General features: G+C 46.2%; 59 protein-coding genes and 2 tRNA genes (2 of these 61 only partly in view). 18 read left to right on the forward strand and 43 right to left on the reverse strand.

Going from position 1 to position 57440, the window contains the following annotated elements:
- The 3 genes from pfkB to ACEN8J_RS13870 all read right to left on the reverse strand — a co-directional run.
- Positions 1-22: the start of a 1-phosphofructokinase gene (gene pfkB / locus ACEN8J_RS13860; protein WP_029516645.1), read on the reverse strand. Its footprint begins 890 nt before the window's first position; the window shows 22 of its 912 coding nt (coding positions 1-22); it begins with the start codon at positions 20-22; its stop codon lies off the left edge, out of view.
- Positions 23-24: 2 nt separating this feature from the next.
- Positions 25-771: a DeoR/GlpR family DNA-binding transcription regulator gene (locus tag ACEN8J_RS13865; RefSeq protein WP_029516644.1), complete on the reverse strand. Its 747-nt coding sequence runs from the start codon at positions 769-771 to the stop codon at positions 25-27.
- A 407-nt stretch (positions 772-1178) separates the two neighbouring features.
- Positions 1179-2261 (reverse strand): ankyrin repeat domain-containing protein, encoded by a 1083-nt coding sequence (locus tag ACEN8J_RS13870; protein ID WP_029516643.1) that lies wholly within the window; start codon positions 2259-2261, stop codon positions 1179-1181.
- Between the two features lie 206 nt (positions 2262-2467).
- Between ACEN8J_RS13870 and ACEN8J_RS13875 the strand changes: the two genes are divergently transcribed.
- The 4 genes from ACEN8J_RS13875 (at position 2468) to ACEN8J_RS13890 (ending at position 5757) form a co-directional block, all read left to right on the forward strand.
- The gene (locus tag ACEN8J_RS13875; protein ID WP_029516642.1) at positions 2468-3142 is read left to right on the forward strand and encodes a Crp/Fnr family transcriptional regulator; all 675 of its coding nucleotides are present in this window, start codon (positions 2468-2470) and stop codon (positions 3140-3142) included.
- 76 nt (positions 3143-3218) lie between these two features.
- On the forward strand, positions 3219-4031 hold the full coding sequence (locus ACEN8J_RS13880; RefSeq protein WP_165145308.1) for a DNA alkylation repair protein: 813 nt from the start codon (positions 3219-3221) through the stop codon (positions 4029-4031).
- Positions 4032-4119: 88 nt separating this feature from the next.
- Entirely contained in the window at positions 4120-4509 is a 390-nt protein-coding gene (locus ACEN8J_RS13885; protein ID WP_341039171.1) for a DUF4183 domain-containing protein, read from the forward strand.
- A 111-nt stretch (positions 4510-4620) separates the two neighbouring features.
- A complete protein-coding gene (locus ACEN8J_RS13890; protein WP_495593585.1) occupies positions 4621-5757 on the forward strand; it encodes a DcrB-related protein in 1137 nt (378 codons plus the stop codon).
- Between the two features lie 206 nt (positions 5758-5963).
- Here the strand turns inward: ACEN8J_RS13890 and ACEN8J_RS13895 are convergent, their stop codons facing one another.
- The 4 genes from ACEN8J_RS13895 to ACEN8J_RS13910 form a co-directional block, all read right to left on the reverse strand.
- Positions 5964-6446, reverse strand: coding sequence for an ABC transporter substrate-binding protein (locus tag ACEN8J_RS13895; RefSeq protein WP_495593587.1), 483 nt, complete (start codon positions 6444-6446; stop codon positions 5964-5966).
- Positions 6447-6456: 10 nt separating this feature from the next.
- A complete protein-coding gene (locus tag ACEN8J_RS13900; RefSeq protein ID WP_495593589.1) occupies positions 6457-6795 on the reverse strand; it encodes a hypothetical protein in 339 nt (112 codons plus the stop codon).
- Between the two features lie 32 nt (positions 6796-6827).
- The gene (locus ACEN8J_RS13905) at positions 6828-7007 is read right to left on the reverse strand and encodes a hypothetical protein (protein ID WP_029516636.1); all 180 of its coding nucleotides are present in this window, start codon (positions 7005-7007) and stop codon (positions 6828-6830) included.
- Between the two features lie 234 nt (positions 7008-7241).
- Positions 7242-8120, reverse strand: coding sequence for a radical SAM/SPASM domain-containing protein (locus ACEN8J_RS13910; protein ID WP_049816948.1), 879 nt, complete (start codon positions 8118-8120; stop codon positions 7242-7244).
- 228 nt (positions 8121-8348) lie between these two features.
- Here ACEN8J_RS13910 and ACEN8J_RS13915 point away from each other — a divergent pair, with 228 nt between their 5' ends.
- Genes ACEN8J_RS13915 through ACEN8J_RS13925 form a run of 3 tightly spaced genes read left to right on the forward strand, consistent with a single transcriptional unit; the run spans position 8349 to position 10773 of the window.
- The gene (locus tag ACEN8J_RS13915) at positions 8349-9104 is read left to right on the forward strand and encodes a helix-turn-helix domain-containing protein (RefSeq protein WP_069011193.1); all 756 of its coding nucleotides are present in this window, start codon (positions 8349-8351) and stop codon (positions 9102-9104) included.
- A gap of 17 nt (positions 9105-9121) precedes the next feature.
- The gene (locus ACEN8J_RS13920) at positions 9122-9772 is read left to right on the forward strand and encodes a GNAT family N-acetyltransferase (RefSeq protein ID WP_495593590.1); all 651 of its coding nucleotides are present in this window, start codon (positions 9122-9124) and stop codon (positions 9770-9772) included.
- Positions 9769-10773: an alpha/beta hydrolase family protein gene (locus tag ACEN8J_RS13925; protein WP_069011194.1), complete on the forward strand. Its 1005-nt coding sequence runs from the start codon at positions 9769-9771 to the stop codon at positions 10771-10773. Before ACEN8J_RS13920 ends, ACEN8J_RS13925 begins: the two co-directional genes overlap by 4 nt.
- 157 nt (positions 10774-10930) lie before the next feature.
- On the opposite strand, the gene ACEN8J_RS13930 is transcribed toward ACEN8J_RS13925, so the two are convergent.
- From ACEN8J_RS13930 to nrdR, 3 genes are all read right to left on the reverse strand, one after another.
- Positions 10931-11003 (reverse strand) — tRNA-Lys (locus tag ACEN8J_RS13930).
- A 12-nt stretch (positions 11004-11015) separates the two neighbouring features.
- A tRNA-Ala gene (locus ACEN8J_RS13935) sits at positions 11016-11091 on the reverse strand.
- A 129-nt stretch (positions 11092-11220) separates the two neighbouring features.
- Entirely contained in the window at positions 11221-11688 is a 468-nt protein-coding gene (gene nrdR, locus ACEN8J_RS13940) for a transcriptional regulator NrdR (RefSeq protein ID WP_013309614.1), read from the reverse strand.
- Positions 11689-11793: 105 nt separating this feature from the next.
- On the opposite strand from nrdR, the gene ACEN8J_RS13945 reads away from it, so the two are divergent.
- Positions 11794-12018, forward strand: a complete 225-nt coding sequence (locus ACEN8J_RS13945; protein ID WP_025685069.1) for an alpha/beta-type small acid-soluble spore protein — start codon at positions 11794-11796, stop codon at positions 12016-12018.
- A 116-nt stretch (positions 12019-12134) separates the two neighbouring features.
- Here the strand turns inward: ACEN8J_RS13945 and ACEN8J_RS13950 are convergent, their stop codons facing one another.
- The 15 genes from ACEN8J_RS13950 to citZ form a co-directional block, all read right to left on the reverse strand.
- A complete protein-coding gene (locus ACEN8J_RS13950; protein ID WP_029516633.1) occupies positions 12135-12698 on the reverse strand; it encodes a lytic transglycosylase domain-containing protein in 564 nt (187 codons plus the stop codon).
- A complete protein-coding gene (gene coaE / locus ACEN8J_RS13955; protein ID WP_341039166.1) occupies positions 12695-13291 on the reverse strand; it encodes a dephospho-CoA kinase in 597 nt (198 codons plus the stop codon). Before coaE ends, ACEN8J_RS13950 begins: the two co-directional genes overlap by 4 nt.
- A gap of 11 nt (positions 13292-13302) precedes the next feature.
- Positions 13303-14094, reverse strand: coding sequence for an MntP/YtaF family protein (locus ACEN8J_RS13960; protein WP_029516631.1), 792 nt, complete (start codon positions 14092-14094; stop codon positions 13303-13305).
- A gap of 111 nt (positions 14095-14205) precedes the next feature.
- Positions 14206-15036, reverse strand: coding sequence for a DNA-formamidopyrimidine glycosylase (mutM, locus tag ACEN8J_RS13965; protein ID WP_029516630.1), 831 nt, complete (start codon positions 15034-15036; stop codon positions 14206-14208).
- 71 nt (positions 15037-15107) lie between these two features.
- Positions 15108-17762, reverse strand: coding sequence for a DNA polymerase I (gene polA, locus ACEN8J_RS13970; RefSeq protein ID WP_318626765.1), 2655 nt, complete (start codon positions 17760-17762; stop codon positions 15108-15110).
- Positions 17763-17939: 177 nt separating this feature from the next.
- A complete protein-coding gene (gene phoU / locus ACEN8J_RS13975) occupies positions 17940-18599 on the reverse strand; it encodes a phosphate signaling complex protein PhoU (RefSeq protein ID WP_025721993.1) in 660 nt (219 codons plus the stop codon).
- Between the two features lie 39 nt (positions 18600-18638).
- A complete protein-coding gene (gene pstB, locus ACEN8J_RS13980) occupies positions 18639-19397 on the reverse strand; it encodes a phosphate ABC transporter ATP-binding protein PstB (RefSeq protein ID WP_061828674.1) in 759 nt (252 codons plus the stop codon).
- Between the two features lie 127 nt (positions 19398-19524).
- On the reverse strand, positions 19525-20649 hold the full coding sequence (locus ACEN8J_RS13985) for a methyl-accepting chemotaxis protein (RefSeq protein ID WP_029516627.1): 1125 nt from the start codon (positions 20647-20649) through the stop codon (positions 19525-19527).
- Positions 20650-20808: 159 nt separating this feature from the next.
- Entirely contained in the window at positions 20809-21540 is a 732-nt protein-coding gene (locus ACEN8J_RS13990; RefSeq protein ID WP_013309604.1) for a response regulator transcription factor, read from the reverse strand.
- Positions 21541-21668: 128 nt separating this feature from the next.
- A complete protein-coding gene (pnpS, locus tag ACEN8J_RS13995) occupies positions 21669-23471 on the reverse strand; it encodes a two-component system histidine kinase PnpS (RefSeq protein ID WP_029516626.1) in 1803 nt (600 codons plus the stop codon).
- 119 nt (positions 23472-23590) lie between these two features.
- Complete coding sequence (locus ACEN8J_RS14000) at positions 23591-24460, reverse strand: SDR family oxidoreductase (protein ID WP_029516625.1); 870 nt, start codon at positions 24458-24460, stop codon at positions 23591-23593.
- Between the two features lie 213 nt (positions 24461-24673).
- Complete coding sequence (locus ACEN8J_RS14005) at positions 24674-25090, reverse strand: hypothetical protein (RefSeq protein WP_495593591.1); 417 nt, start codon at positions 25088-25090, stop codon at positions 24674-24676.
- 314 nt (positions 25091-25404) lie between these two features.
- Positions 25405-26346: a malate dehydrogenase gene (gene mdh, locus ACEN8J_RS14010; protein ID WP_028542892.1), complete on the reverse strand. Its 942-nt coding sequence runs from the start codon at positions 26344-26346 to the stop codon at positions 25405-25407.
- Positions 26347-26362: 16 nt separating this feature from the next.
- The gene (icd, locus tag ACEN8J_RS14015; protein WP_029516624.1) at positions 26363-27658 is read right to left on the reverse strand and encodes an NADP-dependent isocitrate dehydrogenase; all 1296 of its coding nucleotides are present in this window, start codon (positions 27656-27658) and stop codon (positions 26363-26365) included.
- A 151-nt stretch (positions 27659-27809) separates the two neighbouring features.
- Positions 27810-28922, reverse strand: coding sequence for a citrate synthase (citZ, locus tag ACEN8J_RS14020; RefSeq protein ID WP_029516623.1), 1113 nt, complete (start codon positions 28920-28922; stop codon positions 27810-27812).
- Positions 28923-29267: 345 nt separating this feature from the next.
- Here citZ and ytvI point away from each other — a divergent pair, with 345 nt between their 5' ends.
- Positions 29268-30386 (forward strand): sporulation integral membrane protein YtvI, encoded by a 1119-nt coding sequence (gene ytvI, locus ACEN8J_RS14025; protein ID WP_069011200.1) that lies wholly within the window; start codon positions 29268-29270, stop codon positions 30384-30386.
- Positions 30387-30415: 29 nt separating this feature from the next.
- Here ytvI and ACEN8J_RS14030 read toward each other — a convergent pair whose 3' ends face one another.
- From ACEN8J_RS14030 to ACEN8J_RS14060, 7 genes are all read right to left on the reverse strand, one after another.
- Positions 30416-30814 carry an FxsA family protein gene (locus tag ACEN8J_RS14030; RefSeq protein WP_013309596.1) on the reverse strand — a complete coding sequence of 133 codons (399 nt, stop codon included), beginning with the start codon at positions 30812-30814 and terminating at the stop codon, positions 30416-30418.
- Positions 30811-31329, reverse strand: a complete 519-nt coding sequence (locus ACEN8J_RS14035) for an acyl-CoA thioesterase (RefSeq protein ID WP_029516620.1) — start codon at positions 31327-31329, stop codon at positions 30811-30813. The genes ACEN8J_RS14030 and ACEN8J_RS14035 overlap by 4 nt, the downstream gene beginning before the upstream one ends.
- A gap of 134 nt (positions 31330-31463) precedes the next feature.
- Entirely contained in the window at positions 31464-32753 is a 1290-nt protein-coding gene (pelA, locus tag ACEN8J_RS14040) for a pectate lyase (RefSeq protein WP_495593592.1), read from the reverse strand.
- A 287-nt stretch (positions 32754-33040) separates the two neighbouring features.
- Entirely contained in the window at positions 33041-33883 is an 843-nt protein-coding gene (pstB, locus tag ACEN8J_RS14045) for a phosphate ABC transporter ATP-binding protein PstB (protein ID WP_039269891.1), read from the reverse strand.
- A gap of 17 nt (positions 33884-33900) precedes the next feature.
- Positions 33901-34797: a phosphate ABC transporter permease PstA gene (pstA, locus tag ACEN8J_RS14050; RefSeq protein ID WP_023987910.1), complete on the reverse strand. Its 897-nt coding sequence runs from the start codon at positions 34795-34797 to the stop codon at positions 33901-33903.
- The gene (gene pstC, locus ACEN8J_RS14055) at positions 34797-35729 is read right to left on the reverse strand and encodes a phosphate ABC transporter permease subunit PstC (RefSeq protein WP_029516617.1); all 933 of its coding nucleotides are present in this window, start codon (positions 35727-35729) and stop codon (positions 34797-34799) included. The genes pstA and pstC overlap by 1 nt, the downstream gene beginning before the upstream one ends.
- A 106-nt stretch (positions 35730-35835) precedes the next feature.
- A complete protein-coding gene (locus tag ACEN8J_RS14060; RefSeq protein ID WP_029516616.1) occupies positions 35836-36759 on the reverse strand; it encodes a phosphate ABC transporter substrate-binding protein in 924 nt (307 codons plus the stop codon).
- A gap of 207 nt (positions 36760-36966) precedes the next feature.
- Here ACEN8J_RS14060 and ACEN8J_RS14065 point away from each other — a divergent pair, with 207 nt between their 5' ends.
- On the forward strand, positions 36967-37857 hold the full coding sequence (locus ACEN8J_RS14065; RefSeq protein ID WP_340955006.1) for a LysR family transcriptional regulator: 891 nt from the start codon (positions 36967-36969) through the stop codon (positions 37855-37857).
- A gap of 99 nt (positions 37858-37956) precedes the next feature.
- Here the strand turns inward: ACEN8J_RS14065 and pyk are convergent, their stop codons facing one another.
- The 6 genes from pyk to ACEN8J_RS14095 all read right to left on the reverse strand — a co-directional run bounded on the left by pyk (position 37957) and on the right by ACEN8J_RS14095 (position 46254).
- On the reverse strand, positions 37957-39387 hold the full coding sequence (pyk, locus tag ACEN8J_RS14070; RefSeq protein ID WP_029516614.1) for a pyruvate kinase: 1431 nt from the start codon (positions 39385-39387) through the stop codon (positions 37957-37959).
- 125 nt (positions 39388-39512) lie between these two features.
- Positions 39513-40496, reverse strand: coding sequence for an acetyl-CoA carboxylase carboxyltransferase subunit alpha (locus ACEN8J_RS14075; RefSeq protein WP_039269886.1), 984 nt, complete (start codon positions 40494-40496; stop codon positions 39513-39515).
- Positions 40497-41390 (reverse strand): acetyl-CoA carboxylase, carboxyltransferase subunit beta, encoded by an 894-nt coding sequence (gene accD, locus ACEN8J_RS14080; RefSeq protein WP_029516612.1) that lies wholly within the window; start codon positions 41388-41390, stop codon positions 40497-40499.
- A 180-nt stretch (positions 41391-41570) separates the two neighbouring features.
- The gene (locus ACEN8J_RS14085) at positions 41571-41759 is read right to left on the reverse strand and encodes a hypothetical protein (protein ID WP_013309585.1); all 189 of its coding nucleotides are present in this window, start codon (positions 41757-41759) and stop codon (positions 41571-41573) included.
- A 153-nt stretch (positions 41760-41912) separates the two neighbouring features.
- A complete protein-coding gene (locus tag ACEN8J_RS14090) occupies positions 41913-42410 on the reverse strand; it encodes a phosphatidylglycerophosphatase A family protein (protein WP_023987905.1) in 498 nt (165 codons plus the stop codon).
- Positions 42411-42576: 166 nt separating this feature from the next.
- Positions 42577-46254, reverse strand: a complete 3678-nt coding sequence (locus ACEN8J_RS14095; RefSeq protein ID WP_495593593.1) for a DNA polymerase III subunit alpha — start codon at positions 46252-46254, stop codon at positions 42577-42579.
- Between the two features lie 137 nt (positions 46255-46391).
- Between ACEN8J_RS14095 and ACEN8J_RS14100 the strand changes: the two genes are divergently transcribed.
- Both ACEN8J_RS14100 and ACEN8J_RS14105 read left to right on the forward strand, forming a co-directional pair.
- On the forward strand, positions 46392-46721 hold the full coding sequence (locus tag ACEN8J_RS14100; RefSeq protein WP_013309582.1) for a YtrH family sporulation protein: 330 nt from the start codon (positions 46392-46394) through the stop codon (positions 46719-46721).
- Positions 46722-46733: 12 nt separating this feature from the next.
- The gene (locus ACEN8J_RS14105) at positions 46734-47231 is read left to right on the forward strand and encodes a sporulation membrane protein YtrI (RefSeq protein WP_039269883.1); all 498 of its coding nucleotides are present in this window, start codon (positions 46734-46736) and stop codon (positions 47229-47231) included.
- Between the two features lie 42 nt (positions 47232-47273).
- Here ACEN8J_RS14105 and ACEN8J_RS14110 read toward each other — a convergent pair whose 3' ends face one another.
- From ACEN8J_RS14110 to ACEN8J_RS14120, 3 genes are all read right to left on the reverse strand, one after another.
- Positions 47274-48608, reverse strand: a complete 1335-nt coding sequence (locus ACEN8J_RS14110) for a DRTGG domain-containing protein (protein WP_029516609.1) — start codon at positions 48606-48608, stop codon at positions 47274-47276.
- A 199-nt stretch (positions 48609-48807) separates the two neighbouring features.
- Positions 48808-49092, reverse strand: a complete 285-nt coding sequence (locus ACEN8J_RS14115) for a hypothetical protein (RefSeq protein WP_069011204.1) — start codon at positions 49090-49092, stop codon at positions 48808-48810.
- 72 nt (positions 49093-49164) lie between these two features.
- Positions 49165-49509 (reverse strand): YlbF/YmcA family competence regulator, encoded by a 345-nt coding sequence (locus tag ACEN8J_RS14120; protein WP_013309578.1) that lies wholly within the window; start codon positions 49507-49509, stop codon positions 49165-49167.
- A gap of 162 nt (positions 49510-49671) precedes the next feature.
- Between ACEN8J_RS14120 and ACEN8J_RS14125 the strand changes: the two genes are divergently transcribed.
- The 6 genes from ACEN8J_RS14125 to ACEN8J_RS14150 are packed head-to-tail and all read left to right on the forward strand — an operon-like array spanning position 49672 to position 56445.
- The gene (locus ACEN8J_RS14125) at positions 49672-51042 is read left to right on the forward strand and encodes a YheC/YheD family endospore coat-associated protein (RefSeq protein WP_029516607.1); all 1371 of its coding nucleotides are present in this window, start codon (positions 49672-49674) and stop codon (positions 51040-51042) included.
- A gap of 43 nt (positions 51043-51085) precedes the next feature.
- A complete protein-coding gene (locus ACEN8J_RS14130; RefSeq protein WP_029516606.1) occupies positions 51086-52240 on the forward strand; it encodes a YheC/YheD family endospore coat-associated protein in 1155 nt (384 codons plus the stop codon).
- 12 nt (positions 52241-52252) lie between these two features.
- Positions 52253-53623, forward strand: a complete 1371-nt coding sequence (locus ACEN8J_RS14135) for a YheC/YheD family endospore coat-associated protein (protein WP_029516605.1) — start codon at positions 52253-52255, stop codon at positions 53621-53623.
- Positions 53620-54729 (forward strand): YheC/YheD family endospore coat-associated protein, encoded by a 1110-nt coding sequence (locus ACEN8J_RS14140; protein WP_340884923.1) that lies wholly within the window; start codon positions 53620-53622, stop codon positions 54727-54729. Before ACEN8J_RS14135 ends, ACEN8J_RS14140 begins: the two co-directional genes overlap by 4 nt.
- Positions 54730-54745: 16 nt before the next feature.
- Positions 54746-55261: a GNAT family protein gene (locus tag ACEN8J_RS14145; RefSeq protein WP_039269878.1), complete on the forward strand. Its 516-nt coding sequence runs from the start codon at positions 54746-54748 to the stop codon at positions 55259-55261.
- Positions 55243-56445: a YheC/YheD family endospore coat-associated protein gene (locus tag ACEN8J_RS14150; RefSeq protein WP_449291681.1), complete on the forward strand. Its 1203-nt coding sequence runs from the start codon at positions 55243-55245 to the stop codon at positions 56443-56445. The genes ACEN8J_RS14145 and ACEN8J_RS14150 overlap by 19 nt, the downstream gene beginning before the upstream one ends.
- Positions 56446-56548: 103 nt before the next feature.
- Here ACEN8J_RS14150 and ACEN8J_RS14155 read toward each other — a convergent pair whose 3' ends face one another.
- Positions 56549-57250: an HAD family hydrolase gene (locus ACEN8J_RS14155; RefSeq protein ID WP_340884918.1), complete on the reverse strand. Its 702-nt coding sequence runs from the start codon at positions 57248-57250 to the stop codon at positions 56549-56551.
- Between the two features lie 84 nt (positions 57251-57334).
- Positions 57335-57440: the 3' portion of a class I SAM-dependent methyltransferase gene (locus ACEN8J_RS14160; RefSeq protein WP_449291680.1), read on the reverse strand. Its footprint extends 557 nt past the window's final position; 106 of the gene's 663 nt are visible here — the last part of the coding sequence; the start codon falls outside the window, past its right edge — the gene reads right to left on this strand; the stop codon is at positions 57335-57337.

Below are 57440 nucleotides of genomic sequence, written 5' to 3' on the forward strand. Positions count from 1 at the left end.
TCAGCGTTACTGTATATATCATTGTTATCCCTCGATTATCTTAGTTTTCTGAGCGATGGATCGGCGTGAGCGTTCTGGCATCGATTCGGTAATAAGTATAGCTTCCTTGAGCTCGAACAGTTTGGCGAAGGTTACTTCTCCAATTTTGCTGGAATCGGCCAACACATACGTTTTGCCTGACAACTGATGGGCTCGCCGCTTGATTAGCGCCTCTTCAGGATCAGGAGTTGTATACCCCATTTCCATATCCACCCCGTTCGTTCCTAAAAAGCACTTGTCGAATCGAAAATTGTCTAAATTTTGTAGGGCAATACTGCCAATTACGGCTTTGGTATGAATTTTCATCATCCCTCCCAGTAGATAGCTTCTGATTCTTTTACTTACCAGTGCTTCTACGTGGGATAGACCATTCGTCACGACCGTCACGTCTTTAGCTTCAATGTAAGGAATCATCGCCATCGTTGTTGTTCCCGCATCCAGATAAATACATTCGCCATCCAAAATTTCTTTGGCTGCCATGCGGGCGACTGCGTTTTTTTGTTGAACGTTTTTGAATGTTTTTTCTTCCATGCCAGGTTCCTGACTTTTCTGATTCAGTAAGGTTGCCCCACCATGAATCCGTTTTAGCAACTGACGGCCCTCAAGATCTATCAAATCGCGCCGAATTGTTGATTCAGAAGCTCCCAACAGATCAGCCAATTCCTGCAACTTTACAACACCACGTTCTTGTAAGCGCTGTATTATTAACTTGTATCTTTCTTCCGTCAGCATCTTCATTCCCCCAACTGTTTATATCGTACCACAAACCTAATAAAAAACAATCATTTTTCTCCAAAAAGATTCAAAAAAATTCATTCCAACTTCATTTTTTTACAAAATGGTGAATTCCCGCTCTAATCGACATGATTGCGTTTACATTTTAAAGAAAATTCATCTACTTTTATGTAAATTCATTCTTCTTACATAGGAATTCAGCAGTAAACGTTCAAAAACGTTCTAAAGCTTCCATCAGTACTATTTTACCATTATGCGCACAATTCGTCCCAATTTCCCTGAAACCTCATTCAGCTCATACGTAACCATTCCTGATGAGCATTAGGCACCTGTGTACACTAGCGCTGTATTTTAAAATAACAAGAGCCATGACTGCGTGCATACCGCATTCATGGCTCACCTTGTTATGATACATATTCACCCTCAATAATCTTCTCCAGATAATCTTCCGGCTGTGCAAGAAACTCAGCAAAGCTGCACACATCCGCATATTCCTGATGCTCCTCGTCATAATAACCCAGGCACTTCTGCTTTGGATTCCACACCAATATAATATCCGAGTAATTATCTACGTTTAGAGACAGACGCAACAGCTTTTGCCGACCTACCTTCATCTCAACCGTATCGATAATTGAAAAGAACTCAACAAATTGAATATCAAGATCATTTTCTGGCAGGTTCACACGGAGTTGATTCCCTGTCAGAAAGGCTATTAAATCCTTCGGAAGCTTGTAGCTTTTCAAAGCATGTCGTTTATTTTCCAGATTATGAAATGCCGGAGGCTCTACAGACTTTAAATACTCAGCCATTTCTACGTTTTTATTACTTAGTGCAATTGTATATGCCCGTTCTCCATCTTTTTCTGCCAGCGTCACATCAGCGCCTAGTTGAACCAAATACTTCACCATCGAAAAATCGTTGTTGCGCGCCGCCACTGTCAAAGGCGTGGCTTTATATGGATATACCATATTAGGGGCATTGAAATTAATATCTACGCCATGTTCCAATAGTAAAGCTACTGTTTTCAAGTCATGCTCACTAACTGCGTTGCGGAGTGTTGCTCCAGCATGCTGCTTCATATCGAGGCCCAGCTCATGGATAAGCAGCATATTACTTTTGTTACCGTAGTAGGCTTGCTCATAAGCACCAGATTTGACATGATTTTTACCGTCCTGCTTGGCGCCATGGGCGACCACATAACGGACAACCTCTTCGGTACCATAGCGAACAGCCGTCAGGAATGCGGGATTATCCTTTACATTAAGTTGAACCCCCTCATCGACCAGTAGCTTCAAGACTTCCATTTGCCCAGTTATGAGTGTAATATCCAGTGGACTTAATGTCGTATATTTGCTGAGTACGATCCCTTGTTCTATATCCCAGCCTTCGGTCAGCGCCTGGCGTAAAGCGGATATATTGCCTTGAACGATATGCATCGCTATCTCAGGAAGAACCTTGAAATTGCCTACATCTTTTAATTTAATCATGGTTATTACCTCACTCTTTATGTATCTACTATTAATCATGTATATCTATTTTATACCAACCTCTCTTTTATATAAATCCAACAGATTCCCCAAAATTCATTATTCACTCTATCGCAAACAAGTGAGTAATAGAGGTCAAAATACCTTATAGAAGCTATAATTGTATTATGATTCTGTATACCCTGTGCAACCGAAAAGGAGAACATATGAATAGCATTCAATATTTGTCCCAATTTAATTTGCTTCATAGTCTCTCATTAGAAGATTTAATTGAAATGGATCAAATGACCTCCATTACGACTATACCGAAAAAAAACTTTATACAAACTCCAGAGACCTTTTCCGAGGGACTTTATTTTGTGAAAAAGGGCAAAGTACGTCTATATAAGCTAAATGCTGACGGGAAGCAATTTACTTTGGATATCCTCCGCGAGGGAAATGTATTTGGTGAAATGGATATGATTTCACTAGGAACAAGGGAGATGTATATAGAAACGATAGAAGAATGCGATATCTGCCGTATGGACAAAGACCGATTCGAGCATTTTTTAATAGAACATCCCAGGTTCATGATGAACATGATCAAGGTGTTAAGTGACCGAATTTCAGGAATGAGCAGTCTGGCCCAGCATTTAGCTTTGGGAAATTTACAGGATAAAATTTTGTATATTCTTCTGAAATTGTCCGATCAGTTCGCCCTCCAAAGCCGTGATGAGTATTGCAAAATCAATTTCCCTCTCTCTCATCAAGAAATTGCGAATCTGGTCGGGGCCACCCGTGAGGCTGTAACAGCTGCTCTTCAGGAGCTTGTCAAAGAAAAGGTCATTAAAACCGGCTTTAAGACGGTTTACATCCATCGCGAAAAGTTAGTGAAGTTGTAAACTACATTACATCTATACTCCACCCCAAAAAAGTATCGTATACCTATCAGACAATTTACGATATGGAGTGGATGAAATGTTACAACGAAAAGGTGCTCGCAAAGGGTCAGATATTCCTAGTGATGTGCTTCAGCTGCTACAGCAGGGGCGGCTTCAGACGGCGAATCTCACCGAATGGCTGGCTGTCGATCATGTTGTACTATTGCAAAATACTCTTGATGAATTTGACTTGCAGCAATCATTCGATGTCTTCCTGACCGAATTGAATGAGCTGAAGGAAAAGAAGATCATGAAAATGATACCCGCAATCGCGCGAGCGTGGCTTCATGTGTTTGAGCAACAAGCGATAGAAGAACGTATTCGCATCTTTGATGCGATGGCCTCGCATCTTTCAGACAGCATTCGCTGCTGGGCTGCCTACATCATCGGGGTTGATCCCTGTTTAAGTGTAGAGGAAAAATTGGCTGGCATTCGCCCCTTTGCAGCGGATTCCCATTTCGGAGTACGTGAAATAGCCTGGATGGCCGTGAGAGAATCCATATCCTTGCAACTGCTTGAAGGGCTTGCCCTGTTAGACAGTTGGGTGCGAGATGAGGATGCTAACATACGTCGTTTTGCCATTGAATTAACCCGGCCACAAGGCGTTTGGGCCAAGCACATCCCTGAACTAAAAGAACATCCCGAGTTGGCTCTTCCTCTCTTGAAGGCTGTTCAGTCCGATCCGGTCAAATATGTCCAGGACTCCGTTGGCAATTGGTTGAATGATGCCAGCAAAACCAACCCGGAATGGGTTCTTCAAGTTTGTAATGCATGGCTAATGGCTTCGGATACTAAAGAAACGAAGCGAATAGTAACCCGGGCCCAAAGAAGCTTGAACAAAGAGAAATAATTAGAAGACTCCTCCCCATCCAATCCATATCTAGAGTATTCACATAAACTATTATATTTATCTGGAGTATTAGGAATGAGGAATTCCTATGTCTATTATTCAAATCTATCTGGAAGCAGACAGTATCGTATCTGGAAACATTGCTATCACAACAAGTATCAATGTCACTCCAGTGGTTAATCGTTACACAGCTATTGTCGTGCTTGGTAATATATTAGGTGGAGTGACCACTATCCCAGCACAAAATTTCACGAATGATAGTGGTACTTCAGTCGCGGCAAACAGTCTTGTTGTTCCGACCAGTAGCGGATACTACAATGTATTTGTAAATGGGACGTTGCAGCGAGGCGGCTTAACAACGCTTTCTGCTACAAACCTAATTATAAATACAGGCCTGATTGTTGGCGCGACAGTAGTCGTTGAAGTTATTAATTTCAACTCTAGTGCCTCCTCAACCTCTGTCAACAATGTTCAGTAACGACTACCATAAGCGACTGAGCTACGTAAAACAGGACAAACGCCTCTATTTTATAATTTTATAAAAGGGTAAAATTTCCTTTGTAAATATGAAACAGAGGGAGTTATTTCCATGAAATTCAATTTTGTGCATTTCCGATTTTATGTTATTGCACTGATCGCAGTGCTCATGCTTACCAGCTGCACCTCAAAAAATGCTGCAACTGCAGTCCAAACAAATTCTGATGTAGACAATGCGGCTCATAGTACAACAGTTGTAGACAAAGAAAGTCAGCCTGTTCTACCCGTCACAGAGTCGCTGCCTCATACCGTTACCTCGGATGAGGATCTTGTGGCTCTTGCCATTCCCGCTGGCTGGCGTAAATTTAAACAGGGACAACTGGATTCGGTGCTTAGTGTTTGTGACAAAGAAAAAAAGAATGTAGGTCTGGTTTTCCGTGTCCCCAAGTCAGCTTTTGCAAATAATATGACGCTCGACGAATTCGTACAGCAACGTGAAGAAATCTCCGCATTGGGCCTAGAAAACTTTAAGGCTGTGGATACTACCCCAATCCAGATTGATTCCACAACCGCCAGAACAGCCGATTATAGCGGGAAATACAATGGCCAACAGGTCTATTACTTCAGTGCCATGTTAGAGAGTAAGCAGCACTATCTTCAAGTATTAATCTATTCAAGGGGAGGCTCTGCAGTAGAACAACATCACGAATTTGCAACTATAGCCAGCTCCTTGAAAGTCTTAAGCGACTCACAAGTTAAGCCAGACCTTCGCTCAACAACTATTTTGAAAACATTTAAAAGTGAAGATGCCACGCAACAAATTCGTCTCCCTTATATATGGAAGACTGGTTTAATTCTTAATCCAGATGCGCTAATTCAAGCTTGGTATGAAAAAAACGATGCATACATGACGATCATCAAGGATTGGAAATCTGAACTGCCGTATGAGAAATCCTCAATGATCACATTAAAAGATTACGCTGAGTTTTCAGCTCAATTAGTACTCAAAAGGTCTGGAAAAGGGATTATTTCGACAGGACCAGTAAAGGTCAATATAAACGGGAATCAAGGCTTGCAATACGAAGTATGGGTAGAGAGTGATAAAGTAAAAATTGTATATCTAATCACTTATTTGGAACATTCTGACTCATTCTCTCAAATTATTTTTTGGACGAGAGCTGATTATTACGATAATCAAAAATCTGAATTTCAAAGATACACCAAAACATACAGAGAAGAAGAAATATAGACATGATAAAATCCGCCAAACACTTAGGAATCTTTGTGTTAAGCGGATTTTGTCTATATGACTATCACAGCTTGAAATTCTAAAAGCTTCCCCTTGTTTAGATAGGAGATGTTACTTGTACATCCTTTTATTTTTTGTGGGCTAATAAGAGATTAACTATGGTATCCAGCTGAAGGCCTTTCCATAGCTCACTATGCAGAATCTGATTAGCCCCCTTCATCTTCTGAACCGTATACAAAGATGTGATCTCCCATATACTCGGGTAAAACCTCAAGTGAAATATTTTCAAATCCTTCTTTCATATTCAATGCCTTCTTGGTAGGTGGCAGCTTTAGCATCTGATAAATGGTCGGACTTCCGTAATTGCCGCCTTTCGCTGCCAAAACATATATCGATTTATTGGCGACTTGTACAATTGAAACCGTCTCTCCGTCCTTAACGATACCTTGAATTTTCATTCTGGCCTCTGCAGCTTTCTTCTCGTATTCAGTAATCCACTGCTCGGCTTCTTTCTGCTTGCCAAAGATTTCACTGATTCTACGGAATTTATCCAGTGCTTGCACTGCCGCTTGTCCATCGCTGTTGGATGTTGTCGCTGTATGATTAGCCTTCGTTTGCGAACTTCCATTTGTATTCGTCGGAGCCGAGCAAGCTCCCAGCATCAATGATAAACACAGCATAATCATCATGGCCGTTATTTTAACTCTTCCGTGCATGAGCCTGCGATACAAGGTCGGGCTTAAGAGGTTCGATGCCCTGCCAATACAACTGCTGCAACAACTCGTATACAAATTGATGAAACAAGGCTTTAACATGCAGTTTGCCAAGTCCAGAAGCTCCAGGCCATTCTTGCTCCAACAGCTTCACTTTCTCGTACAGGGACAGCGGGTAATGTGGTGCGAAAGCATACTGATTCTGAAAGGGATTTTCCTTTTCCAGCAATTGTGCTATCTCTTTGCGATCAGGCAGGGCCAACGTCGCCCTGTACAAAATGATGTAATATTCAAGCACATCCTCCGCTAGGATACTCAGGCACATTCCTTTTCCGCCATGCAGTACATGGAAACGCTCTATCCTGTGAATACTGTATCCAACCGTACCCGTGCGCTTCCACGCACGGCATATAAGAACGCACTGGCAGGAAGTCGATAGGCTCGAAGCTCCTCTCCTTTTTCGATCTTCCTATGACGAACATCCATCACCTGTATAAAAACATGATTCCACAGCAAAATGTGATCGTTCAACTTCATTACTACCGCTCAGCCCCCATCCAAACCGTTCCTTCAATTCTTATTCCGTCCTATCAGAATTAAATTTATTATAATTGATAATCATTCTCACAAGCAATCGAATATATCCAACTTCGTCTGAACAGTTTAAAACCATTAATTATGTATATATCAAAATATAAGTAAAAAAGCCCTGCAAAAGGGCTATCTTTCTTGCGATTCATTCTACTGTCGATTAAAGCTCTACCTGTATGACTATGTTCCAAATCGTTTGCGGTACCCGCATTTTCGGCATAACTCTTCTACCGCTTCTCTTTTGGAGAACCCGAAGTACAGACGATTTGCACGCTCCCCTTCCACAATGTCGGAAAAAGATTGCTCATGCACGTTACCTAAATTAATGACACCTTCTCCATCCAGACAGCAAGGGACCACCGTTCCATCCACCAATATCGCTGCTTGGCTACGGAGTGCATGGCAAAAGCCTTTTCCGTCATCTTCCGGGGCACTGAGGCTCGGCCATTCAAATTCGTGGTCCTGATTCAAATAAACGTTTGGTGCAATTTTGACCCCACTACCCGGTATCACCTTTTCCTCAATCCGATAGTCCAGTCCAAACTCTTGCTCCAGTCGTTCAAGTGTTTCCCGGTTGCGCTGACGCTGCACATTAGTCAAATTATCTTCAGTCAAGTTCCAGAGACGGAACGAAATAATGACATTGTGTTTCACCGCTTCTCTTACAAACGTGAAGATATTACCCAAATATCCTTCTCGATCCACGGAGCCTTCATGTCCGTCAAAACTATGGAGAGAGAAGTTCATCTGACGCAGCGCTGGTTGCCCAAGCAGCTTATGTTCGGTCTTCGGCAGCAAGGTACCATTAGTGGTAATATTGACCTTTAAGCCTTTCTCATGAGCACTTTCCAGTAAAAGATCAATTTTCGGATGGAGCAACGGCTCTCCTTTTACATGCAAATAGATATAATCTGTATGTGGTTTGACCTGATCAAGCACATTTCGAAAAACTTCCGGATCAATAAATTTTTTGACACGCTGTGTTTGAGGACAAAAGCTGCATGCGAGATTGCAAATGCTCGTTATCTCAATGTATACCTTTTTAAAAGTTTTCAACATGATTTCCCCATTCTAACCTTCATCCTGAGCATCTTGTTTATGCTCACTAATCTTATGATTATAACGGGTTATCACCGACAGGTAAACTCTCCAGTCTCCCCCTTGGTGTGGGCATCAAATGCTCGACACCTACGCCTATCCAAGATTTGTTTGATATTTTCTATTGACCCTAGGTCTGACCTAAGGTTTATAGTGGAGTTATTCAAATATCAGTAAGGAGTCCTCTCATTGAAAGAACACATTACGATCAGCCAGCTTGCTCAGCTTATGAATGTATCTGTACATCAACTGCGATATTTTGAAGAAAAGGGAATCCTCTATCCATCACATACTGAAGAAAATCAATATCGGATGTACGGGCTTCATGAGATTTATCAGCTATCGCATATTTTATTACTACGTAAATTAAATGTCCCTGTCGGTCAGATTCAAGAATGTATGACTTCCTATGCTGCCGATGATTATAACCAGCTTTTAGAGCATTCGTTGCAAAAAGTACAAGCTGAAATAGCTAACTTAAAGATGCATGAACAGTTTATTCACAAAGTGTTAGAAGAATATAATAATCGGACCCAGCAGGGCGATGAGTATCAAGTCAAACGATTAGGTCCCCGTCATTTAAAGCTATGGTTTGCATTGGAGAATGGTCAAGAGTTCACTGCCGGAAACCTATTTGAACACCGCCCTGCCCCACCTCGATTATTTGAAAATGACATGCATTACTTGCCTGATGCTGGACAGTTGAAGCTGTGTTATGAAACGGCGGATGTGGCTGACTATATTCTGGAAGAAGGCAACTATCTTTATAAGCATCTTTCCGTCATTGAAGAACCTGAGATTGATTATGAGATCAAACAAATGGAACGATATGTAGCTCATCACCAATATAACTGCCAAAGCAAGATCATTCTAGTAGAAAAATCTTATCTTTCGATGTTCGACAATAACAAGCTACAATATGAAATTCAAGTCAAAGTAGAATAAATCTTGGAGGGTGTTACATGAGTGCAAAATCTTTTGACATTGTTGCATACCAAAAACAAGACCATGAAGCTGTTTGCAGTCTTTTAGTCGAATCGTTTAAAGCAAAATTCCAATCTCTTGTTACACTAGAGGATCAAGCTATACAGCAGTTGTTAATGCAGGTTTGGGTTCAAAATCCTTATTCTACATCTATGAAACAATTTGTAGCCAAAGAAAACGAAGAAGTTATCGGTGTTCTTTCCCTTAAATGGAAACCCTCCTACTCTTCACTTCCTGAAACAAACCCCATTTCTTTGACTCCGCTCCTAAAACAGTTTGGTTGTTTCAATGTATTTAAATTTTTGGCAGGTATGCATGCGCTAGAGTATACCCCTGCTGCAAATGAGTGTTACATTGATCATTTGGCGATTCGTTCAAGTCATCGTAATCAGGGAATAGGACGCCATCTTGTAGCTTTCGCACAGCAATTTTCGGTTGAATCTGGTTTTCATGCATTGACGCTTCACGTAGCGCATAAGAACCAAGGGGCTATCCGTTTGTATCACCAACTGGCGTTTGAAGTAAAACAATCCAAATATAATGGGTTACGGCATTTTTGGTTCAAGGAGCCTGTATGGCATCTGATGAGTTGGAAAGAGAACCTGCATTCGAGGAGAGAGCATCATTGAAAAAAACACTCAAGCTTACTTTTGGTATTGCGGCAGCTCTGGCTGCTGTCTCGGTACTCATTGTTCTATATCAAAATTCCTACAAGATGACAGAAGAAAAAATACAAATCACGACACCTAAAGGGCTGTTAACAGGTACATTAACTTTGCCTAAAAACTACTCGGGAAAGATTGGATTGGTTATTTTTGTCCATGGGGATGGTCCTATTAATGACACCTATGATGATGGATACAAACCACTGTGGGAAAAGTTCGCTTCCAAGGGTTATGCATCCTTGTCACTGAATAAGCCCGGTATTAACAGCGCTCCTGGCAACTGGCTCGCCCAAAGCATGGAGGACCGCGCACAGGAGATCCGATATGCAATAGACTGGGCAAGAAGCTTACCTATGATTGATAAGCAAAAAATCGGCCTATGGGGAGCCAGTCAAGCAGGATGGGTCATTCCGAAGATCGTTAAAGAGGAGCATGATATAGCATTCAGCATCCTTGTATCGCCTGCCGTGAACTGGATTTCCCAAGGACAATTTAATACCAGAAAAGAACTGGAGCGAGAAGGAGTTACTCCGCAAGAAATTCAAAAGACATTGAACTACGATCAAGAGATTCTACAGTTACTGAAAAGACAGGCTTCTTATGAAGAATATCTAAGCATAGCCGATCCTGACGATATGATTTCCAAAGAAAGATGGAGCTTTATACGCAAAAATTTTCTGTCTGATTCCACCGAAGAATTAAGTCACTTCCATTCTCCTGTACTCTTGGTTCTGGCTGGAAAAGATATTAATGTTGATGCAAAGGATACCGAGCGAGTCTATCGCCAGAAGATACCTCCAGAACTGCTGTCCGTGATTCATTTACCTGAAGCCGACCACTCCATGATGGATGAAAAAATCGCGCGTTCAAAATCTCTAACTTTTTTAACAGCCGTATTCGCCCCAAGAAAATTGGTGAATGACGAGTATCTCGAAATCCTTGCCAATTATGTAAGTGAGCGTTAAACAATGATGTTTTTTCCAAACTTCTTTTGAATATGCTAGGATCTGTTTTCTGTGCATTCAGTTACGCGCTCATTCAACTCATAACTGTTCTCGGTTAGACTGGGAATAGATCTATAAACAACAAAAAAACGGCATCTCTGCCGTTTTTCTAAAAGGATGGACTCTCAGGGACTCGAACCCTGGACCAATTGATTAAGAGTCAACTGCTCTACCAACTGAGCTAAGAGTCCATAATAAAAGTTTGGTGGAGCCTAGGGGGATCGAACCCCTGACCTCATCGCTGCCAGCGATGCGCTCTCCCAGCTGAGCTAAGGCCCCATCATAAGCAAGTTTTATCAACGTTTCAAGCGACTTCTATATCATATAAAATATTTAACCCTGTGTCAATACTTTTATAAAAAAATATAATTTTCTCCCTTCATGGCCCAGAAAAGATACAGTCAGCGATCAGTCGCTGGCTGTATCTTTAGATAACAGTGTTTTCAGTTCCTTCATAAACATATTGATGTCTTTAAACTGACGATAGACGGACGCAAAACGTACGTAGGCGACTTCATCCACTGGGTAAAGCTGTTCCATGACCAGCTCACCAATCTGCTGGCTATCCACTTCTGTGGCTGCTGTGTTGCGGATAGCGTTCTCCACCTGGGATACGATCATATCCAGTTGCTCGACGGATACTGGACGCTTCTCGCAGGCTCGAATGAGACCGCGCAGCATTTTATCACGACTAAACTCTTCACGGCTGCCGTCTTTTTTGATGACCATGAGAGGGGTTTCCTCCACCATTTCAAAGGTGGTAAAACGCCTGGCACACTGCTCACATTCACGGCGGCGACGGATGGACTTGTTATCATTCGCAGGTCGCGAATCCAGCACTTTCGTGCCATTGTAGGCACAATACGGACATTTCATAATCTCACCACTTTCTTTTTCCAATAAATTCCCGAAGACTTTTAGTAATAATTTTGTCAAAACAGATCATAATATGTTTACCATATCGCGAGGAGGTGAACAACAATGGCACAAGGAAACAATGGCAACTCCAACAATCTGGTAGTCAGCAGATCCTCCGGCGCTCTGGAGCAAATGAAATTTGAAATCGCTCAAGAGTTGGGTATCAGCATTCCTCAAGATGGATACCAAGGTAATATGACTTCCTATGAGAACGGTTCGATCGGGGGCTACATCACAAAACGCCTCGTAACGATCGCCGAACAACAATTGGCAGGTCAATACCAATAATCGCGGTAATAATGCAAAAATAACAAGAAAAAGTGTCTGGATGGGCTGGTAAAAACAGCCTGTCCAACGCTTTTTTCATTTTAAAGCGAAAAGCTCATCATGTCATTAACTTGGATTTAAAAATCATTATAAATTTTCGTGTATTGCCTGTAGTAATAAATGACCCGCTGTACATAATGTCGTGTTTCACCAAAAGGGATTTGCTTGATGGACTCTTCTTTTCCATCCCACACTCCCTTATCCAGCCACTCTTGAACTTTACCCGGCCCTGCATTGTAAGCAGCTACGATTGCTACAGGATTATCCTGAAACTTTATGGATAGGTTATGCAAATACCAGGTTCCCAGCTCAATATTGGTGCCAGGCTCGTGCTTGACACTGTCCAGCGGAACCTTTTGAATCTGGGCGCTGTCCATAATCCAATTTGCCGTATTCGGCATAATCTGCATCAGCCCTAGCGCCCCCTTATGTGACTGCTTGCTGGTTTTAAAATTGGTTTCTACACGGATAATAGACGCCACCAAAAATGGGTCTACTTCATACGTCTGTGAATACTGCCGAATCTCATCCTTATATTGAATTGGATAGAACCAGGACATCCAATTTGAATTAAGGAATAGAATCAGGACAAACCCGACAAACAAAATGAGCAGGACTCTTTTCTTTCGCAAAATATTCATGCAAGTCCCTTCCGCTGCCAAAATTGATCAATTTGTCGCTTCGTCTCAGTCTGTGTTCCGCTATTATCAATAACGATATCGGCCAAGCTTTTCTTTTGCTCAATATCCATTTGTGCGGACAGCCGAAGTCCAGCTTGCTCCTCCGTCAGACCGTCTCTGAGCACCAGACGCTGGAGCTGAATATCACGTGGTACGTACACAACCATAATTTCCTCGTACAAGCTCTCAAGCCCCGACTCGTACAGTAACGGAATATCTGCCAAAACAAGCTTGTTCGGCTGTTCCCGTTCGAATGCTTCCATGCGCATACGCATTTCCTCACGAATAGCAGGATGTGTAATCTCGTTAAGTGCCTGCCGCTGGGCAGGGTCTCCGAATACAATCTCTCCCAGCTTTTTGCGATGCAGAGTTCCGTCACTGTTCACTATAGCTTGTCCAAAATGCTGTATGACCGCCGCCAACACCGGATGCCCCGGAAGCATCACTTCCCGGGCAATGGCATCTGCGTCGATCAGCAGCGCACCTTTGGCGACCAAAAGAGCCGACACGGTGCTTTTTCCGGTAGCAATACCTCCGGTTAATCCGATATTCATGCTCTTTCACCTCATAACAGCTTCAATATGCCCATCATAATCAGTAATAATGCCGGCAATACACCCAGCGCCTTCATAAATCGAAATGCTGATAGAAAGAAACCTGCCTTCATCCCTGCAATCAAAAATGTTCCACTGAATAACGTAATAGCCAGCGCAGTAGACAGTGGTTGAAAACCAAGCATAGCTGCCCCGAGTCCCGCTCCGAACGCATCGACCGATAATGCAATACCCAGCCAAACCGCTTCGGTAGCAGATATACTGCCGGAACGGTCCATATCCGCAGCAGACGGGCTTCGAAGAATCCGAATAACAAGCCCCCATTTGCGAAACTCCAGAGAAAATACTGTTCGTTCCTGCTGCTCCACAGAAGCTTCTGCCGACAGATCTTTTCTTGAGCTGGGGAAAGACTCGGTATCAGCATTCTCCATACCCTCCTTCTCCCCAAGAACAGATCTGCTCGCTGGATCAGTCTGTTTTGTAAGAAGCAGACCCCGAGAGGGCTCCACTGAATCCTCTGGCAAATCCTCTTTGCGGTGCAGAGCTTGAATCAAAGAGTAACAGCCAATACAGATCAGGATGACAGCACCGAAAACGGTCGTATATACAGGAGACAGGACACGAGATAGTAATGCGCCCAATTGCATGGATATGCCGATCACCAAACCTGAACATACGGAGATGATAGCAATCGACAACAGTGGAATTTTCATTTTGCGCAGACCATATGTAACACCGACTCCGAAACTGTCCAAACTTAGCGCAAATGCCAGTAACAGCAGGGCTCCCCAATGATTAGCCACTCCAATTCCCTCCCATTGCGAAGGCAGGGTCTTATAACAACCGAAATCCTCCGCAGTATTGGTACTTGGAACAATATATGAGAGGGATGGGCTTGGGGTGACTGCGCCTGTTTAGCGCAGAGGCTGGCAGACCGGACAATGATGTGTGCCCCGTCCGGCTACAACAGATTTTTCGATCAATGTACCACAGTTGATGCAAGGCTTCGCGTTACGTCCATAGATTTGCAATTGATGCTGGAAGTCGCCCGCTTTGCCCTGTCCATTCACGAACGATTTAATGGACGAGCCTCCAACCTGAATGGACGCACCTAGCGTGGAGACAATCGCCTCATGCAAGACATGAAATTGGCTATCCGTTAGGCTTTTGGCTGGCTGTGCTGGATGAATCCCCGCCTTAAACAACGATTCATCTACATAGATATTCCCGATGCCCACCACATATGACTGGTTTAACAGCGCTGCCTTGATCGAAGTCGAACGAGTTCCAACAGCGGCACGCAGCATTTCTGGTGTAAAGGCCTCGTCCATCGGTTCCAGGCCAAGTTTGTTCAGCGGCTTTTCCAGCAAATCCTGTCCTGCTGGAAATAAGTGCATCGTGCCAAACTGGCGCACATCCTGATAACGCAGCTCCGTACCATCTTTAAAATGAAAGATGACATGGGTATGCTTTTCCACAGGATCATGTTGTGAATATAATCCATATCGCCCTTCCATTCGAAGATGGGAGACCAGCACCAGCCCGTCCAGCAAAATCCGCAGAAACTTTCCGCGTCTCTCCACCCCTGTAATCCGGTGATCAGCCAATTCCATGGCAAAAGCGTGGATATCATCGGGCCGTTGAATGATCCGCGGCAGATTCACAGTGACATGATCTATATGTTTATCAACGATAAGCTCGTTTAGCGTTCGTTTAATGGTTTCTACTTCCGGTAATTCCGGCATGATGTCTTCACCTCACCCTATATTATAACGGAAGCAGCGTCAAATTGGGACTATCTACTCATTGAAATATCTTATTTGGCCTCATACCAATTGCTGCCATAGCTTACTTCGGCTTTGAGCGGCACAGCCAGCTTTAATGCAGCTTCCATGGTAGCCGGGACAAGCTCTTTCATCGTTTCCATTTCCTCAGGCGGAACCTCGAATACAAGCTCATCATGTACTTGGAGCAGCATTCTGCTACGAAGATTACGTTCACGTAGCGCTTTATCCATCTGTACCATCGCCAACTTGATAATATCGGCTGCGGTGCCTTGAATCGGCGTATTCATCGCTGTACGCTCGGCGAATGAACGCAGGTTGAAATTGCTGGCGTTAATCTCCGGCAAATAGCGTCTGCGTTCCAACAGCGTTTTTACGTAGCCGTCCCGCTTCGCATCCTTCACAATATCATCCATGTAACGGCGAACGCCTTGGAACACATCAAAATACTGGTCGATAAAGCGAGCCGCTTCCTTCCGCGTAATATTCAAATTTTGTGACAGACCATAATCACTGATCCCGTAGACAATCCCAAAGTTGACTGCCTTCGCAGAACGCCGCATATTGGAGTCCACATCTTCCGCTGCTACACCGAACACATCGGATGCGGTCTTGGTGTGAATGTCCATATCGTGGACAAAGGCTTCCTTCAAACGTTCATCATCCGAAATATCAGCCAGCACCCGCAGCTCAATCTGTGAGTAGTCTGCCGCCAAAATAGACCAGCCCGGTTCGGACGGAACAAATACTTTGCGGATTTTGCGACCTTCTTCAAGACGAATCGGAATGTTTTGCAAATTCGGAAATTGACTACTCAAGCGTCCAGTTGCTGCAACCGTCTGCCGGAAATACGTATGCACCTTACCCGTTTTCTCCGAAATTTCTTTAAGCAATCCTTCAACATACGTCGATTGGAGTTTGGCAATGGTACGGTACTGCAAAATGTTTTGTACAATATCATGATAGGGGGCCAGCTTTTCCAGTACCTCCGCATCGGTCGAGTACCCCGTTTTCGTCTTTTTAATGACAGGTAAACCCAGTTTATCAAACAAAATCTCACCCAACTGCTTAGGCGAATTCAGATTGAACTCTACTCCGGCAATGCTGTAGATCTCGTTCACCAACGTTGCGATCTGGGCTTCAAATTCTTTACCCAAAGCACGCAGTTCTTCTACGTTCACCAAAATGCCCTGCTTCTCCATATCCGCCAAAATGCGGGACAACGGCATCTCCAGCTCATGAAACAGCTTGTGCATTTCCGTTTTCTCCAACTCAGCCTGCTGCACAGGCACCAAAGCTTCAATCACCGCTGCCTTACGCGCCACATGATCAGACAGTACATCCACGTCAGGAACTTTATATTTAGCTCCTTTGCCGAACACTTCTTCGTCAGGACGGATCGAAGACAAGCCATATTTGGCTGCCAATCCGCTCAATGTCTGGTTTGCATCAGTTGGGTCCAGCAAGTATCCTGCCAATTGCACATCAAACTCGGCACCTGCAAACTCAATTCCATGCCAGTGTAAAGCCAAATCCGTACGATGCAGATCATGACCGCGTTTTTTGCGTTCAGGGTCAGCAAGCCATTCGCGAATAGGTGTAGCTGTATCGCTTTGCAGTACATCCAGTGTCATAAAAAACTGCTGTCCCGTTGCGGCAAATATCAGACCTACGATGTCAGCATGATGCGGATTATCGCCATGCGTCTCAACATGCAGCACATCCACATGATCCAACACTTCTACCAATTCGCTAATCCGCTGCTCATCCAGCACTGTTACGTCAGCCGCGGCTTCCTCTACGTCTACCCCAGTACTGCCAACCTCACCTGAAAAAGATAAACGTTCCAGCAAGGACTTGAACTCCAGCTTCGCCAGAGCTGGCCCGGCTGTTTCTGCTTGCAGCCCGCCGAAGGCCACATCTTCCAGCTGCTTGTCCAACGTTACGTCCCGATAAATGGTCGCCAAATCTTTGCTCATTCGCGCATCGTCAGCATGTGTCTCAACGCGTTCTTTCATTTTGCCCTTCAGCTCATTCGTGTGCGCCAGCACTTCTTCGACTGAACCGTATTGATGCAGCAGCTTGAGCGCTGTTTTTTCACCTACGCCGGGAATACCAGGAATATTGTCCGACGTATCGCCCATCAGGCCCTTAAGATCAATAATTTGCAGCGGCTTCAGCCCATATCGTTCCTGAATTTGCTCAGGTCCATACGTCTCCACCTCAGTAACCCCTTTGCGAGTCAAGCCGACTGTGACATGGTCTGAAGCCAATTGAAGCATATCCTTGTCCCCGGTCACGACCAGCACATTGAAGCCGGCTTCGTCCGCTGTCTTGGACAGGGTCCCTATAATATCGTCCGCCTCATAGCCATCCAATTCAAACTGGGCAATGCCGAAAGCGGTCAATAGCTCTTTCAGCAACGGAAATTGCTGGGACAGCTCTGGCGGGGTTTTCTCCCGTCCACCTTTGTAATCCTCGTATCCCTTATGGCGAAACGTTATTTTACCGGCATCGAAGGCAACCAGCATATGTGTTGGTTTGTGCTCCTCTAAGAGCCGCAATAACATCGTCGTAAATCCGTATACCGCGTTCGTCTGTTGCCCGCTCGAATTCGTTAACGGTGGCATAGCAAAAAACGCCCGGTAAATGATACTGTTACCATCTATAAGCATGAGTTTATCCATTTAGCACCTCGCAAGTTCATCAATGCATTCGTAACGTTCTTACGTTTTACGCATTCCTCTTCCTATCTTAACATACAAGACTCCTTTTTCAGAAAAAAACGGCTGCTTCCTAACCAAATTTGCCTTTTGCTCAAAGACAAGTCTGGGTCAGAAACAACCGCTATATACCTGAAAGCTCTACTGGTTCAAATCTGGTCTCTCCCCTGTCACGAGATATACAGTGCTTTCACCGATATTCGTAGCATGGTCACCAATTCGTTCAATGTATCGTCCTACAAGCAACTGCAGCATAGCTTGTGAAGCCTCTGCCGGCTTTTCTACCATAAAGGCGTACAGATCGCTGATCATGTGGCTATACATGGAATCCACACGATCATCCTCTTTGGCCATTTTGTAGGCCAGATCTGTGTTTTCATCCAAATAGGATTTGATCGCATCATCTATCATTTCTTTAACAATGGAAGCCATGTGCGGAATATCCACCAGCGGCTTAATGATCTGCTGCCCTTCCAAGCGAAGTGTCACCTTGGCAATATCAAGCGCCAAATCGCCCATTCGTTCCAGATCACTGGAAATTTTAAATGCAACAATGATCCGGCGCAAATCCTTCGCTACCGGCTGCTGGGTAATAATGAGCTTGGAACCCATATCAAGAATATTCTCTTCCAGCGTATTGAGGGATGCATCATTTTTGACCACCTGCTGAGCCAATTCTGTATTTTTGGTCTGCAAACATTCAATGGCCTGATCGAGCGCCTTCGAAACGTGTGCACCCATTTCGCGCAGTACGGCTCTCAGTTCATCTAACCCTTCATCAAAACCTTTTCTACGTATCATTTCGAAGTCACCCCTTCTGGCATATTCATCTGGTAGGCTTTAGCCAAATCGCCCTGAAATATAATCTTCCGTACGTGAATCTTGCGGCGTGGAAAACATCGTCTGTGTATCCGCCGCTTCCACCACAACACCATTCAAAAAGAACGCAGTTCGACCGGACACACGCGCTGCCTGATGCATGTTATGCGTCACCATGACAATGGTATACGTGTCTCGCAATTCCTGAACCAGTTCTTCAATTTTCATCGTGGAGATTGGATCCAGCGCAGATGTCGCCTCGTCCATAAGCAAAATATCTGGCTGCACAGCAAGCGCCCGGGCAATGCACAACCGTTGCTGTTGTCCACCGGACAAGCTCAGAGCAGAACGCTTCAGAAAGTCCTTGACCTCTTCCCAGAGTGCCGCTTGCCGCAGGCTTTGCTCGACCAATTCGTCCAACTTGTCCTTTTGCCGAATTCCATGCAGACGCGGGCCATAGGCCACGTTATCATAAATCGATTTGGGAAATGGGTTAGGCTGTTGAAAAACCATTCCCACCTGCTTACGCAGAGTTTCTACTTCCATAGTATCGCCGTATATATCCTGACCTGCGATACTCACGGTGCCTTCAATACGTGTTCCCGGTATCATGTCATTCATCCGGTTTAGCGTACGCAGCAGGGTCGATTTGCCGCAGCCGGACGGGCCGATAAAGGCAGTTACCGTTTTTTCAGGAATATCGAGGTTTATATGTTTCAGCGCGTGAAATTTCTCATAATATAAATTCAGCTTATCAATCCGGATTACGGAATCATTCATGGATTTATGATCTCCTTCGTGTTGCAGTTATGATCCTCAAGCATTGCACCTGATTTGCACAATATGAAGATTATATAAGCTGTGTGTAAATTTAGTGTGGTGGATTTGTTAACGTTATGTAAAATGATCAAGAACTTAGCATGAGCTCAAGCTCCTGCGCAATTTCGGCTGCATTCAAAGCTGCTTCCTCTGCGGAACGGGACATTTCACTGTTTTTAGCTTCAATTTCATCGACAGCCTGCAGTAGTTTGGCAAAAGTTTGTGTTCCGGCAGATATATATTGAGAGCCTGTATGAATCTGCTGCATACTCGTATCCGTCAGTTCAGCGGTGTCACGCAGCATTTGCTCGATATGGGTGAGTAAGCCTGTAATCTGTGTGGAAAAAGCTTTCGTCTGGAGTGACATATTCCGCACCTCCTGAGACACAATCTGGAAGCCTCGTCCATGTTCGCCAGCATGTGCCGCTTCAATGGACGCGTTGATCGCCAGCAATCCACTGTGATCTGCCAGTGCACGAATGGATGAAGCCATGCCCGCAATGTCATTCAGCGATTGCGTCAACGCCGTCATTTGCTCATGCTGGCGTTTCATTTGCTCCGTAACCGCACGATAGGAGAGCAAAACATCCTCCAGTTCTACTTTGCCACGACGGGATAATTCACTCATTGAGCGGGTTAGCCGCACACTGTCATCGGCCTCTTTAGCTGCATCCAGCACAGTCAGCTGAATACGCTGGACTCCGTCATAGCTATGCCGAATCACATCTCCCCGCTCTTCGTCCGCTTCTCTTTGCATTCGCTGCACGACGGACAGGATATCACGAATCGTGAGTACACCGAGTAACCGTGTTCCTTCCTTAATCAACACACAGTCGTAAAAACGCTGATCTTCGCGCAGCATCGCCAGTTCCACAATGTCCGATGCCTGGCTTTTCAGATCCACAATTAATGTATCGGGGTCGGCAAATAGGGCCGCAGGCTTGTCATAGAACAACGCCGCAGCAAATCTGCCCGTAAAATGGCGATTGTACGCATCTCTCATAATAATGCCCAATGGAAGATCATTTTTATCCACAACAATGACACAAGGAATATCTTCCTGTGTTTTCATAAGGGCTAACAGTTCTTTACAAGACATATCCGTACCAATGATCGGAACCTCCCGGCATGGCACATAGGTAGTAATCGACTTGTATGCTTCACGTTCAATCACGGCAGTGGAGCTCGGCTGGGTCTTTGGTTCCGTTATCATCGTTCTGAAGTCCCCTTTTTTTAACTACTTGGAGTGACGGGAACATCATATCGGTCATTTGTTGATTCTAGCGTCTAGTTTTGTTAATGAAATGTAAAATCACAAAATGGACACAAAGGTCCCCGGACACTGCGCTGAATAAAGAAAAACGCTCCTCATTTATAATAAATGAGAAGCGCTTCTTTTTTTATTTACAACCAGCTTGTACCCCACTCCACGGATCGAATCGATATGAACCGAGTCGGGATCAAGCTCCAGCTTTTTACGTAAGGAGCTGACGTGCACATCCACGGTCCGTTGCCCGCCAATATAGTCAAAACCCCAAACAGCATTCATCAGATCATCCCGGGTCAGGACCACACCCGGCTTGCGGGACAAATAAAGAAGCACCTCAAATTCCTTGGGTCTGAGGCTGATGGACTGACCTCCAAGAATGACTTCATATTTTTCAGGGTAAATCTCCAGCTCGCCCAATTGAATTTTGGAGCTATCTTTCTGATCAGACAACACTCCTTCATCCCCACCGGAAGTTCTTCGCAGCACAGCCGTCACGCGGGCCAACAGCTCAGAAACGCCAAAAGGCTTCGTGATGTAATCATCCGCACCCGACTTCAGCCCTTGGACAACCTCGGCTTCACCGTTTTTGGCCGTTAAGATAATAATAGGCGTCGTCAGCCCCTGATGGCGAAGTCTGCTCAGAATGTCCAGTCCGTTCATTCCCGGCAGCATCAAATCCAGCAGGATCAAATCGTAGGACTCTCTGGAGGCTTTCTCAAACCCGGCACTGCCATGATCCTCCGTATCCACTTCGAAGCCTTCTTGTATCAAATTGTAGGATAGCAATCTGGCAAGCGTTGGTTCATCCTCAATAACCAGTAAGCGTTGTCCCATAAATAACTTCATCTCCTGTTTACCTGTTAAAGGCGCATTGGTCAAAATCCTGAAACTTTTTCCATACTCATGCGACACCCGTTTATTTTATCACGGCATTGTTAACAGAATGTAAAAAATGGTCTAGTTCATTCTTCCTGTTGCAATAGCGGTAATTCAACTGTAAATGTGGTACCCAATCCAAGCTCACTTTCCACCGAAAGGGTGCCATGATGCAAATCGACCAAGTGTTTGACGATCGACAATCCCAGCCCCGTTCCGCCAGAGTTACGCGAGCGACCTTTGTCCACCCGGTAAAAGCGCTCAAAGATACGTGGCAGGTCCTTCTTCGGAATTCCAATACCTGTATCACTGACTGTAAATACGACCTTTTCGGTGTCATTCTCCCGCTGTATCGTTAGAACCTTAATCTTTACCTTGCCACCATCAAGTGTATAGTTGATGCCATTAGACAAAAGGTTCAGGAAAATCTGCTGAAGCTTATCTTCATCTGCCTCCATAAACAGCTCATCCGGGATATCCATGTGTAGTGAAATTCTTTTTTTGGCAGCTACATTGTTCAGTTTTTCCAGCAATGATTCTATGAACGACGAAACGTGCACCGGCGAGCATTCCAGAGGGGAACGCTTGGACTCGATTTTGGACAGCTCCAGAATATCACCGATCAACCGATTCAATCGTTCGCTTTCATCATATATAATTTGCAAAAATGAACGGGCCGTCTCCTCATCTTTAACCCCGCCACCGAGCAAGGTCTCGGCAAAACCCTTGACTGCGGCAATCGGCGTTTTTAGCTCATGAGAAACGTTAGCCACAAATTCGCTCCGCATATTTTCCAACCGTCGAATAGCCGTAATATCCTGTAAAAGGAACAGCATCCCCCGGTATCCGCCCTCATCCTCATACATCGGAACACCGTCCAGCAACACGAGTCTCTCCTCGGGATTGTACAAATGAACCTCACCATGCAGCCTTTCTCGGCTTTGTATACTGCCCTCAATTAGCTTTGTGAGCTCATAATGCTTCTTCAGCTCATGATACGGCTTGTCTGTCACCCGTTTACCCACGACACCAAGCATTCGCTCAGACTCACGGTTTACAAGCGCAATACACTCATTTGCATCAATCATTAGAATTCCGCCTGTCATATTACTCATGACACTCTGGAGCAGATCCTCATTGTCACGTATCGTTTTCATTTGGTTTTGGAGACTATCAGCCATACGATTAATGGCTTCACCCAGTTGCCCTACCTCGTCCCGGCGCTGCACACCAACCCTTGCGTCATAATCCAGTCCTGATATACGGTTGGCTACCCCAGTAATATGTTCAATGGGCGAGGTGAGACTGCGAGCAATACGATAGCTCACCAGTCCAGCAGCAATAAACAGCAACACTAGACCAATCCCGATGGCCGTCCAGCCGCGCTGCACTCCCTCCTCCACCGCTTTCAGACTCATGGACAAACGGATATATCCGTCAAAACCCTTATCCGATACAACAGGCTCTGCAACGTATAGCATGTTCCGCTGCAAGGTTTCGCTGTAACGAATCGTGCGTCCAATCTTCTCTGTTGAAGCTTGCTGAATTTCTTCACGAGATGCGTGATTTTCCATCTTACGCGGATCGCTTAACGAATCTCCAACCACCGTCCCGTCCTTGCGAATGAAGGTCACCCGCGATTCCGTCAGACGAGCAATTTCTTTCGCCTTTTGAGAATAATAAGAGACATAATCCGTGCTGGACAGGGCATCTGCATTAACAAAAGGGAATGTAGCTCGAAGCAGGTCGATCTCCCGTCCCATGTTCTCCTCTAGCACCTTCATATTCGAATTTTTAAAAATTTGTCCCATCGTGATTCCAGCAGCAAGGACAGATACGCCAATCAAAATCAGCATGATCAGGGTAAGCCTGAAACGAAACGATTTCATAAAATATGCCCATCCTTTATGTAAGTTAAGTCTCATTCTACAGGCTACCTTCATTATGTTCCACTGTGAAAAGAAAAAAGGCTAGGGCATAACACAGCCCTAACCTTTTCCTTGTCCTTTTATCCGTTTATAACTTCACCGCCATTGATATGAATAACCTGTCCGCTTACATAAGAAGAATCATCTGAAGCAAGGTACACATAGGCTGGCGCCAATTCTTCCGGCTGACCCGGACGCTTCATTGGCTGCGCTCCTCCAAACTCGCTGACCGTCTTGGCATCAAATGTAGACGGGATTAACGGTGTCCAGATCGGCCCTGGTGCTACAGCGTTCACCCGAATGCCTTGATCCGCCAAATTGAGTGAAAGGGAACGTGTAAAGGATGTGATTGCCCCTTTGGTCGATGAATAATCAATGAGTGTCTTGTTCCCAGCATACGCGGTAATCGATGTGGTGTTGACGATCGTGCTCCCTTTCTTCAAATGCGGCAATGCTGCTTGCGTCAAGAAGAACATACCGAAAATATTCGTTCGGAACGTGCGCTCTAACTGTTCTTTGGTGATATCCTCCAGCTTTTGCTGTGGATGCTGCTCCGCTGCATTGTTCACAACGATGTCGAGCTTGCCCAGTTCGTTAACTGTCTGTTGAACCGCTTTTTTGGCAAATTGATCATCTCCGATATCGCCAGGAATCAACACGCATTTGCGTCCCTCCTGTTCCACCTGACGTTTTGTTTCTTCCGCATCCTTATGCTCATTCAAGTAGATGATGGCTACGTCCGCACCTTCTTTGGCATACGTGACAGCTACAGCCCGACCAATTCCACTGTCCCCACCAGTAATAAGTGCAACTTTACCTGTTAGCTTGCCAGCGGCTTTGTAAGTTGGTTTTTCAAATTGGGGTGCAGGCGACATTTTGGACTCAATCCCCGGTTGCTGGTCCTGATGCTGTGGGGGCAAAGTTTGCTGAGGTTGATTACTTTTAGACATTGTACATTCTCCCTTCAAAATCAGATATTTTTTAGGATGCAACATTTGCATCCACTCTACTCCTGAATTACCACACAAAGTTATTCGTTAAACGAAAAAAGAACAATGTAGTGATTTGAGCGCAAAAAAAACGGCCTATGCTTATTCAGCACAGACCGTTTTTCAATTTAGCATTTGTCATCATTCGATTATAGACTCTCACTAAATGCATAATTAAATAATATGGCTGTATACCATTAAAAACGTAATTAAAATCAGGAAGACAGCAAGCAGCGTACTGAACATTCGCATTTTGCCAGCATATTGCGTAATAGGCTGTTGGCTACGAATCGCTTCCAGAGACAGCCGTAACGGCTTACCCATGGCTCCCGCAATACCAGAAATGGCGAGAAACAACAGCAAAACGACAACAATCCATGCTACCGAATAAGAACCCCAGGGAAAAATCATATAGATACCGCTAACAAGCACTAAGATCAGCGCAAATTGAGCCAAACGGTTCAATAGCTGAACAGCCGATATCGTTCCTTCCTGCACGCTAGGAGCCAATTTGTCGATTTTGCCCACCACGAAGGGGAGCAATAAATAAAAACCCATCGACAGTGATCCAATAATGTGAATAAAAAACATTTTACAACCTCCACTTCTTTGTTTTCTTACAAACTTTTTTTCCATAGAACGATCATATTCCAACGAATGTCTACCATCTTTTCAGTGTTTTGGGACATGCTTTTCTATGTCAGGATTTTGCAAAGTCCTCATGTAACTATCAATGCATATGAACTCTATTATACCGGGGAAGTGAGTCAAAGCAAAGGAATAAGGAAGAAAACGAATAGATTCCCTATATTCTGTTTATGAGTAAAAGAGGTGTCCCGCGGCCATGACTATGGCTTAGGGACACCTCTTCAGGTAATAGTCACCGTTTTAGTAGAAAATTGAATCTAAACGGTAACTATTTTAATCACACTGCGGACCGACTCCGCGGATTGATCGAGCGCTGCTTTTTCTTCGGCTGTCAATTCCAACTCGAACACTTTTTCGATGCCATTGCCACCAAGAAGTGTCGGTACGCCAAGGAATAAATCCTGATAGCCGTACTCTCCCTCCAGATAGGCGATGACTGGGATAATCCGTTTTTTGTCTTTTACAATCGCTTCCGTCATCTGTGCAAGCGAAGCTGCCGGAGCATAATATGCGCTACCATTACCCAACAGGTTGACGATCTCTCCGCCACCGCCGCGTGTACGTTGTACGATCGCTTCGATACGTTCCTGCGAAATCAGAGTTTCGATAGGTATACCCCCAACACTGGAATAGCGTACCAGGGGCACCATATCATCACCGTGGCCCCCCATAACGAAGCCGCGCACGTCTTCGACGGAAACGTTAAGCTCTTGTGCAATAAAGGTACAATATCGCGCTGTATCCAGCACACCGGATTGGCCAATAACCCGATTTTTCGGGAAACCCAGCGTTTGGTAGGCAGTATAGGTCATAGCATCTACCGGATTGCTCAGAATAATAACAATAGAATCTGGCGCATACTTCTTCACGTTCTCACAAACGGATTTTACAATTCCTGCGTTCGTATTTACCAAATCATCACGGCTCATACCCGGCTTGCGTGCAATCCCAGCTGTAATAATGACGATATCTGAGTTAGCTGCATCCTCGTAATTGGAAGTGCCCGTGATCTGACTGTCAAATCCCTGTACCGGACCGGCCTCCAAAATATCAAGCGCCTTGCCTTTGGTCGGATTCTCTAGTTGCGGAATATCGATCAGTACGATATCACCTAGCTCCTTTTGAGCCAGCAGCAATGCGGTAGTGGCACCGGTAAAACCGGCGCCAACAATGGATATTTTTTTACGTTGAATGGACAAGTGGTATTCCCCTTCCTTACAGGTTACTAATAATGGTATCTGCGAACTCGGAGCATTTCACTTGTGTAGCACCATCCATCAGACGAGCAAAGTCATAAGTTACAATCTTCTTATTAATGGACGTCTCCAGCCCTTTGTAAATCAGGTCAGCCGCTTCTTTCCAACCCAAGTGTTCAAGCAACATTACGCCCGACAGAATGACGGAACCAGGGTTCACTACATCTTTGTCGGCGTATTTTGGTGCTGTACCATGTGTAGCTTCAAAGATAGCATGCCCTGTTACATAGTTAATGTTCGCACCTGGCGCAATACCAATTCCACCAACTTGGGCAGCAAGAGCATCGGACAGATAGTCCCCGTTCAGGTTGAGCGTAGCAATCACATCAAATTCAGAAGGACGAGTCAGTACTTGCTGAAGTGCGATATCAGCAATCGCATCCTTGATAATGATTTTGCCTGCATCTTCAGCTGCTTTTTGAGCTGCATTAGCCGCATCCTCACCGTCTTTTTCCTTGATTACGTCATATTGGGCCCAAGTAAATACTTTATCTGCAAATTCTTCCTCAGCCACTTCATAACCCCAGTTTTTGAAGGCACCCTCGGTAAATTTCATAATGTTACCTTTGTGTACAAGCGTTACACTCTTGCGTCCGTGGTCAACTGCATACTGAATGGCTGCCCGTACCAGACGCTTTGAACCCTCGGAAGAAACTGGCTTAATGCCAATACCAGAGGTTTCAGGGAAACGGATTTTGTTCACACCCAGCTCTTGCTGAAGGAACTGAATAACCTTTTTCACGTCTTCGGACCCTTCAGCATACTCGATCCCCGCGTAAATATCTTCTGTGTTCTCACGGAAAATAACCATATCTACCAATTCAGGACGTTTCACTGGAGAAGGAACACCGTTAAAATAACGAACAGGACGCAGACATACGTATAAATCCAGTTCCTGACGCAATGCCACATTCAACGAACGGATACCACCGCCAATAGGTGTCGTAAGTGGACCTTTAATGGCTACAATATACTCACGGATGGCTTCCAAAGTATCGTTAGGGAGCCATTCGCCGTATGTATTGAAAGCTTTCTCACCAGCGAATACTTCATACCAGGCAATCTTTTTGCTGCCGTTATATGCTTTTTCTACAGCTGCGTCCAGTACGCGCTTGGAGGCTTTCCAGATATCGCGACCCGTGCCGTCACCTTCGATAAACGGAATTACCGGATGGTTCGGAACCTGTAGTTGACCGTTATCAATCGTAATTTTTTCGCCTTCAGTTGGGAGCTCAAACTTTTCAAATTTCGCCATAAGTTCCTTTTCCTCCTCAGATATAAATGGGTACAGGACGAAAGACATGATCTTTATCACAGACAAAAACGTACATCTTTCGTCGTCCCCTCTATTGTACCTTATTTTTTAAATTCAGGGTATACAACCTCAATCTTCCTTCGACAAGGGATTAGCGCAACTCTGGTGATACGTATTTTTGATCCATTGGACCTGTATATTCGGCGCGAGGACGAATCAGGCGATTATTTTCATACTGCTCTAAAATGTGCGCTGTCCAACCGGATACACGACTCATAGCAAAAATAGGTGTAAACAGGTCTCTCTTGATACCCAGTTGGGTATACACAGAGGCAGAATAAAAATCCACATTGGGCTTCAAGCCTTTTTGTCCTGTTACAATTTCCTCAATTCGAACTGACATATCAAACAACGTTGTGTCGCCGTTCATTTCCCCCAGCTCGCGGGACATTTTGTGCAAGTGCTTGGCACGCGGATCACCGTTTTTATAGACTCGGTGTCCAAAGCCCATAATTTTTTCGCGATTATCCAGTTTCGCCTGGATATAGGAGTCCAACTGATCCAAACCACCAATCTCCTCCAGCGTTTTGGCCACAGCCTCATTGGCCCCGCCATGCAGTGGTCCTTTTAAAGCTCCAATAGCAGACGTGATTCCGGAATAAATATCCGACAATGTGGCTACCGTTACACGCGCAGCAAAGGTAGAGGCATTTAATTCATGATCGGCGTGCAGCACGAGAGCCTGATTGAACGCTTTAATAGCCGTCTCCTCTGGATCCTTGCCAGTCAGCTGATACAAAAAGTTTTCAGCGATAGAAATACCTTTTTTAGGCGCAATCGGCTCCAAGCCCTCGCGTATACGTGCTATAGCTGCCACAATGGTAGGCAATTGCGCCTGAAGCTTGACGGTTTTGGTCACATTAGACTCTCTCGACATATCATCCGCCTCTGGGTCATACAAAGCGAGAGACGATACGGCTGATCTCAAGGCAGCCATCGTGCTCAAATCTTTCGGATATAACTTTAATTGAGTAACAATTTCATCCGGAATAGCAGCGTATTCGCTTAACTGGTTGCGAAGCTCCTGCAATTGCTCTTTATCAGGTAATTTCCCAAACCACAACAAATAAGCTACCTCTTCAAAATCGGCGTTAACAGCCAAATCATCAATGTTATAACCCCGGTACGTGAGAACGCCATCTACGATAGAGCTTATGGAGGAAGTGGTCGCTACGATCCCTTCCAGACCTTTAGTCGCTGTCATCGTTACATCTCTCCTTTGTAAAAACATTGTGAACGGACTTGCAATGTAAACATTTTCAAAAGTAAGATATGCCTTTTAAATAGCCGAGTAATGTTAACGCCATATGTCAATATTTAAACCTTCTTTCACTATACTGGATTTTGTCGTTTATGTGAACATTGAGGGCTATTCCAACACATTCAAATGTTTTATCGCTTCCATAAATAAATTTTTGAAACCCCTTACAAAAAATATTGATTCATTTGCACTTTTTTACACAGGTCTTGTCTCCCCCCTTTCCCGCATATGTATAGTAGAGCATTTATTTTATGAAATACTATTGTAAAAGAAAGGAGTCGTGAGAGCTTGAGCCGGTTAATCCTGAATCGCATATTTCGTGCTCTATGGGTGGCAATCGTGATTGTAGCTCTGTTATTGGGCATATATGTGCTTTTCCCTCTCGTCTATCCTTTCCTATTCGCCTGGCTTGTGGCTTATGCCATGAATCCATTGGTTGGTTTTCTGCGTAACAAAGCCCGTATGCCACGTTGGACGGCTGTCACGGTCTCATTATTTGTATATTTAGGTGGAATTGCAATTATCCTGTCTGCAGCAATCACCCGCATGGTTCGAGAAGTTATAAAGTTAGCCATGACTTTTGACGGGCATATTGAGCGTTTTAAAAGCCTGTTTATCGATTGGACACAAAGCGATTTGATTCAAAATGTAATTATTGAAATTAACCATTTCATCCGGGATAATCCGGATTACCAACACACCATTAACAGTAATATTGATAAAACAACTCAAACCGTCAGTTCGGCTGTCACTACGCTAGTCGCTCAATTTTTTAATGGGGTTTTGAACTTGCTGACCTCTCTGCCTAATATGGGAGCAGTTCTAATGGTTATTGTATTAGCAGCTTTTTTTATTAGTAAGGATTGGGACCGACATAGTCGGATGCTCGCAAACACGGTTCCTGATACGATTCGCAAGCCATTGTCGGATATATGGCACGATCTACGTAAAGCACTGTACGGCTATTTGCGTGCACAGTTTATTATCATCTCCATTACGGCATTAACGGTCATTGTTGGGCTGTTCATATTGCGTGTGGAATCCGCCTTTACCATCGGTTTAATGATCGGGCTGGTGGACTTGCTACCTTATTTGGGGGTTGGCATTGTGATGATTCCGTGGATACTGTATGCGTATATGTCTGGTAATTTGGCGCTAGGGGTAGGATTGTCGATCCTTTATATCATCCTGTTGATTGGACGACAGATCGTGGAGCCTAAGGTGCTGGCCAGCAGCGTGGGCTTAAACCCGCTTCCCACCCTTATCGGTATGTTCATCGGGCTCAAGCTATTTGGCGTTTTAGGACTCATTATCGGACCTGTATCACTCATTGTCGTTGATGCACTGAATCGTGCGAATGTCATTCAGGACTTGCGCAATTATATTCTCGCAGGAAGAGTCCGCTAGATCATGGATAGGAAAAACGGCAGCTCACGTCAAAACCGCCGAAACGTAATACTGCCGTTTTTCATTTTTTTCTCCAGCCACTTTAATAAAAAACGTCGGTACAACGCTCGTGTTAAAGGGAACACCAACGTAAAACCAATAATATCTGTTAAAAATCCGGGGATAAGCAGCAAACTCCCACCAAAAAAGACACATAATCCATCCAGCATTTTACGGCCGGGCATTTGTCCCCGATTCATTTCATTTTTCGCATCGGCAATCACCTTACGACCTTCAAATTGCATCATGGCAGCCCCGATTAGCGTCGTCAGAATGATGAGTAAAATCGTTTTGCCTGCTCCAATCCAGTGACTTACCCATATAAACCCGTATAGCTCCGCCAAAGGAATGAGCAGCAGCAACAGCCACAGACGTTTACGCATCATCATGACTTCTGTCCCTCCCCGCCTGTAAAAGCAAACCTTAATGCAGTGTACAGCTCAGGTAGCGCCTGGTCCAGTCGAACGGGCTTCCATTCGGTGTTCACCCATACGTGACGTGTCATCCCAGTGACGAGCAGCTCTCCCGGCAGCGTGTCTGCCTGGGTCCATACCTTTCCCAGATACCTTTGATGCTCATCATCCGTTACCCGCCGAACCTCATAGATATAGTTTAGACGCAGTCTGGAGAAGTCGGTAATTGCGGTATAAACGGTAATTAAATCATCATATCGAGCAGGACTCGCATATTTCGCATTGATTTCAATAACTGGCAGTAAAACTCCACGTTCCTCCATGCTCCGATAGTTAAAACCCGTCTGTCGGATCATTTCGGTACGCCCGATCTCAAACCAGTTCAAATAATTTGCATGATATACGACCCCCATCTGGTCGCTTTCCTGATAACGGACACGTAGCGGTGCGCCATACCAGCGTAATTCCGTTTGTTTCTCCTCTTGAGTCATACAAGCTCTCCTATCTTTGTGCATCTTTATCTCTATTTTGCCCTCTCTCCATTAAACCATATTTACAGCCCGGGAACAAAAAGAGGGCAGACCGACCGGTCCTCCCTCGCAAATCATATATAATAATGCCTTTATTATTGTGGCAACGGCTTGGACAGTTTATAATATCCGCTATCCGAAGCCAGCTTAAGCAAGCTCTTAGCTTGGCTTCCCGCCCAGGCGTAACCGAGTCGTCTTTCCTCACTAATTTTCATGATGTCGGTATACTTTTTGCCATCCCGGTCTGAAAAGAAGTATTTATTGTCTTCCACATTATAGAACCGATACCACATTACACTCGATGCGTCCTTTTGGAAAAACTCCGGACCTTGACGATTGTATTTCATACCGTCGATTCGGTTCGCGTCAAACCATTTCAAAGCACTTTGAGCCGCTTTTTTCACTTCAGCGGTTTGCGGCTGGGACATGAGAAAAGCAGTAATGCCTACTGATTCCGTAGTTGTTTTGGAAGGTAACTCAAATGCCCGGGCTTCAACAGATGCATAAGTAGCCGGATCGTGCTGTGCACCCCAGATTGTTGGTGTACCATTATTTACAATTTGAGATTTAATTGTGTACTGGATACCTTTGTTTAGCGCTTGCTGAAGTCTGGAGCGGTAAGAGTTATCCAGAATATCGCTATCAAACGGCTGCTTCTTGTTCACGATATCGTCAGCCAAAACCATAACTCTGACCATTGCATCATCATTATAAGTTACAGCATCGGAATAATTACCACGTTTAGGGTATACTTGAGGCCAGCCACCGGAGGAATATTGAGAAGTTAGTACGAAGTCAACTGCTTTTTGTACACTGATCTTAATGTCTTTATTTTTGTTTTTTTTGTATACATCCGCCAAAAAGCGAATCTCGGTTGTCGTCGCCTCGTTATCGAACGTTCCGAGTTCAACACCATCCTTGCTCTTCCATGTGGAGCGTGCAGCTTTGCCATCCCATTTGGATTTATAATTCTTTTCCATAGCTTTGAAGAATCCGCCATGTGGCAATTGCCAGGATACAATATTTAAGGCAAGTGTAGTATCCTTGGATGTATTCCCCGTAGAAAACTTACTGAAATCGCGCATCCTGTTTAGGATGCTGTCTGTATTGACAACAGCGGTTGGCTTCGCCACAGCCGACAGCCCAAATAATTGCTCACGATCCAACACACCTGAATTTACATCGTCACCATAAACGTCCCGTCCCACAGCTGAATCTGTGGTAAGCTCATAAGAAGCAGTAGCCGATTCACGTACTGAATCATATGTAGCCGGCACAATCTCCTGTGCCGCAGCCCATGAGGGACTTAGGAGCCCTGACGTTACTGTAATCACCAAACTTGAAAGCGCTATCATCTTTACAGTTGGACACATCTTCTTCTTCATTTGAACCTCTCCCTTATTTTAAGTTGGGTCATTGCGTTCAGTTTAACCTATACATTCTTGCTGAGGATTCTTTTGGATAGTGAGAGGGACTGAACCACTATTTATGCATGATAAATAGTTAGTTGTATTATATGAAAATATATCCAAACGATCAATATATTTTAATTTACTAATAGATTAAAAAAGTTAAAAAACTTTGAAAACAATAAAAATCCTCTTACTAATGCCGGATTAGTAAGAGGATTTTACGTAAAGCTAATATAAAGTAGGTCGATGAGCAACATCGCTTAACCAAATCGACCCATGATGTACTCCTGAGTCAGCTCATTTTCAGGATTCGTGAAAATATCGTTCGTTTTCCCATGTTCAACCAGACTTCCGATATAAAAATAAGCAGTATAATCGGAAATTCGTGCAGCCTGCTGCATATTGTGCGTCACAATAACGATGCGCAATTCTTTTTTCAATTCGGTAATAAGCTCTTCTACCTTGCCTGTAGACACAGGGTCCAGCGCTGAAGCTGGCTCGTCAAGTAACAGAATTTTCGGTTGAACGGATAGAGCACGTGCAATGCAAAGCCGCTGCTGTTGCCCGCCAGACAGCGCTAGAGCGGAGTCGTGAAGGCGATCCTTGACCTCATCCCATAATGCTGCTTTACGCAGGCTGCTTTCGACGATTTCATCAAGCTGTTTCTTCTTGCGCACCCCACGGTATTTGGGACCGAAGGCGATATTATTGTAAATGGATTTGTAAAAAGGGTTGGGACGCTGCCACACCATGCCAATTTGCTGACGCAGCTTGATCACGTCCGTTTCCGGTGCCGTCAAATCCTGTCCATCCATCCAGATGTGTCCCGTTGTAGAGGAAGATGCAATCTCATCATTCATCCGATTAAGGGAGCGCAAAAAGGTCGATTTACCGCAGCCGGAAGGCCCGATCAGGGCAGTCACTGTCTGCTCGGGAAAGGCTAGATTCACTTTTTTCACAGCCTCAAAGCTACCATAATAAATACTCAAATCCTCAGTACTGAACGGATGCGGCGGTTGTCCCACAAGCTGTTCCGAACGCGTAGACTGAACGGATGTTGCTGGTGCGGCGGTTTTTGCCGTTCGCGTAATCACATGTTCCATTGTTCTCCATCCCCTTTCTAATCCATACGTTTGGCAGCTGTCAGACGGCGGTATACAACTCTTCCGAACCATCTTGCACTCAAGTTGAATGCAAGCACAAGCAGCACCAGTACGGCAGAAGCGCCTGCAGCAATATCTTTGGAGTCAGGAGCAATCCCCTCACTATTGACCTTCCAAATATGAACAGCCAATGTCTCAGCAGGTCGCATCGGGTTAATAGGCGATCTAGCATGCAATGGATTCCAATCAGTAAAATCAAGCGGCGGCGTACTCATCCCTGCTGTAAACAGCAATGCTGCGGCTTCCCCGAAAATACGGCCTGCGGCCAAAATGGTACCCGTAATCAAGCTTGGCAGCGCAGCTGGCAACAAAATGGAGGTAATGATTTTCCACTTGGACAATCCAAGCGCAAGTCCAGCTTCCTTTTGCTCCTTCGGCACAGCTCGGAAAGCCTGCTCCGTTGTGCGAACCATCAGCGGCAGGTTAAATACGGCCAAAGCCAAGGCTCCTGATAAGAGGGAAAAGCCAAAATCAAACGTATTTACGATAAGTAGTAGTCCAAACAATCCGATGACGATCGACGGGAAGGAGGACAATACTTCGACGACAAGTCGTATAAAGTCCGTAATTTTCCCCGGCTTTGCATATTGCGCCATGTAAATACCTGCGCCCCAGCCAATCGGAATGGTGATAATCAAAGTTAAGATTAACAAAAATACGGAATTAAACAGTTGTGGGCCAATACCACCGCCTGCACGTAATGTTTGGGGAGCACTGGTTAAAAAGTCAAAAGAAATATGACTGACTCCGCGGGCCAAAATGAAGCCCAGTAATCCCACCAAAAGTGCAACAATGAACAAAGCGAAGAAACAGATTACAAATGTAGCGATCTTGTCGGTCGTTTTAGCTTTCATCAAACCCGGTTTCTCCTTTCAAGCAGCCTTACCAGCAGCACGAAAATGAATGTCATGAGCAGAAGAACAAGCGCCATGCTCCAGAGAGCATTGTTATGAACGGAGCCCATCGCTGTATTCCCCATGCTAAGTGTAATGACGCTGGTCAAGGTCGAAGCGGATTCCAGCAAGGAATGCGGTATGTGCGGAGCATTCCCGATTACCATCTGTACAGCCAACGCTTCTCCGAAGGCACGAGCCATACCGAGAATAATTCCTGTTAAAAGAGCAGGCAACAACGTCGGAATAATAACACGAGCAATTGTCTGCCAGCGGGTAGCACCCAAAGCATAAGAGGATTCACGTAGCCCCCCCGGCAAGGAAGACAACGCATCCGCCATAATACTCGTAATCGTCGGCAAAATCATGACTGACAACACTAGGCAGCCTGCCAGAATGCCGATGCCTTGTCCTCCAAACACGTTCCGTAGCAGCGGGACGATTACGGTCAAGCCGACAAAGCCATATACAACAGACGGAATACCGGATAATAATTCAATCGCGGGTTGAAGTATACGCTTACCCGATTTCGGCACAATTTCCGTCATAAATAAAGCCGCACATAAGCTGAGCGGACTGGCAATTAAAGCCGCCAGTATGGTTACTGCAAAAGAACCCGTAATAAACGGAAGTGCGCCGAAGGACTTAGGCTCGCCATCCGGACTCCATTTGGTTCCAAAGAAAAACTCTCGCAGACTGACTCCATTCACCGCAAATGTAGCTACACCTTTGGAGGCAACAAAATATACGATGGAGACAATAACCGCAACTAAAAAAACGACACAAACCGACGTATATATGCGGCCGGTCCATTCTTCCCAGTAATGTCTTTCTTTCATAACTCGGGATCGTTTATTCTGTTCCATGTATGCCTTCCCTTCAATTGGTCCCATACTGTAACTCCTTTAACCGAAGAATAGAGGCCGGACGCTAGTCCGCCTCTTCTTCGTGAATATACTCGCGTTAGCTGCGTTCATCGAACAGGAGGTGTGACTCTCCTTATTTCGTGATATTACCGTCAGCATCACGTTTCACTTGCATACCTGATACTGGAATGTATCCCAAGTCTACGACATCCGTTTTTTGGATTTCATCTGACAGAATGTAGTCCAGGAATGCTTTCACATGCTCTTTTGGCTCACCTTTAGTGTACATATGCTCGTAAGCCCATACTGGATATTTACCTTGTTCTACATTTTCAACGTTAGCTTCAACGCCATCGTATTTCAAAGCAGTTACTGTGTTGTCGATGTAGGACAGAGCCAGATAACCAATCGCACCCGGTGTTTCAGCAATCAGCTTTTTCACAGTACCGGAGGAATCTTCTTGAATGGAGCCCGGCAGATCTTCTGTTTTTTGTCCCAATGCGTATTTTTCAAATGTTGCACGAGTACCGGAGCTGCTTGGACGGTTTACAATAACGATTTTTTGATCCGCACCGCCAACTTCTTTCCAGTTTGTGATTTTACCTGTGAAGATTTGTACCAATTGATCTTTTTTCAGGTCTGTAACGCCTACTTTAGGATTCGCTACCGCTGACATGGCTACAACAGCTACTTGGTGATCGACCAGCTCATCTGCACCGCTCTCCAGTTTTTCTTTTGCAAACACGTCGGAGTTACCGATGTCCGCTTGTCCGCCGGAAACCTGAGTCAAGCCAGTACCGCTACCGCCGCCCTGTACTTGAACTGCAATGCCTTTATATTTATCGACAGCCATAAATTTTTGTCCCGCTTGCTCTACCAATGGTTGAAGTGCAGTGGAGCCCACAGCCAGAATGTTTCCTGTCAGTTCAGCAGCTGCTTTATTGTCTGTTCCTGTAGCAGCTTCTCCTTGTGGTGCAGCATTGTTACCTGATCCACAAGCTGCAAGTGCAAATACCATGGTGAGAGTCATCAGAATGAACGGCCATTTTTTCAACATTTTTTATTGTCCTCCCCTTAGTTAAGTGACGGTTTTTTATTTATGACCATCAACACTTTTACATTGTAGGCCTGGAATGTTAGACGAACGACGTGGTTTTGTAAAACAAATATAAAATATTGATAGATAAATTATTTTTCGGTATATAATTAATCTATAGTTTGAAATTCATATATGAATGACATATAAGGAGAGCTGTTGGATTCCATGAATATTCTAAAATTGCGTATCTTGATGCTGATCGACAAATTCCATAAGGCGACGGATGTGGCCGAAGCTTTGCAAGTCAAACAACCTACCGTCAGCTTTCATATGAAAAGCTTGGAAAAGGAAATGGGTGTTTCCCTATTCTCTCTTCAACAAGGCAGGATTATGCTAACGGAAGCTGGAAAAAAATTATTACCTTACGCAAAGCAAATCATCTCTCTGGAGCAAGAAGCTAGACAAGCTGTAGATGAACTGACAGAAGAGTCACAGGGTCAATTACATCTAGGTGCTGAGTCGATATCAGGTACCTATCTCCTCCCCACTTTGATGGCTAAGTTTGCTGAGCGGTATCCAGATTGTCGTATTCAGTTGGAGATTCAATCCCCGGATGCAATTAGGCAGCTACTGAAACAGGGGGAAATTGATTTTGCTTTTCTCGACGATAGAGGATCTCTTCCAGAGTATACAGTGGCAGAGCCAGTGGCTTCAGATCAAGTAGGAGTTATCCGTTCTGCACGTGCACCTGAAGTCAAATTAGAGGAGTTCGATGGAACCGATATGCTGGACAAGCACACATGGGTAAAATATAGCGGTTCATCCGTTGTAGATCTGTACTCCTCGCTAGTTAAGCCCCATCTGGAAATCAACTCTTGGGAAGCGGTAAAGCAAGTCGTAAGCGGCGGAGAGGCGCTTGCCTTCTTTCCTGCAAGCGGAGTCGATAATCATGAAAATGCTATTCCCTCGGTGGAGTGGCTTCCTTATCCCGAGGCTGATAACAAAAGGAGCCATTATCAAATAAACATCGTGTATCAACAAGATACACACATGAACTTAATGCAACAGGCATTCCTTAACTTCATACGACAAGAAGGACTAGAAATAAAAAGCTAGAGAACATAAAAAAGAGCATCCAAGTCTTATTGACTTGAATGCTCTTTTGCTTGTTGTAACGATACATACAGCCTCGGTATTATTTCACGGAGGCTTTAATTACGCTTGTGCTGGAACGCAACTAATTTTGATCAGGTTCGTAGAACCGGAATCACCAAGAGGTACGCCCGCAGTAATCACAACCAAATCGCCCTCTTTAACGAGGCCAGATTTGCGACCACCTTCCAGCGCGTTGTCAAACAGACTGTCTGTTGTGTCAACGATTGGTCTGCCTTGTACTGCATGTACGCCCCAGATCAGAGCCAAACGGCGAACTGTTCTTTCCTGTGTTGTCACAGCAACAATCGGAGCTTCTGGACGGTATTTAGAAATCATACGCGCTGTTGTTCCGCTTTGTGTGGACGTCAGAATCGCTTTAGCATGCAGGTCAAGTGCAGAAATAGAAACGGATTGGCTGATTGCTTCTGTGATACTAATTTCTTGAGCCGTTCTTTGTTTTTTGAACAAATCACGGTAGTTCAGAGAGGACTCAGCTTTTTCTGCAATACGTGACATCGTCAATACGGATTCTACGGGATATTTACCCGCAGCTGTTTCGCCGGACAGCATAATTGCGTCTGTTCCGTCAAAAATAGCATTCGCCACGTCACTTGCTTCCGCACGAGTCGGACGCGGGTTACGTTGCATGGAATCCAGCATTTGTGTTGCCGTAATAACAGGCTTGCCAGCTACATTACATTTGTTAATCATCAATTTTTGCGCCAGAGGCACTTCTTCAGCAGGAATTTCCACACCAAGGTCACCACGGGCAACCATCAGGCCATCCGAAGCTTCCAAAATTTCGTCCAGGTTGTCCACACCTTGCTGATTTTCGATTTTGGAAATGATTTGAATATGACTTGCATTGTGTTTCGCCAGCAATTCACGAATTTCCAGTACATCACTTGCTTTACGAACAAAAGAAGCCGCGATGAAATCAATGTCCTGCTCAATACCGAAAATGATATCATTAGCATCTTTCTCCGTAATACCAGGCAAAGAAATTGCAACGCCTGGAACGTTAACGCCCTTCTTGCTTTTGATCGTTCCGCCATTGACAATGCGGCATTTGATTTCAGTGCCTGATACTTCAATAACGGTGAGTCCGATCAGACCATCGTCGATCAGAATGGTGGAGCCGGGCTCCACGTCCGAGGGAAGATCTTTGTACGTAATAGAAATACGATCTTGCGTACCGAGAATTTCTTCCGTTGTCAGCGTAATGAACTCGTCCTGAACAAGCTCAATAGGTTCAACTTCGAGCTTTCCTGTCCGGATTTCCGGCCCCTTCGTATCGAGCAAAATAGCAACATTTTTGTTAAGCTCCTTACAAGCTTGACGGATGTTTTTAATCCGGTTGCCATGCTCCTCGAAATCACCGTGAGAGAAATTCAGGCGGGCTACGTTCATACCAGCCAAAATCAGTTTCTTCACATTTTCCAATGACTCACTGGAAGGACCGATGGTACATACAATCTTAGTTTTGCGCATTTGGGTTTTTCCTCCGTTTTCAAAGGTGCTACTCTTTATATCTTTTTCCAACAATTAAATCTACTACACTTTTTCCTATTTGTATAGGAAGTTCGTCATATTTATTGTTACCCGTTTACAGCGTATTACAACATAGGTTCAGTTTCCGAAGACTTCAAGAAGGTGTATTGACCTATTTTTCGGAATTTCTGATACCGATCTTCCCTCAATTCATCGCAGCTCATATTGGTAAGTTCCGCCAAATGACGTTCCAATAGCTCCTTGATTGCGGCAGCGGTCACTTCATAGTTACGATGCGCGCCCCCTTTCGGCTCCGGCACAATATCCTCGATAATTTCCATGCGAAGGAGGTCATTAGCCGTAATCTTCATGGCTTCAGCTGCCTGATCGGCCTTGGAAGCATCTTTCCATAGAATCGAGGCTGCACCGTTTGGAGAAATGGCCGAATAAATGGCATGTTCCAGCATCAGCACACGGTTACCGACTGCAAACGCAAGCGCACCGCCGCTTCCACCCTCGCCGATGACCACACAAATAACAGGCACCGAAAGCTTTGCCATCTCCCGCAAGTTGCGGGCAATCGCTTCCGATTGACCTCTCTCCTCTGCTGTATTACCCGGATAAGCGCCCTTCGTATCAATGAATGTAATAATAGGGCGTTTAAATTTCTCAGCCTGCTGCATCAGACGCAAGCCTTTACGGAATCCTTCCGGATGGGCACTACCAAAAAAACGTGCAATGTTATCTTTCGTATCCTTACCACGCTGCTGGCCAATGACGGTCACCGGAATACCATTCAGCTTGGCAATCCCGCCTACAACCGCCAAATCATCTCCAAACAAGCGGTCGCCGTGTAATTCAATAAAATCCGTAAACACCTGCTCTATCAAATCAAGAGACGTTGGTCTTTGATGATGACGAGCCAAATGCATTTTTTGTGGTGCTGTAATGTTCGAATATATTTCTTCTTCCATCTCGAGATAACGTTCCTCGAGACGGTTGATTTCATCTGTAAAATCAATTTGCTTATCCTGTCCGAATTGCTTGAGTTCTTCGATCTTCTGTCGCATCTCGACCAGGGGCTTTTCATAAGGCAATTCGCCAGCCATCTATTCCTCCCCTTTCACACTGTGTAGATCAAGCAGTTGCCCAAGGGTATCGCGCAGTTCCTTGCGATGTACAACCATATCCAATTGTCCGTGCTGCAAATTAAATTCGGAAGTTTGAAAATCATCCGGCAGCTTCTGTCTGATTGTTTGTTCAATTACAATACGCCCTGCAAAACCGAATACAGCTCCTGGCTCTGCGATATTAATATCTCCAAGCGTAGCAAAGCTAGCGGATACTCCACCTGTAGTCGGGTCGGTGATAACAGAAATATAGAGCAATCCCTGCTCATCCAGACGAGCAAGAGCAGCACTTGTTTTTGCCATCTGCATCAAGCTTAAAATACTTTCCTGCATACGTGCTCCGCCGGAAGTTGAGAAAATAATTAGCGGCAGACGCTTGTCTATTGCTTGCTCAATGGCGCGCGTAATTTTCTCTCCTACGACTGAACCCATACTACCAGTAAAAAAGTCAAAGCTCATCACAGCAACGACAACAGGGTGTCCATAAATAAGGCCGTCGCCCGTAACGACAGCCTCTCGCAAGCCAGATTTCAGGGTCTGTTGCTCCAGCTTGCTCGCATATCCCGGAAAGTCCAGCGGGTCAACCGAAATCATATCGGCATCATATTCCGTAAACGTGTCTTCGTCGAGCACCATGCGAATACGATCCATTGCATTCAAACGCATATGGTATCCGCACACCGGACACACTTTCAAATTTTTCTCTAGTTCTTTGCTGTATTGAATACTTCCGCACTTGCCACATTTGGTCATAAGACCTTCGGGAATTTCCCGTTTGGGACGATCCGGCATGTCCGCTTGATCGCCGCTCAGCGCCCGTTCCGAAGGGATGGTCGCGTATTTACGCTTCTTTTGGAATAAATCTTTAAACACAACTACACCTCTCCAGCCGTTTATTTGTCAGCCGTAACCGATACAAGGTCCTCTACCGTCTATGCGGCACCTCTAAGCATTATGTTCATACACACGTCAACGCCTGTTCCTAAAACATTACCGCCGATCGTGCATCCTTTGTTCCACTCATGCTGCTGTATCACTTCCGCCGTTCCGGACTCAAGGGCGCAAAATCGAATTAAGCACTTCCTGAATTTCTTCGACTTCACCCGAAGGCACAAGTATCTCAAACTGTTGCTTGGATGCGCTGATGGCCCGGGCCTGCACCATAAAACCTTCTTCAGACAGTTTGAGCTTAATCATGTCAGCCAGTCTGGCCGTCGGTGCAATATAAATCACCGTCCACATGCCTTGTTTCTACCCCCTAAGCCTCAAGTTTTGAGCCCATATAATAGACTCATGATAACATACCTTACTTTTTTCCCGCAACAAAAGCCCTCCTGATCATTTAAGTTCCGTCGGAGGGCCTAGAAAATCATCAACTCTGTTTACACAGGTCAACTAAGCGTCCAATGATGCAGGATAATGCTTGGCATGGAGACTCCGATGTGCAATTCGCGAAGAAGCAGCGGCAGCCAGTCCGGCGACAAGATCGTCTAAAAACACATGAATGCCACTGCCTTTTTGGTTCAGCTGTTCGATAATCCCCGTCTTTTCCTTATCCAGATAACCAAAACTGGTTAAGCCAATCATGCCGTACACACTCGTAATTCCAAGAGCTAGTGTCTCGTCCACTCCGTACAGCGGTTCGTCTGCCTCCATAATGGCTTGCAGCGGCTGAGGGAGAAGTTTTTTTTCAGCCAATTCATCGAGCGCAATGCCTGTGAGCAACGTATATTGAACCTCGCGCTTTTGCAAAACCGCTTTGACACTGTCTATACATTCTTCCATCGTCAAATGAGGATAATATTTTAGCTGAAGCTGAAAAACAATGTCCGCAATGGACTCGATACGAATGCCTCTGCGATTTAGCAAAGTTTCTGCATATTCATAGGACATAATTTCCCTCCCGCTTTCACCGTGCAGTTCTATTCTTTCACCGTGCGGGACCTTATGGTGCAGGGTGCGTGTTGAACCCCTGTTCCGCCAGTTTTCCAAGTGTATGCGGGAGGGAAGGAAAATGTTCATTAAACCGTTACAATAAGGGCGGGTTACTGTGTACCTATTATTTGACTTTCACCGTGCCTTCACCCAACATCGACTCCATTTGATCAAAAAGCTGAGGAGAGGGCTTAATACTGTAAGCATCGCTCAACGCCAGCAGACGCTGGTTGCTCTCATAAAAAAGTACGGTAGGCATAGCACCGGGATGCTCCTGTAGCAGCGCCTTGAGACTGACCAACAAGCTGGCGTCCTCCTCAGCCTGGCGGGTGATCTTGACAAACACCCGCTGACGAGTGGTCGGCTCCGCGCTGCGCGGGACCGGCACCTGCTCACCGCGAGCCGCTTCGACTCCGCGCGGTGAAGCCGCCGCCACGGGGCGATCCGCCTTCGATTGAGGCGAAGCAGATGCAGTGGCTGCCGAAGGCGGGGACGACACACGCGACGCGCTCCCGCCTGGGCCGCCAGCGGCAGAACCAGCAGCTGGTAAGGATGCTCCAGCTGCGGCGGACGAGCGCGTACTGGCACGTCGGCGCTGGAGGAGCCGTGCCAGCGAGTCTTCCGCCAGCGGGGCGGTCTCATCCGCAAGGAGCTTGAAGTGCTCGTCCTGCTGCTGCATCTTGGCTCGAAGCGTAAGCAAAGCCCCCTTTTCAATCCACTGCTGGCTCCGCTTCCACACCTCAGGAAACAACACAACCTCACAGCGCTCAATCTGATCCTCCAGCTCAATGAAGGCCATAGCCTTACCCTGCTTGGTCGTAATCGTTTTGAGTGACACTACCATGCCTGCGGTCACAACAACCGTTTCATCTGGCACATCGCCCAGCTCCATCAGACGATCCGCCTCGCTGTTTTCCAAAAGCGACTCAAAATCATCCAACGGATGCCCGGATAAATACAGTCCCAGCAGTTCACGTTCCAGCTCTAACTGCTGGCTGGCACTGAATTTGGGTACATTGGGGTATTCGATATCCCAATTGGGCATTTCCACAAAACCAAACATATCAATTTGCAAGTCATCCCGTTCCTTGCGCCACTTGACGGCTGCATCCACCGTTTCATCCAGCATGGCAAGCAACTGTGCCCGATGACCCGTCAATGAGTCAAAGGCCCCTGCCTGAATAAGCGATTCAATTACTCTCTTATTACATACTCGCAAATCGACACGTCGACAAAAATCGAGCAGGCTGTCGAAAGGCCGTTCCTTGCGAACAGCGAGAATGCTCTCCATCGCCTGTGTGCCAACATTTTTAATTGCAGCCAGGCCGAAACGGATGCTTCCTTGCTGTAATGGAGTAAACAGCACCCTGCTTTCATTTACATCAGGCGGCAACACTGCGATATCCATACGACGGCAGTCGACGACATATTCAGCCACTTTCCGATGACTTCCCATCACCGCCGTCAGCATTGAAGCCATGAATTGTACTGGATAATGTGCCTTTAGATAAGCCGTCTGAAATGCTAGCACACCATAAGCAGCTGCATGAGCACGCGGGAAGCCGTAGTCAGCAAAACGAACAATCATATCGTAAACCCTGCCGGCCTCCTCCTCCGTGTATCCCTGCTTGATACTGCCTTCAACAAAATGTCCGCGCTCCAGATCCAGCACTTCGCGCTTTTTCTTGGACACAGCCCGGCGCAACAGATCGGCTTCTCCCAGGGAAAAGCCCGCCATGCGCGAAGCAATCTGCATGATTTGCTCCTGATACACAATAATACCGTACGTATCCTTTAAGATCGGTTCCAAGTCAGGATGCGGATAAGAAATCTCGATCTGACCATGCTTGGCCTGTATAAAGTTAGGAATAAAACCCATTGGACCCGGACGATACAAAGCCAGGACAGAAATGATATCCTCAAATACACTCGGCTTCAAATCCTTGAGTACCCGGCGTACACCGGCCGACTCCAGCTGGAATACACCTCCTGTATCTCCTTTGCCCAGCAAGTCATAGGTATGGGGATCGTTATCGGGAATACGGCTAAAATCAGGCGTGTCTCCATGCTCTTCCGCAATCCAGTGTATGCACCGTTCAATAATGGAGAGCGTACGCAGCCCAAGGAAATCCATTTTAAGCAAACCAATGCGCTCTAGATTTTCCATCGAGTACTGCGTCAAAGGTACTCCTTCGCTCCCCTCTTGCAGCGGAACCGCATCGGTCAATGGAGTCCGCGAAATGACAACACCCGCTGCATGTGTCGAAGCATGACGAGGCATTCCTTCAACCTTGATCGCCATATCCAACAGTTCACGTGTCTTGTGCTTCGTTTCATATAGCGTTTTCAGCTCCGGGGTAATTTCTAGCGCATGACGGATATTAATACCTAGCTGCGCCGGAATCAGCTTGGCTGCCTTGTCCACCTCGCCATACGGCACGTTCAATACACGGCCGACGTCACGGACAGCGGCTCTTGCCGCCAGCGTTCCAAAGGTAATAATTTGCGCTACATGCTCATTTCCATACTTCTGTACTACATAGTCAATAACCTCGTCACGCCGCTCATCACTAAAATCGATATCTATATCCGGCATACTAATTCGTTCGGGATTCAGAAACCGTTCAAAGAGAAGGTTGTATTTCATCGGATCGACATTCGTGATGTTAAGCACATAGGCAACCAAACTGCCTGCTGAGGAACCACGCCCCGGTCCCGTTGCAATCTTATGCTTATGTGCAAAGGCAATAAAATCCCATACAATCAGGAAATAATCGCTGAAACCCATACTGTCAATGGTATTCAACTCATAGTTTAGCCGTTGGTTCAGCCTTTCCCGTTCCTCCGGCTGCTTCCATCCGGAATCGCTTCCATAGCGACGCTCCAGCCCTTGCACGCACAGATTGCGTAAATAGGACGAAGAGGTCATTCCTTCCGGCAGCGGGCGATATTCAGGTAAAATGGATTGACCGAATTCCAGCTCCAGTTCGCATTTTTCAGAAATACGCACCGTGTTGGCGATGGCTTCTGCCACATGCGGGAATAAACGAGCCATATCCTCCTGACTTTTCAGATACAACTGACGTGTTGGTATACGCAAACGCTCCTCATCGTCAACTGTCTTTCCTGTCCCGATACAGATCAGAACATCCTGCACGTCCGCATCTGGCTCAGTCAAGTAATGCACGTCATTCGTCGCGACCAGTGGAATATCCAGTTCCTTCGCCAGTGCGATCAAGAGAGGATTTACACGTTTTTGCTCCGAAAGACCATGATCCTGGAGTTCCAGATAAAAATCATCGCCAAAAATGTTACGATATCGTTCCGCTGCTCGTCGTGCCTCGGCTTCCCGACCATGCAGTAAATGCTGCGGCACTTCACCGCCCAAACAAGCGCTCAGGCATATGATGCCTTCGTGATGAGCAGCCAAAGCCTCCATGTCGATGCGCGGCTTATAGTGAAAGCCCTCCAAATGGCCGATGGAGCACAGCTTCATCAGATTTTGATAGCCTGTTTTATTTTTGGCGAGCAAAATCAAATGATATATGGGCTGATCCTTGCGGCTGCCACGCTCCTTGCGCGATCCTGCCGTCATATAGGCCTCACACCCAATAATCGGCTTAATGCCGTTCTCTACACACGCTCTATAAAAAGGAATGGCACCGTACATGACTCCGTGATCTGTAAGGGCCAGCGCCTTCATTCCGTAAGCTGATGCCTGTTTGACCAACTCCGCGGTACGAGCCGCGCCGTCCAGCAGGCTGTACTCGCTATGAACATGCAAATGCACAAATGAACTCATGCGCTTCTCTTCCTTTCACCGCTTGATTTTCTTCAAACTATTTTATCATATCCGCGTTAGTAGCGCCCATAGAATAAAAGTACAGACCTCGGCGGACAAGCGCGGTCTTGATTCGTATACCTAAGGAGGAAAAGAGCATGAGCACTTTTATATCCAAAGCGATTCTCGACTTCTTCATTGCTTTCGGCATCGTGCTCGGTGGAGCCATGCTCGGCGGAATGGGAGCTGTGGTATCGCTTCAGCCGCCCACCCAGACGATGCTAGAGGTTGCCGGAAGAATTAAAATATGGGCGCTTGCTGCCGCTGTGGGGGGAACGATGGACCCGATCCGGGTCATTGAAAGCAATATGTTGGATGGTAATTTGTCACCTGCCATTAAGCAGATATTGTATTTGATTTTCGCCTTTTTAGGCGCTCATATGGGTGCAGAGCTGGTCAAGTGGGTATGCGGCAACGGACGACCGTGAGGTGAAACGACTATGAGAGTTCCCCCTTTTGAGCGCCTGCGTCCTTTTATGCAATTGTCCTCCGTCTTTGTACTCGGTATGATTACGGGAGGCATGATCTACAACGTCATCTGGCATGCCAGCTTCAATCAGCTATGGACGAACAACCAGGATCTCCAATTCCAGCTCCAGCAAGCCGAGGAGGACAACAAAACATTGCGCAAATACAGCAAGCGCCAAACCGTTGTCAAAGAAATCAAGCTGATCGCGGAGGAAGCTTCGGCCGAAAAAATTGATTCTATCAACCTGAAGGAACTTCTTCGCCGTGTCAGTCGTGATCTGGAGGTGCTGCGTGGCAGAGATATGTTCGAGATTGACTCTGACAGCAAGCTGGTACGTATGTTGCTGCACCAAAAAAAATACACCGTTCGTGACAAGGAGTATACGATCCAGGTCAAAACGATGCTTGTAATGGAAGGCGTGCTGCAAATTTGGCTGGAAGCAAAAGAAAGATTGCCTGAAAGCCACTAGTCGATCTATTCGACTTCACACCTTACTCCGATCCATTGTAGACTAACCATGTTCAATGGAATGAAGCGTCATCACTGCTTTGCATACCAAATGATTTTCCCGTGAAATTGCAATTTCTAGCTTGCAGGTGCGGCGACTCATCTCGAGCAGCATCGGACGAAGAACGACAGCATCTTCTATCTGTACGGGTCTAATAAAATATGTCGTCAAATTGTCCAGCACATAATCCTTGCCGCTCATGTCTCTAGCTGCCCGGTAGCCCGCTTGTGTCATCACGTTGACCAGTACGCCTTCCGAGATCGTACCTAAATTGGTCGCCATTTGCGGAATGATAAACCCGCGAAAAAATAACGATCCGTCCTCATTACGCTCCTCAGCAAACCCGTTCCAGATCAGCTGGTCGAACGTCTCGCCAAGTTGCGGCTGCTTTTGGGCGTTACGCAGCGCCTCCAGCACCTCACGCCGTGTAACGGACCCGAGCAGCTTGCGGTTGCGGTCCACGACCGGCAAATAATCCACACCTTCCCACGCCATCATTTGCGCGGCTGAAGCCAGCGAGGTCTGGTAGGTGACCGTTATCGGATTGCGGATCAGACATTTATCCATCGTATGCTCAGGTTGAAGCCCCTCCACATCTTTGCGGCTGACGATACCAATTAAACGATTCCATTCATCCACGATTGCAAAATGATGATGTCCGGTCGTCACCGAAAGTTCTTCAAACTCGGTAAGCGTGCTGTTGATTTTCAAGGTCAACGTTTTCGGTTTGCCTGCCGCAATATCTTCAATCAGCATAATTTTCTTTTTGATCAAGCGGTCAAATATGGCTCTATTAATCATAGATGCCACTGTAAAAGTATCATGGCGTGAGGAAATAATCGGCAGACTGATCTTGTCTGCGAGCTGCTTAACCTCTCGGCTCGTACCGAAGCCCCCTGTGATCAGCACACCTGCCCCCTGCTCCAATGCAAGTGAATGCGCATCCTCACGGTTACCTACGATCAGCAGACTGCCTGCATCAATATAACGGGCCATGGCTTCCTCGCGCATCGCTCCGATCACATACTTGTGCAAAGGCTTCTCCAGTCCCTCACTTCCGCCCAGCACATGTCCTTCTACAATATTCACGACATCTGCAAAGGTCAGCTGTTCGGACAAGCCGCGCGGGCGCTTCTCCACTCGTACTGTTCCAATCCGTTCCTTGGTAATGACAATTCCCAGGTTTTCAGCTTCCTTCACGGCCCGATAGGCCGTTCCTTCGCTGACGCTCATTTCTTTAGCCAACCTGCGCACAGAAATTTTGGAGCCTATTTTCAACTGCTCGATATGTCGCAATAGCTGCTCGTGCTTCGTAACTGTTTCATCTAGCCCGTCCAACTCTGTTACACCCCCAACGTCCAATCTGTATCATTCTGTATCTATTATAGCACAAAATCCCTTTATTTAAGACCTTTGTTCATTTTGAGTTCTCTGCTTTGGAAATAGCAAAAAAAGCGATCCCCTCTTTTACAAGGACCGCTTCTTACTATGATTGATTTGTAATCTGAGAGACAAGCCCAAGACAAGCTAAAAAAACTCACTGCATGCTGCCTTTGTCAGCTTTTTTATCCCATTTCATCTGCCACTGCTGCATTTTGGCCCGCCGCACACGCTCCAGCGTTTTGCGCTTTTCCTCATCCACACCCAGCAAAAAATGCATGTTCGCTCCGATGACTAGCAGCGCAAAAAGTACCCATACTATCCCAAAGCCGTTGACCCAGTTCAAACCGCCTGCAAGCGAGATGCGTGGTAACGCGACCAAGACCATAGCCAGCGCAATCAGTGTATACAAACCATGTTTCCATCTTTTAAAAGAACCCAATCGTATCCCTTCCTCTCCCTGTGACTCTATGTATCTAGTCTATGAGAGGACAGGAAGGAATATGAGACAAACTTACAGAGATGAACCGTACAAATCTTGAAGGCTGTCTGCAATAATTTTGTTAACGTCCTCAATAATCACGCTCAGGCGACGTTCAGCGTCGAACAGGCGACGGATGTTGAGATTCAAACTTAACACCTCGAACAGCTTCTCCATCTTTTCCATCTCTTCCTGTGCTGGCATATCGCCGCTCATCATGCGTTGTTGTACTTCCATTTGGCGTTCACGGAAATCGTCGAGCATTTTCTTGGCTTCTGGATCGGTTTCGATCAGCTTCATCGCTGACGTAATTTCCTCTACCTCTTTGCTTTCCTTCAATGCTTTCGCTAAATCATGGGCTTTGTCGTAGATGTTCATGATTGTTTATTCCTCCAATACAAGTTTAGTGTCAACATTTCACATTGTCCGTCAATCACCAAGGGATATATGTCCTCATATGATGAATCAGTGCTATTACAGCCCATTCACGTTTCCCGTTACTTTCAAGACATCAAGTTGCTGCCCGGAAGGAGATCCACGATGTCCATCAAAAAAACAACGATTCAAATCATCGGATCGGGCATCTTGCAGGATGACGTACTCATGGTCGGCGAGTCCTTGCTTCGCAAATGGAAAATATCCGCTGGCCACCCCGTTCAGCTCGCCTTCGGTTCGTTCCGCCAAGAGGTTACCGTCATATCGGTGCCCCGCTATAGCGGCCTACGTGTGGGAAGCGTGCTAGCCCGAAAAATGGGGCTTCATGCCAATTGTGATCTGCGAGTAACCTACAGCCGAGGTCGCCGGACACTTCGAGTGGGCCCACTTATTAGCGTGCTGGTCAGTCGGGACTATCCCGAACAGCCCGACAAGCCTTTCGGGTCGATCACCCTGTTCTGCCGTGAACTAGTCGGGGAATGCCGCAGACAAGGAGCATATGTGTATTTCTTCACCCCGGAGCATATCGGAAGTCAGCCCGGGCGAGTTCAGGGATGGGTGTATGACGGAGGCTGGAAAAAGACGGTCATGCCCGCCGGCGATGTCGTCAATAATCGTCTTACCTCCCGTAAACTCGAGAACAGAACTAGCGTACAGCATTTCATGAAAGAAGTAAAATCGCAGTACGGCACGACCATTTTTAACGAAAAGTTTTTGGATAAGAATGAAGTATTTGATGCGCTTAAATCAAATTCTTCACTGCGCAAGTATTTACCCGAGTCCCACTTGCTGCAAACTTTTGTTGTTTTCAAAAAAATGTGCAACCAGTATCCCGCTGTTTTTCTCAAGCCAGTGCGCGGAAGCCTGGGTAAAGGCATAATGCGCATTAACAAGCAAACCGATGGCACCTTTTCGGTGCTATCCACAACAGCGGGCACACCCCGCAAGCAAACATATGCCAACGTCGATAAGCTGTACAAAAGCTTGGCGGGAAAAATGAAAACAACACGCTTTCAACTCCAACAGGGACTTACCTTGATTGATCACGGTAAGCGTCCGGTCGACTTTCGTGCGCTTGTACAGAAAAATTCGTCCGGAACCTGGACCGTAACATCCATTGTCGCTCGGATCGCCGGAGGAAGCCACTTTGTGTCCAATCTGGCAAGAGGCGGCACGCTGAGTACTGTCAAGGAAGCACTTGCCAAGACCACGCTGCCCGCAACCGTTAAATCGAATGGGCATACCTCTCTCAAAACAGCAGCACTGGATATCGCAAGCGGAGTAGAAAAAGCAATTCCCGCCCATTTCGCGGAATTTGGTATTGATCTGGCAATAGACAGCACGGGGCGCATCTGGTTGCTGGAGGTCAATTCGAAGCCATCGAAGAATGACAACACGCCGTTAAATGATCAGAAAACTCGCCCGTCCGTTAAAAAAATGATTGAATACTGCTGTTATTCAGCCGGCTTCAAATGAATTCATCTCTTCCAGAGTCTGGCTGCCAAAGGAGCTGTTGTCGGTGTCTCTTGTTGTGCCAGGCACGCTGGGCGTGCTTGTTAGCCGGAATCAGGCCGCCACTCCCCCTATTACCGAAGCCGATTTTTGCCGCAGGCTAAGTCTGTTGGGCAGGCGCTCTGATCTTAGCGTAATGGCGTTTACCGTCGAAGGAGTTTCACCTGAAGATCACTCCATACGAGGTTATGTTTATCGTAACGGAGTATGGACATCCGGCCGCTTTCCGTTGCCGGATATTGTGTATAACCGCTGTCTCCATGTCCACGAGAGCCAGAATGTCAGGCGCACACTGGAAGACATGGCGGAGCAAAATTCGCGCAAGCTCATCTACTGGTCGCGTAACTTACCTGGCAAATGGCAGGTGTATCGCGCTTTACATGCGGTAGATAAAGTACGTCCTTTTGTGCCGCCTACGGCGCCTTACCGGGACACGGCCCAGCTTGTGGAATGGCTAGGACGCCATTCGGAGCTGTTTATGAAGCCACAGACCGGAACACATGGCAAGAGCACACTGTATCTCCGGCTGGCAGAAGGAGGCCAGGGACTACTTGTACAGGGTAGAGACTCCCGTAACCGTCCGTTCCGGCGTTTGTTTCCCGAATTGGATGCAGGATTGTCATGGATCCACGGAATTGCACACAAACGCGCTTATATCGTGCAGCCTTATTTGAAATTAACAAGCCAAAGCAATCATCCCTTTGATGTTCGCGCACTCATGCAAAAGGATGGTAACGGCCATTGGCGCCTGACGGGCTTTGCTGTAAGAGAAGGCAGAAAAGGAACTCTGACTTCTAATCTGCACGGTGGGGGCGAAGCCCATCCGGCTGAGCCATACCTTCGTGAACAATTTGGCGCGGACACCACGCGTCTCATCATCGGGCAGATGAGGGCGCTGTCCTCGACCATTACCAGGGCGCTTGAGGAACGTTATGGCCGCCTTGGCGAGTTGGGAATTGATTACGGTATTGACCAGAGCGGGAACATCTGGCTATTGGAGGTTAATTCCCGACCTGGTCGGGCCGCCTTTTTTCAGACCCGTCAGCCGGAGTGCGCTTTCCAGTCGGTCAACCGCCCGCTCGAATATGCTCGATATTTAATGACCCATTCCAAAGCGACAGGGCCAAAGGGCGCGGGCGCCTCCCTTGAACATACGGTATAGGAGGATAAACAGATGAGTTTAACGCATTGCAATGTGCATTTCTCACAGCAGCCCGACAAGGTGGCGTATATATCCACTGCCTTGTTGAAAAGCCTTAAATTATCCGGAGCCAAGTCCGTTCGTCTGCGGCTCGGTAAGGATCAGATTCCCGCTACAGTAAAACCAATTCAGAAGGCGGGACGCCATCTATACTTGACCTCCGGCTTACGTAATGCAATCCGTGTTCCCAAAAGCGGGGCCATCTATTTGCGGAATCTGGATGGTGATATACAGCTAGGGCCGTTGATTGGCGTGCTGTCTGACGGTACCACCTCCACCACTCGCCCTTTCGGATCGCGCACAGGCTTTATTAAGCAACTGCTGAGGGAAGGCAGCAAAAAATCTTATATTTTTGCCTTCACCCCTCGGGATATCAACTGGCAAAATGATACGATTAACGGCTATTTTCTGTCATCCAGCGGGGAATTCACACGTAAACTTGTACCTTTGCCGGACGTGATCTATAACCGTTTGCCGAGCCGTCGCTCTGATTTTTCCCCGGCGATCAATCAACTACGCGAACGCTTTTCCCGCAAACGAATTCCCTTTTTTAACTGGAGCTTTTTCAATAAGTCCGATATCTATAATCTGCTGGAGAATAACCCAGATGTTAACCGCTATGTCCCTGAATCATATATGAATCCCAGCTCTGAACGTATCCGAGGTATGCTGGAGCGACATCAATTTGCTTATTACAAGCCAAGTGGAGGCAGTCTCGGTAAAGGAATCTATCGTCTGTCCCATGTTCCCAAGCAAGGATATTATGTGAGGTACCGTAAGAAAAGTAGCAATGTATTGCTAAAATTCGCCTCTTTTAATTCCATGCTCAGGATGCTTCACTCCAATCAGGGACAGATGTTAAAAGGTTATGTTATTCAACAGGGTATCCAGCTGATCGAGATTGACAATTGCCCGATTGATTTCCGGTTTCACATGCATAAAAATGGAAATAATCAGTGGGTCGTCGTCGGCATTGGAGCCAAAAAAGCCGGACGTGGCAGTGTCACAACCCATATCAAAAATGGCGGCTCCCTTATGACACCTGAACAGGCGTTGAACCGGGTATTCGGAGACCGAGCGGGTGAAGTGCTTCAACGTGCCAAGAACGTAGCAGTTACGCTCGCTGAAGCCATTGAACACCATCACCAGCATCTATTGGGCGAAATCGGCTTTGATCTGGGCATTGATCAGGATGAAAAGGTATGGATGTTTGAAGCCAACTCCAAGCCAGGCCGATCCATTTTTCAGCATCCATCGTTGCGTGCGGAGGGTAAAGCATCCGTGGAGCATATTTTGGACCACTGTCTTTACCTCAGTAAATTCCGCAGAAAAGAGGAACTATGAATACCCGGGCGGAGCATAAGCCAGTCGTTGCTGTATTGACAGTGCACGACGAAGGGCAATTTTTCAAGGGAAATCAGCGCAATTTCAGGGATATTCTTGAAACGGGAACACGGATGGGATATCAGGTGTACATTGTTACCGTCAGGGACCTGAAACTGGCAGATGAGACGATTAAGGGCTATGTCTTCAACAAGAGCTTACAGACGTGGGAGGAACAGAATTTTCCACCTCCACAGGTCATTTATAATCGCATCCCCAACCGTAATTATGAACTTAAAACCTCTGTGCGCACAAAGTTGGATGAAATTTCACATGCCTCAGGCATTGAGCTGTACAATCCAGGCTTTTTTAACAAATGGGAACTGTTCAAGTGGTTGCGCACCTCAGAAACGACTCGTCAGCTTGTTCCGGCAACCAAACGGTTAAGCAACCTGTCTTCCTTAGGAAAAATGCTGTCTACGTATCCATACCTGTATCTCAAGCCGGAAAACGGTAAGGCTGGAAAGGGAATTATGATTCTTAAATTCCTCCCAGACCATCTAATGGCTTACAGACTGACCATTCAGCATGACAAAAAAAGTGTAACCTACAGATCTGTATCGCTATCCCGGCTGTGGGGACGTATCCGACGGGAAGCAGGCAACTCACCTTATATCATTCAACAGGGTATCGATCTGGCAACCCATCAGAAAAAACCCTTCGACCTGCGTATCCTGGTACAAAAAAATATCCGTGGCTCCTGGAGTATCACCGGAGTCGGTGCCAGACTGGCCGGTAAGGGGAGCATTACCACACATGTCCCGCGTGGCGGGAGTGTAGAGGACCCTTTCAAGCTACTGTCCTCACTGTTTGGGCCTGAGGACAGCACGGATCTACTGAACAAAGTTAAAAGTACGGCCATACAGATTGCACGTCAAATTGAACGCGCATCCGGTCTTTCTCATGGCGAAATGTCCATGGATCTGGGCGTGGATACGCTCGGAACCCTCTGGTTTTTTGAGGCCAATGCCAAACCAATGAAATTTGACGAGCCGGAAATCCGCCAAAAGTCGCTTAGACGCATATTCCAGTACAGCTCCTTTTTGGCCGGACGAATGAAATCATGATCAAGGAAGTGGAATCATGCCGCAAATTAGCGATGTTCAACATTTGCCTGCCCGGAGCTGGCTGCTGAGACGACGACAGTTGCTTTTTTTGGCCCGCAGCTCAGGGGGCATGCGCATTACTCGTAATGCTCTGCGGCAGTTGGCCGTTTTAACGCCCGAGCAATTGAACACCCCTGGCTCCTCCCTCCTGTGCGCATTTGTGCGCACGGAGAAGGGGCTGCGGATTGCCGGATTTTCCCTCGCTCTGAATTACGGGGAGGATGCTTGCATCGTAATTGTTCGTCCGCTTTACCGGGGCCGCAGACTGGGCGCTAGACTGCTGTCCGCCCAGCTCCAACAGCTGCGCCGTCTAACGTGCAGCGTAGCCGCCGACAATATGTCCAGTCTCAAAACCTGTTTCCGCGCTGGGCTTGTTGCGCATGAAATGACGACTGGACCAACCGGGAAACCCACGCTGATATTTCACGGAGAGTTATCCCAAGATAAGCAGACGGCAGAGGAAGGTGGAATGCTGTGCCAAAACCTGTCCTAGGCATCATGACTTTGTATTTGAACAACAAGAAGCAATTAGAGGAACGCGACATATATGAGCGCATGATTGCAGAAGGGAAACGGCTGGGACTGGATATGTATGTATTCACTCCTGCGGATGTCCATAAGGATCGCAGGCTGCTCCTTGCCCAAATCTATGATCCACACAGCGGAAAATGGAGCCGAAAGTGGCGAGAGTTCCCAGACATGATTTTCGACCGTTGTCGGGTACAGCGCAGTGAGCGATATCGTCAGTTGAAGCAGTTCCGATTGCAATACACAGACCTTGTATATTTAAACCGACCCCTGAGTAACAAATGGGTCATTCATCAGCAGCTTGCGAGAAGGTCTGCCTTTCGCCCCCATTTGCCTGCAACAGAGCTGTTCAGTGGATTTCATAGTGTCAAACGGATGCTCAAACAGAATTCACTAGTGTACCTCAAACCGATTAACGGTACGGGAGGCCGAGGTATTTTACGTATTGAACCTGTTAACAAGCAAGGAGGCCTGTATCTGATTGAGGGCCGCAATCGCAAACGCCATATCATTCCCCAGCAGCGGGTACGTCTAGACCGTCTGGAGCCGCGTCTGAGCAGCTGGAACATGGATAACTACATTGTTCAGGAAGGCATTCCTGTGCAGTTGCCGAATGGCAGAGTCCATGATTACCGTATGCTGGTACAGAAAAATGGCCAAGGAGTATGGGAGCTAACCGGATGCGCGGGGCGCATCGGGGCGCATCGGAGTGTCACTTCCAACCTGCATGGTGGAGGCAAGGCAGTACCGATGAGCCAATTGCTAACGCAATGGATTCGTGATGAAAGCCATAGAGAGAAAATCATCAAGCAAGGGGAAAAACTCGGACTGGACATCGCTGCGTATCTGGAAGAAAGCTACGGGGCATTGTGTGAGCTTGCACTCGATTTGGCAATTAATAAGCACGGTCATATATATGTGCTGGAAGTCAACCCGAAGCCAGCCCGCGAGGTCTTTTCGCGTATTGGTGAAAAAGAAACCTATCGCCGCTCCATCGCCAAGCCCATGGAATATGCCTTGTGGGTCTACCACACACAAATTAATCCAAAGCCTCTGGCTGACCACAAAGCAGAAGATAAAACAGAAGATAAAGCAGAAAATAAGACAGAAAATAAGACAGAGAATAAGACAAAGGAAGGCTCCGCGTAAAGTGGCTGCCTTCCTTTCTTTTTTTCATCTGTCCGACAGTACCAGCATGTTTAATTATATGGTGCGTCGAGCCTATTTATAACCAATAACCTGTGTTCCACAGTTACTCAGCGTTTTTATAAAGTGTAAGCAGTTGCGTAAAGTCTGTAATAATCGCATCGGACCCCTTCAACTCATCGTCCACACCAAATCCCGCATAAGCGCAACCGATCACCGTCTGTCCGTTCTTTTTGCCTGCTTCCACATCTGAGGAACGATCTCCTACCATCCATACGTTCGAAATATCGTGCTTGCTCAATAGAATTTCCAGCAAATTCACTTTGGAAAGCGTGCTGTACTCCCCAGCGCTGTACAGTCCTTCAAAAATGGGAACCATTTCATACGCAGCAGCGATCCCCTTTACATAGTCCTCCAGACCGTTACTAGCTACGAACAATCGGACACCTTGCTCATGAAGGGCCTGGAGTGTTTCTTTTACATGTGGATACAGGGCATGACTTCCGCTCTTCAATCCCTCCAGTTCCAGCTGAAGCAGCAGCTCGTCCGCTCTTCTATGGGCCGCTTCGCTGGCTTCCGGCATCACTCTTCTCCAGATTTCATCCAGCAGCATGCCCAAACTATTCAAAATAAGCTCCTCGGGAGGAGTCTCTCCTTCATAAAGCCCTTCGGCGCGCAGCGTATCAAACAGCTTGTGGTACGCAGGAAGCAATAGCGTCTCCGTCTGAAAAAGTGTACCGTCCATATCAAATACCATAGCCTCAGGTTTCTTCAACACAGGTGCATTGTTCATGTAGTTATCAGTCATTCCTTTCCTATGTAGGTTTACAACTCTAACCCCTCTCATGATAAGCAATAAGAGAGGTCCGTGTAAACCTCATTGCGCATACCGCTAACTCTTATATTTTTTTAAAACAGTCCTGAAACAATGCAAACCACCCCACATATCCGTGTGTAAGGCACCCCTTGGAAGGTTGAGATCCACACCATTCCAATAC

This window comes from Paenibacillus sp. Paensp38, from assembly GCF_059491915.1.

What these genes read in the sequence shown, in the direction of transcription:
- ACEN8J_RS13950 (WP_029516633.1), bottom strand. Translation starts at nt 12,698, where the DNA reads ATGAATATTTTGCGAAAGAAAAGAGTCCTGCTCATTTTGTTTGTCGGG.
- pstB (WP_039269891.1), bottom strand. Translation starts at nt 33,883, where the DNA reads ATGGAACATGTGATTACGCGAACGGCAAAAACCGCCGCACCAGCAACA.
- ACEN8J_RS14145 (WP_039269878.1), top strand. Translation starts at nt 54,746, where the DNA reads ATGCCGCAAATTAGCGATGTTCAACATTTGCCTGCCCGGAGCTGGCTG.
- ACEN8J_RS14030 (WP_013309596.1), bottom strand. Translation starts at nt 30,814, where the DNA reads ATGATGATGCGTAAACGTCTGTGGCTGTTGCTGCTGCTCATTCCTTTG.
- ACEN8J_RS13990 (WP_013309604.1), bottom strand. Translation starts at nt 21,540, where the DNA reads ATGGGACAACGCTTACTGGTTATTGAGGATGAACCAACGCTTGCCAGA.
- pnpS (WP_029516626.1), bottom strand. Translation starts at nt 23,471, where the DNA reads ATGAAATCGTTTCGTTTCAGGCTTACCCTGATCATGCTGATTTTGATT.
- ACEN8J_RS14125 (WP_029516607.1), top strand. Translation starts at nt 49,672, where the DNA reads ATGTCCATCAAAAAAACAACGATTCAAATCATCGGATCGGGCATCTTG.
- ACEN8J_RS14005 (WP_495593591.1), bottom strand. Translation starts at nt 25,090, where the DNA reads ATGTTTTTTATTCACATTATTGGATCACTGTCGATGGGTTTTTATTTA.
- ACEN8J_RS13890 (WP_495593585.1), top strand. Translation starts at nt 4,621, where the DNA reads ATGAAATTCAATTTTGTGCATTTCCGATTTTATGTTATTGCACTGATC.
- ACEN8J_RS13905 (WP_029516636.1), bottom strand. Translation starts at nt 7,007, where the DNA reads ATGAAGTTGAACGATCACATTTTGCTGTGGAATCATGTTTTTATACAG.
- ACEN8J_RS13875 (WP_029516642.1), top strand. Translation starts at nt 2,468, where the DNA reads ATGAATAGCATTCAATATTTGTCCCAATTTAATTTGCTTCATAGTCTC.
- ACEN8J_RS14085 (WP_013309585.1), bottom strand. Translation starts at nt 41,759, where the DNA reads ATGTGGACGGTGATTTATATTGCACCGACGGCCAGACTGGCTGACATG.
- nrdR (WP_013309614.1), bottom strand. Translation starts at nt 11,688, where the DNA reads ATGAAATGTCCGTATTGTGCCTACAATGGCACGAAAGTGCTGGATTCG.
- polA (WP_318626765.1), bottom strand. Translation starts at nt 17,762, where the DNA reads ATGGATAAACTCATGCTTATAGATGGTAACAGTATCATTTACCGGGCG.
- phoU (WP_025721993.1), bottom strand. Translation starts at nt 18,599, where the DNA reads ATGATACGTAGAAAAGGTTTTGATGAAGGGTTAGATGAACTGAGAGCC.
- ACEN8J_RS14155 (WP_340884918.1), bottom strand. Translation starts at nt 57,250, where the DNA reads ATGACTGATAACTACATGAACAATGCACCTGTGTTGAAGAAACCTGAG.
- ACEN8J_RS13865 (WP_029516644.1), bottom strand. Translation starts at nt 771, where the DNA reads ATGCTGACGGAAGAAAGATACAAGTTAATAATACAGCGCTTACAAGAA.
- ACEN8J_RS14100 (WP_013309582.1), top strand. Translation starts at nt 46,392, where the DNA reads ATGAGCACTTTTATATCCAAAGCGATTCTCGACTTCTTCATTGCTTTC.
- ACEN8J_RS14075 (WP_039269886.1), bottom strand. Translation starts at nt 40,496, where the DNA reads ATGGCTGGCGAATTGCCTTATGAAAAGCCCCTGGTCGAGATGCGACAG.
- ACEN8J_RS14065 (WP_340955006.1), top strand. Translation starts at nt 36,967, where the DNA reads ATGAATATTCTAAAATTGCGTATCTTGATGCTGATCGACAAATTCCAT.
- ACEN8J_RS13985 (WP_029516627.1), bottom strand. Translation starts at nt 20,649, where the DNA reads ATGATAACGGAACCAAAGACCCAGCCGAGCTCCACTGCCGTGATTGAA.
- ACEN8J_RS13885 (WP_341039171.1), top strand. Translation starts at nt 4,120, where the DNA reads ATGTCTATTATTCAAATCTATCTGGAAGCAGACAGTATCGTATCTGGA.
- ACEN8J_RS13880 (WP_165145308.1), top strand. Translation starts at nt 3,219, where the DNA reads ATGTTACAACGAAAAGGTGCTCGCAAAGGGTCAGATATTCCTAGTGAT.
- ACEN8J_RS14000 (WP_029516625.1), bottom strand. Translation starts at nt 24,460, where the DNA reads ATGTCTAAAAGTAATCAACCTCAGCAAACTTTGCCCCCACAGCATCAG.
- ACEN8J_RS13895 (WP_495593587.1), bottom strand. Translation starts at nt 6,446, where the DNA reads ATGATGATTATGCTGTGTTTATCATTGATGCTGGGAGCTTGCTCGGCT.
- ACEN8J_RS13870 (WP_029516643.1), bottom strand. Translation starts at nt 2,261, where the DNA reads ATGATTAAATTAAAAGATGTAGGCAATTTCAAGGTTCTTCCTGAGATA.
- ACEN8J_RS13920 (WP_495593590.1), top strand. Translation starts at nt 9,122, where the DNA reads ATGAGTGCAAAATCTTTTGACATTGTTGCATACCAAAAACAAGACCAT.
- ACEN8J_RS14090 (WP_023987905.1), bottom strand. Translation starts at nt 42,410, where the DNA reads ATGTCCTATGAATATGCAGAAACTTTGCTAAATCGCAGAGGCATTCGT.
- ACEN8J_RS14140 (WP_340884923.1), top strand. Translation starts at nt 53,620, where the DNA reads ATGAATACCCGGGCGGAGCATAAGCCAGTCGTTGCTGTATTGACAGTG.
- icd (WP_029516624.1), bottom strand. Translation starts at nt 27,658, where the DNA reads ATGGCGAAATTTGAAAAGTTTGAGCTCCCAACTGAAGGCGAAAAAATT.
- pyk (WP_029516614.1), bottom strand. Translation starts at nt 39,387, where the DNA reads ATGCGCAAAACTAAGATTGTATGTACCATCGGTCCTTCCAGTGAGTCA.
- ACEN8J_RS14035 (WP_029516620.1), bottom strand. Translation starts at nt 31,329, where the DNA reads ATGACTCAAGAGGAGAAACAAACGGAATTACGCTGGTATGGCGCACCG.
- ACEN8J_RS14060 (WP_029516616.1), bottom strand. Translation starts at nt 36,759, where the DNA reads ATGTTGAAAAAATGGCCGTTCATTCTGATGACTCTCACCATGGTATTT.
- mutM (WP_029516630.1), bottom strand. Translation starts at nt 15,036, where the DNA reads ATGCCGGAATTACCGGAAGTAGAAACCATTAAACGAACGCTAAACGAG.
- ACEN8J_RS13910 (WP_049816948.1), bottom strand. Translation starts at nt 8,120, where the DNA reads ATGTTGAAAACTTTTAAAAAGGTATACATTGAGATAACGAGCATTTGC.
- pstA (WP_023987910.1), bottom strand. Translation starts at nt 34,797, where the DNA reads ATGAAAGCTAAAACGACCGACAAGATCGCTACATTTGTAATCTGTTTC.
- ACEN8J_RS14120 (WP_013309578.1), bottom strand. Translation starts at nt 49,509, where the DNA reads ATGAACATCTACGACAAAGCCCATGATTTAGCGAAAGCATTGAAGGAA.
- coaE (WP_341039166.1), bottom strand. Translation starts at nt 13,291, where the DNA reads ATGAATATCGGATTAACCGGAGGTATTGCTACCGGAAAAAGCACCGTG.
- ACEN8J_RS13900 (WP_495593589.1), bottom strand. Translation starts at nt 6,795, where the DNA reads ATGTGCCTGAGTATCCTAGCGGAGGATGTGCTTGAATATTACATCATT.
- ACEN8J_RS14105 (WP_039269883.1), top strand. Translation starts at nt 46,734, where the DNA reads ATGAGAGTTCCCCCTTTTGAGCGCCTGCGTCCTTTTATGCAATTGTCC.
- pelA (WP_495593592.1), bottom strand. Translation starts at nt 32,753, where the DNA reads ATGAAGAAGAAGATGTGTCCAACTGTAAAGATGATAGCGCTTTCAAGT.
- citZ (WP_029516623.1), bottom strand. Translation starts at nt 28,922, where the DNA reads ATGACAGCGACTAAAGGTCTGGAAGGGATCGTAGCGACCACTTCCTCC.
- ACEN8J_RS13945 (WP_025685069.1), top strand. Translation starts at nt 11,794, where the DNA reads ATGGCACAAGGAAACAATGGCAACTCCAACAATCTGGTAGTCAGCAGA.
- pstC (WP_029516617.1), bottom strand. Translation starts at nt 35,729, where the DNA reads ATGGGACCAATTGAAGGGAAGGCATACATGGAACAGAATAAACGATCC.
- ACEN8J_RS14135 (WP_029516605.1), top strand. Translation starts at nt 52,253, where the DNA reads ATGAGTTTAACGCATTGCAATGTGCATTTCTCACAGCAGCCCGACAAG.
- pstB (WP_061828674.1), bottom strand. Translation starts at nt 19,397, where the DNA reads ATGAATGATTCCGTAATCCGGATTGATAAGCTGAATTTATATTATGAG.
- ACEN8J_RS14095 (WP_495593593.1), bottom strand. Translation starts at nt 46,254, where the DNA reads ATGAGTTCATTTGTGCATTTGCATGTTCATAGCGAGTACAGCCTGCTG.